Consider the following 56187-nt stretch of genomic DNA (forward strand, 5'->3'; position numbering starts at 1 on the left):
CAACGGCGCATGGCTGCTGCGCGAGAACGGCACAACGGCGCACAATGAGTTCATCCTGGTGCCGGTACGTGCCGCACAGGCCGGGCAGTACGCCTTGTCGGTGGTGACCATGGCGAAGAAGGAGCAACCCACACTTGAAATGCTGGTCAACGGTCACTCAGTCGGTGTGGTGACGCAGCCCACGGCGGATGCGGGCTCGGCTGTTGCTTCAAGCGCCGTCGAAGTGAGCTTGCCCGAGGGCATCTCGATCGTGCGCATTCGGCTGAAGACCGGCGCGGAGGCTTGGCCGCGTGACCTGGTTTTCGCAGCCAAGTGAGACGCACGCGGTAGTGGAGCAGTTCAGCACCGCCAAATACCAAGCCTGACCCGTTCACCAGGTACGCATGAAGAGACTGAAACGATACGGGCCGTTGATCGGCGTGCTTTTGGCATGGCTGCTGCTGTTCAGCCCGCGCCTGCTGCCCGGCATCACTATCAAATCGCTTGCCTGGGTCGCCATCTCGGCTTTCCTGTTCTGGCTGCTCGCGTTTCGGCGCTGGTCGCTGTGGCTGGCCGTGGTCGTGCTGGCGCTGGCCGGGGTGCTGGACATCTTTCATGTCTATTTCTTCGGCAAGCTGACGGACGAATACCTGCTTGCCACGGCGCTGCGCACCACCCCGGCGGAGGTGGCCGATTTCTTTTCGATGTTGCCGCTGCGGCCGCTGCTGCTCAGTGCGCTGTGGCTGGTCTGGTGTGTGCTGTCGGGGCGGTGGCTGGCCCGTGTGGCGCCTGGTGTGCTTCGCGGCCACCGTTTTTTGCGATGGACATGGTCGGCCCCGGTGCTGGCCTGGCTTGCGTTGGTGTTGGCGAATGCTTGGGGTAGCGATGCACTTCGCTGGCAGATTCACGACAAGACATACAAGATCTATCCGACGCACCTGGCGTGGGCAGCGTGGAAGTACCACTTGATGGGCACGGCGGTGATGGACCCGCCGCTGCTGCCCGTAGCAGCCGCAGCGCCCGCGCAGGCGGATACCGTCGTCGTCGTCCTCGGCGAAAGCGCCTCCGCACAGCGCTGGTCCTTGCTGGGCTACCAGGGCGACGACACCAATGCGCCGTTGCGGGGCCTTGACGGGCTTGGCGTGAGCACCGTGCTCGCGCGCGGGCTGAACACTGCCGGTGCACTGCCTTTTGTGCTGACGGGCCAAGCTAGCGCGGACAGCGTCCGCCACCGGGCGCCGTCGTTTCTCGATCTGGCGCACCAGGCGGGCTACAAGGTCTTTGTTCTCAGCAATTCACGCAATGCACCGGTCGCGGATTTTTTCGATCAGGTGCTGAGCCGTTCCACGGCCGTGTATCGCAAGCTGGGCGATGGCGGGCCGCATGACGGCATCCTCACGCCAGCCTACGAGCAGGCGCTGGCCGACCCGGCCCCGCGCAAGCTGATCGTGCTGCATACCTTTGGCAGCCATGAAATCGTGCAAGACAGGTATCCGCCCGAGCTGGCGCGGTTTGCCGACCCTTACGACAACTCCATCCTCTATACCAGCACGCTGCTCAAGCAGTGGACAGGCATGCTCGACGCCTCCGGCGCGCGCCGCTCGGTGCTGCTCTACACCAGTGACCACGGGCTGATCATGCCGCCGTGCAGCAGCGACTATCGCCATGGCCGCAGCCTGGCGAGCCTGGTGCCGTTTCTGGCATGGGCCAATGCGGGTGCGCGAGCGCTTTTGCCTGCCTTGCTGCCACCGGGCGGGCACAGCAATGCGCTGGTGGCCGAGGGGGTCATCCGTGCCGTTGGCTATGGCGCGGTGTTGCAGCAGCCAGGTTGGCCCGGCAGTGCCAACCCCACGTTTGAAGGCCACAGCTGGCAGGCTTTGCGCGGGCTGGATGCGTGTACGTTGCGCTGAAAGTGATCAGCGCCTTTGGGCATATCGGCTCAGACCTTGGTAAGCGCACCCCAACCAGCGATGACTCGAACTGTCACAAATGCTAGCTGTTGACGCTTGTCCAGCAAGCGCGAGGGCCAGAAAATACTATAAAACGAAGCCTCTCCGTCCCCTGGGTGCACTAACCCTTGCGCAGCGCAATCCACTGCATCGGCAGCTTGCCGTCCAGCTCGATCTGGTAGCTGCCGTCCCGGTACTGCGCAGGCAGTTCAATCCACTGGTTGAACGGCCCGTTGCGCCAGGTCTTCAGGCCCGCCGGGGCCTTCACCGCGATGCTGCCGGCCAGCGGCTCTACTGCGAAGGGTGCGCGGTTGCCTTGCTGGGGCAGGGAGCGCGTGCCTATGGAGACCAACACATTGCCCGATGCGCCCAGCGCCGCGTCGTCCAGGCTTTGCACCGCCACTGAGGCATTGCGGGTTTGCAGGTTCAGCCGCACGGCTGGCAGATCGACGGGGGCGCCGCCAATCCAGCCCATCGCCGCCTGAGTACGGGCGGTGTTGATGGTGTAGGTGCCCCTGGCCCAGTTGCGCGTCAGCTCGCCGGTGTCGCTGGTCACTTCCTGTGTGCCCTCGGGCAGCAGGGATTTGGCAGGGTCCTTGATGACGATGGCGCCAGCGGGCGGCGCGCGACGCGTGAGCCAGGGCAGTTGCGGCGTAGCGGGCATGGCGATCAGCAGGCGCCCCAACTCCGCGGCGCTGCGCAGCGCCGGCGCATTGCCCGCCGAAGTGGCTTGGCCGAAGAACGCATCGGTGCCCGGGTCATAGACATAGGTAGTTTTGGCCGCTTGCACGTCGCCACGGCGGTACATCAGCGCGGCCGCGCTCAGCATCGGCAGCAGCGATGGGTCGTTGTACGAATGCCAGTTCCCGGCGCTGCCGCCCTCACGCGGTGGCTCCTGCGTGTAGGCGTAGTGCATCAGCGCGCGCCAGCCTTGGTGCGATGCCATGGCCGCCATCCACAGCGGCAGCGTGTGCCGGTCGTAGCCGGGGAAGGGCTCGGCATTCCATTCGCTCACCGCCAGCGGCATGTCCACCACCTGCGCCGCCGCCAGCCAATCGCCCAGGTGGGCCGCCCAGGCCGGGTCTTTCTGCAGCTGGCCGGGGCCGCCGTAGGCGTGCACGTCGATCAGATCGCCGGTGGTAAGCGCAGGCAAGGAGAACAGCGGGTTGTTGCCCCAGGTGTTGGTGGTGGCCAGCGGCTGCTTCACGCCCAGGCCGCGCAGCTGCGCCACCATGTCCTCATCAAAGTTGTGTTCCAGATCGTTCAGAAAGATCTTGCTCGGCCCCGGCTCCCAGCTGCGCCAGGTCTTGTTGGGTGGCAGCCCGGTCTTTTTGGCAAAGGTCTCGGCGGCGTTCATGTAGAGTTTGTTGTGCAGCGGCACGCCCTTGTCGGGCAGCATGGCGTTGCCGAAGTGGTGCGTCACGTCGTTCTCGTTGGTGATGAGCATCGCCACGATGGCCGGGTCGTCCTTGTACGCCAGGTGGGTGTAGGCGTTGCGGTGCGTTACGTACTGCTCGTTGAAGCGGCGCATCGCCGCCTGCATGGTGACGTTCACGTAGTTGAAACCCTTGGGTTCCACCGCATCCTTGCCCTTGGCCAGCTCGTCAAAGCCGTAGATGTCGTCGCCGCGCTTGAACTGCCGGCCCACGTGCAAATCCAGCCACACCGCGATGCCCTCATCCTTCAGGCACTTGATCCACCAATCGAGCTGGTCCAGCGCCGCAGGGTCCAGCGTGTTGGTTTGGGTGATGGTCTTGGGGTTGCCAAAAATGTTCGGCGTGACCCAGGGGGAATCATGGTGGTGTAGGCGCACCAGGTTGTAGCCCAGCTGCGCCAGCCGTTTGGCCTGCTGCTGCACCACCTCGCGCGGGGTGCTGAAGAGGGCGTAGGCCGTCACGTTCGTGCCCCAGTAGCGCGCGGGCGTTCCGCTGCCCGTCAGCACGTCGGCGCTGGCCGGGTCGTTCTTCAGCGCCTGGTCCAGCAGGCCTTGCGGCGCGGTGCGCGTGTCGATCGCGTCGCGCGGCCAGCTGGCCGCCGGTGGGCCGCCCAGGCGCTCGGCCAGCGGCGCCAGCCAGGCGGCGTTGCCCGTCCAGCTCAGCGTCACGGCGTAGCGCTGCTCGCCCGCGGCGATAGAGCCGTCGTAGAAATAGGCGCGCACCTCCGTCGGGTTGTTGCGCTCAAAAAACACCTTGGGCAGGGGCGGATCAAAGCGCATGGTGAACTGCGCCGCCCCGGCCTGGCCCCATTGCCAGCCGGTATTGCCCGGCAGCAGCACGGGCTTGCCCATCAACGCGCCAAAGGTTCCCAGGTCAAACTTGAACACCGCGCCGCCGCCAATCACGTCGGGCTGCGTGCTGCGCGCTGCCACGCGCAGCTCATACGTCAGCGTTTGCGCCTGCGGCGTGGCCGTCTGGCCCATCCAGGCAACGCCCAGGTCTTTCACCTCGCCCACCAGCCGGTAAGCACCCGCGCCATTGCCCGCCAGCGCGCTTTGCACCCCGGCCCATTTCCATTTGGCGCCCCAGAAGGCCCAATCCGCGCTGAAGCCGGGCTGCCCGCCCAGGCTGGCGCTCGGCAGGCCGTGCTGCTCGCTGATCTGCACTTGCCAGGCGGGTGCGGCCTGCGCCGCGATGCCGAAAACGGCAAACGCCAGGCAAGCCCCCATCCTCACAAATATTTGCGTCATATAGGCCTCCAGCACTTGATGGACAAGCGTAACCAGCTATGAATATTGCAGAAACGGCTGGTGCGCACGCCAAGGGACAGCAGCGCCAGCGGCAACGTCGCCCTCACCGATACCGCCAGCGCGACAGGCGGCGGTACACCACCGGCGGCAGCCAGTCGCGGGCGCGCTCCCAGTTGTGCATCTTGCGTGCCTCGCGCTGCACCTCAGGCGCATCGCTGCCGCGCGGCACATACACCGTGCCGTGCGGCGGCACCTCTTCATGGATGGCGGCCGATGCCGTGTAGTAATACAGCGCCATCGATCGGCGCGCCACGCCCTCGGGCGTATTCAGCGGATCGGGGTGGCCATGCCATGTGTCTGCATCGGTGCGAAAGACCACGCAGCGATTGAGGATGGGCGCCACGCGCTGCACGCAGACGGACATGTCGCGGTTCCACAGTTCCAGCTGGCCCTTCCAGTCCTCTTCCCAGTGCTCATTCAGGTAGACGATCAGGTTCAGCCGCCGCTGCAGGCGCAGCTCTTCGTGTACGCGGAAATCCGCATGCACGCCCAGCAGACCGCCTTTGGTTGTCTCGTGAAAGCCGCCGCCCATGAAGTACGGGTCGGGCAGCAGCCCGTCGATGCCCGTCAGCCCCTCCAGAAACTGCAGCATCGGGCGCGAATTCATGAACCAGAACAGCTCGCGCGTAGGCGCGTCGCAATCTTCGGGCAGGATCTGGCGCTTGTTCTGCCCGGCATAGCCCATCTTGAACATGCGGTCATGCGTCAGCGCTTGTGCCGGAAAGCCCCGCACCGCGCGCTGCAGCACCGCCGGTGGCAAGAATTCATCCAGAACGATGTGGGGGAAGGGCGCTGCCTGGTTGAAGTCCTCCGCCAGCAAGGCGCCCATGCCCCGGGCTTCTTCGGCGGAGAGTGTGAGGTTGTCTTCGATGGGGAGGGTCAGGGTTTGCATGGGCTGCATCCAAGGGCGGCGAAAGGCCTGAAGGGAATCCAAGAGTTTACGAGGGCGCAGCGCGGTGGCAATGGCCCGGATGGACCCGTGCCGCCGCTGCGTCGGATGCTCCGCGCTGGTCCCGCTACCAGTGGGCTGTCGTGAACCGGAAACCGTACACTGAAGGCAGCACTTTGTACCGGAGGCAGCCATGCCCGCACGGACCGCCGCAACCCTCAGCGTTTCTGAAGACGAATACCTTGCCGCAGAGGCCGCGAGCGAGGTGAGGCATGAATACATCGGCGGCCAGGTGTATGCCATGACCGGGGCCAGCGATCGTCACGGCTTGATCGCCAACGCGGTCGCCTTTGCCTTGACTCCGGCTGTGCGCCGCAAGCAATGCCAGCTATTCATCGCAGACATGAAGCTGCGCCTGCAAATTGGCGACGAAACCATCTTTTATTACCCGGACCTGCTCGCGTCCTGCCACGCCCAGGACAGAGAAAAGTTCTTTCGCAGCGCCCCCTGCCTCCTCATCGAAATCCTCTCTGAGTCCACGGCCCGCATTGACCGGCGCGAAAAGCTGCTGGCCTACCAGACCATCCCCAGCCTGCAAAGTTACCTGCTGATAGAGCAGGAACGGCGCCATGTCGAGCTTTATCGCCGCAGCACTGGCTGGCAGGCAGAGCACTACGGCGATGGCGCGCTGCCAAATACGCTCCCGATTGAATGCCTGGACACCTCGTTGTCGCTGGATGCTATTTACGCGGACGTGGCGTAAATCTGCTGCGACACGGAGTGACACCGTACGCAATCAGAGGGCTCGCGCATCCACGCCGCGCCTAAGCATGGTCAACCACGCCACGCCCAAGCCGCCTGTCAGCCAGTAAATGTGCGGCACAACGATCGTGCTTCCAACAGTGGTGATGATGACAGCGATACCCACCAGCGTGGCCAGCAGGCTGCGCCCCAGCGTGCGCCGCTCATCGTTCATTGGCAGGCGCGCCTGCGTGCGCCAAAGGCTCCAAAGTATGCTGGCGAAGAAGCTCGCAAAAAGCGCCAGACCGACGACGCCGTAATTCAAGGCCACGCCGATGTAGCTATTCACGATATCGATAATGCCCTCGCCTTGAATCATCGCTTGCATCTCGGGTGTTTGCAGGTAGTTGGTGGAGCCCAGCCACAAGTTGCGCTCGATCACGATGAGCGCGTTGTCTATCAGGCGCTGGCGGTATTCGACGTTACCCGCCTCTGTTTGGCCAATGAAGGGCAAAAGGTTCAGCACGCGCTGGCCTATACCCAGTGTCGCCATGGCGGCCAGAGTTGCGGCCCCGGCCACTACCAGTTGCAGCGCCTTGCGCATGCCGCCACGTCCCGTAAACACAAAGGTCAGCACCATGGCCACCGCCCCCACCCAAGGGCCGCGTGAGAGGGTGGCAAGTAGACCGGCCATCATCAGCAGCATGGGTGCGGAGCTGCGCAGGTTGGGTTTTTTTTCGCCACGCAAATAAAGCCAAAACCCCAAGCCCACGGTCATCATGTATCCAAGCACAATGGGGTGACCGGCGCTCGCAGCGGCCCTGAGCAGACCATCGCGCCCCAAGTAGTTGCCATAACCCCAGCTCAGCCCGAGGGCACTGGTCATGACCGTATACAGCTTCCAGTGCCGCAAGAGCTCAAACACGGCGACAAGGCCCAGCAGTGATACTGCCATCACATAGGCCGCCATCACCAGCTTGAAATCTTGCAACCTGCGCACCGCCCTGCTTGCAACGTAGTAGGGCAAAAACATGTCCGTCATCAGGTAAAAGCAGCCGCGCAGCGTGCTGGTGACATTGCTCTCACGCAATTGCAGCACCGCCGTCAGCAACAGATAACCCATCAGGCACTTGTCTGCCCATGTGGAGCCCAACCGCAAACTGTCCGACTGGCGCCAGAGCGTCAGCGCCGCTGGCGTCAGCAGTACCAGCGCGAGCAGGCGTGGCTGATCAAGCGTAAAAAAATAGTTGATCAGCCCAAGGCCGGGTACGTCTATGCTGGCCGCAGGCACGACGATCAGCAGCAAACAATACGCGGTCAATGCGCGCACCGGCGTGAACCGCTGTGCCAGAAGCAGGACAACAGCCAACCCCGCATAGATCCAAAAACTGCCAAGCGCAAATGCAGCGACGGTGAGCCCGAACCACAGATTGCGCCATTGGCGCGCAGTTTGTGCCGCGCTTGCTTGTGCTATTGCTGGTTGCATGAACCACCATGCAGCGCTGCACAAGCCGAGTACGACGACGAGGGCGCGCAGGTGTTCTGGCATGTGGGCGTATAAGGAAAAAAGTATTTAGAGCGGTTCGAGACCACTTGTGTGATCTTGGCACCGGCGGCCTGTCAACAGTGTTGGGGTGGTGGCAGACCTGCAATTTCATTCTAAGATGCAGCGCCCTCACAACTGGAGTGAGGCTCGTCTTATCTGTCGTTGAAGCGTCACTTGATGAAGTTGAGAATTACATTTTTGTTGCCCGTATTGGGTTGGTCGGGGGGCAACCGCGTCGTGGCGATTTACGCGCAATGGCTGGCAGAGCAGGGGCATACCGTGGTTTTGGTGTCTCGCTCAGCAACTGCCCCTACGCTCTTTCGCAGAATGAAAAGCTTGATGCGTGGGCGCGGCTGGCCCAGGCACCATCCAGTGCCAGCGTCTTACATGGACGATCTGAACGTGGAGCACCGTGTGGTGCCGATGGGGCGGCGTTTGACTCCCGACGACGTACCGTCGGCGGATGTGCTGGTCTGCACCTGGTGGGAGACGGTGGAGTGGGCCAATGGTCTGCCGCCTGACCGGGGTGTGCCCGTGCATTTTGTGCAGCATCATGAAGTGTTTGACTACTTGCCGCGTGAGCGGTGTGAAGCTGTCTATCGTTTGCCTTGGCGAAAAATCGTGATCGCCCGTTGGCTGGCCGAAGTGATGACCCGGACGTACGACGCAAAAAAGGTAGAACTGGTGCCCAACGCGGTCGATCATGAGATATTTCATGCTCCTGTGCGGGTAAAAAATTCACCGGTCACCATCGGCACGCTGTACCACGAAGCGTCCTTCAAAGGTTTGGATGTGGCGCTGGCTGCCCTCGCCAAGGTCAAGCAGCGCCATCCGGAAGTGGTAATACTGGCTTTTGGCAGTAGCCCGCCAACAGGGGCAAATGCGTTGCCGGATTGGGTGGAGCTGTGCGTTGCTCCGCCGCAAGACACCTTGCGCGCGCTTTACGCGCGCTGTGATGCCTGGCTCACCACCAGCCGCACGGAGGGCTTCAATCTGATGGCCATGGAGGCCATGGCGTGCCGCACGCCCGTCATTTCCACGCGCACCGGTTGGCCCGCCGAGGCAGTGGTTGACGGTATGAACGGTTTTTTGTGCGAAGTCGACGATGTTGGTGCTGTGGTGCAAGCAGTTTGTCGGATCGTGGAAATGGATGCTGCACAGTGGGCACAGATGTCTTCCAACGCGTTTGCAACGGTGGAGCATGCCACTTGGGACGCGTCTTCTCGATTGTTCGAGGCGGCGTTGAGCCGGGCCGTGAGTGATGCCGGTTTGGGCTCGACGAATACCGATGATTTGGCCGGTGTTTGACACCTCATCGTTTGATGATTCAACTGATTTCCACCGTCTGGCGCCACCTTGGCCACGAAGTCACTTTGGTCTCTCTGCCGCACCCGCGCCCACCACTGAAAAGAGCGATCAAGTCCTGGCTCAAAGGGCAAGGCTGGTCCGCTTGGTCACGCATCGTGCCCAGCGACTTGGATGGCTTGGGGCTACAACAGCCGCCCTGGATACCTACCGCCCGCCCACGGCCAAGGACGTTCCTGTCTCCGGTGTCATCATCGCCACATGGTGGGAAGCGGCGGAATGGCTGATGCAATTGCCCGATACGTCCGGCGTCAAGGCCTATTTGACACAGGGGTGTGAAATTGTGATTAACGATAGTGAACGCCCGGATTTACTAAGATTTTTGCGGAATTTTTAATGATGTGGAAGCATGATATTTCGCCGAACCACATATTTATCGGTAGCATCTGCTTTATCACGGTTATCCATCGGCGTTCCCAATAGCGTGGAATATCATGCCTATTTGGCCAGTTTGCCCTTGAATAAGTTATTTTTTCGATTTTAGCTCCCGTTGTTTCAGCCCAGCGTTCGACTGCCCAGGGGAAAATAGGGGTTACATGATAGCAACCTGCAAATGATTCATATCTAAAATATGGAAGCTGAGCAGTTCTGAGAAAAGAAAGCCGTGCCGGAAAATTTATTACATTAGGTGTGGTGACGATCAGAGAGCCACCAGTTCGGGTCAAGCGCAATGCTTCTCGCATAAATTTCCATGGAGACTCAAGATGTTCTATGACTTCTACTGCGATAACTGCGTCAAATTGCTCTGAGTCGAGATTAATTGGTTCGTTGAAATCTGCATAACTGCATGTCATTCCTGGAATTTTGAAGTGTTCAGGATGCAAATCTAAACTCACCACATCAAATCCACGCTTAGAAAGTAATTTGGTTAGGCCACCGCGACCTGCGCCTGCGTTGAGGATTTTTCCACTGCTAAATGGGAGTTGTTTTAAAACAGACTCCCAGACTCCGGGTGCAGTTTGTGGGCTCAAATCTTTCGACAGAGAAGAAATATCCGTATTTATATCTTGATTCATTTTAAAAAATTCTCATCTATTTGTTGAGACAATTTTGTTTCTGAAGTACGATGTTGCCCAATATGGGGCTTCGTGCCAACGTTTTATACTCATCATGTTAACTTTCACCAAGGTTATTTTGCATCATCTCAGTTCCGCCAGGCGGTGGCAACTGATGGCGGTAGCAGTGCTGATGGTATTGGGTGCCTTGGCTGAAGTTAGCACTCTTGGGGCGGTGGTGCCGTTTCTTGGGCTACTGGCCAGCCCTGAATTTGTGGACAAAGCGGGTTGGCTTGCGCATGGTCTGGATGCGATTGTCGGAGTGCTGGGCGTCACTCGGCTGCAGGCGGCCTCTGTGGCGTTTGCCTGCGTGGCATTGGTGGCAGGCGCGCTGCGCTTGTTGTTGACTTGGGTGAGCAACAAGATCATCTTTGCGGTTGGCACAGACCTCGGCGCAGTCGTGTTTGGCAGGGTGTTGCACCAACCGTATGCCTACCACCTGTCCAAAAACAGCAGCGAGACGCTATCGGCCATAGAAAAAGTGGGATATCTGATTGCGGGAGCGCTTGCGCCAATGATGCTCATGGTGGTGGCGGCCATGATGGCGTTCTCCATTCTTGCGGCCCTGTTGTGGGTGGATGCGTTGGTGGCGCTGGTGACTGGTGTCTTGATCGGCGGGATGTATGTCGGCATCAGCTTGTGGACCAAACGGCGCTTGCAGCGCAACAGCCAGACGATTGCCCGAGATGGTGTACTTCGCTTCCAGTACCTGCAAGAGGGTATCGGTGCGATTCGCGACATCACGCTGGAGCACAACCAGGACGTCTATGTGGCGCAGTTTGTGCGGGCCGACAAGGCAGTGCGCAGCGCGCAGGCGGCCAATCTCACGCTGGGCGGTGCCCCTAAGTACGCCATCGAAAGTGTCGCTATCATCCTCGTGATCGTGCTGGCCAACTGGCTGGTGCGTGGCCCTGGTGGTGTGGTGGATGCCTTGCCGGTGCTGGGTGCCTTGGCCCTGGGCGGGCAGCGGCTGCTACCGCATGTACAAACCATTTATAACGGCTATGCCAGCTATCGCGGCACGCTGGCCACCGCACAAGAAACCCTTGCCTTGCTGGATTTGCCTATGCCTCAAGCGGGCACCACGGTGCAATCTGCTGGTAATTTCGGGCAAACATCTGTCACCGCCATCGAGTTGCGCGACGTTCGCTTTGCCTACGGTGCCGAACAACGGCAGGTGCTCAACGGCGTGAACTTGCGCATCAAGGCCGGCGAGCGCGTCGGTTTCGTCGGCGTGACGGGCGGCGGCAAAAGCACGCTGCTCGATATCTGCATGGGCTTGCTTTTCCCCACGTCGGGGGTCGTGGTTGTCAATGGCGAGCCGCTCACGCAGGCCAATCTGCCCTGGTGGCACCATCGCATTGCGCACGTACCGCAAGCCATCTTTCTGTGCGACAAGTCGATTGCGGAAAATGTTGCGCTGGGCGTCGCCCCTTCGGCGATTGACCATACCCGTTTGACACAGGCGCTGGAAGCGGCGCAACTCTCGGAGTTCATTCGCCAATTGCCCCACGGTGTAGAAACTGGCGTGGGCGAGCGCGGCGTGCAGCTTTCGGGCGGGCAGCGCCAGCGCATCGGCATCGCCCGCGCGCTGTACAAGCAGGCGGATGTGCTGGTGCTCGACGAAGCCACCAGCGCGCTCGATGGCGAGACCGAGGCCAAGGTGATGGATGCGATTTACCAACTCAACCCGGGCATCATCATCCTGATGATTGCGCACCGGGTTTCCACGCTGGAGCGCTGCCACCGCATCTACCACCTGGAAGGCGGGCTGATCCGTGAGACTGCATCAGAAAGCATCAAGCAAAATCATGCCTTAGCGCTTGCTGGGCAAGCGCAAGCAGCTACGCAATCGTGAGTAAAAAGCGCTTCGTATGATCGACGTCATCATCGTCAACTACAACACTGCCCATCTGTTGGCGCGCATGTTTGCCGCCTGCGATGTGGCGGGCGAAGGGCTGGCGCTGCGCTACTGGGTGGTGGACAACGCGTCCAAGGATGAATCGCTGGCAGTGCTGCAGCGCGAGCACCCTGGGGTGTTTGTGCAGGCCAATACCGAGAACGTCGGCTTTGGCCGTGCCAACAACCAGATGCTGCCGCATTTGTCGGGCGAATATGTGTTGCTGCTCAATACCGATGCCTTTGTCGCGCCCGATGCGCTGCGCGTGGCGCTGGCGGTGATGCAGAAAAATCCGCGCTGCGGCGTGGTGGGCGTGCGGCTGATGGGAGAGGATGGCGCCCTGCAGCCCAGTTGCCGCTACTTCCCCACGCCGCTCAATGTGTTTTTGAACCGTACCGGCCTGGCGCGGCTGCTGCCTTGGGTGCGGCTGGTGGACGACATGGATTGGGACCACCGGGGCGAGCGCGAATGCGATTGGGTGCCTGGCTGCTTCTTGCTGCTGCGCAAGACGGTGGTGGACCAGGTGGGGTTGTTTGATCCGCGCTATTTCCTCTATTGCGAAGAGGTGGATTTGTGCAAGCGCATCAAGGCCGCGGGCTGGAGCGTGGTGTACACCGGCGCCACCTCCGTCGTGCATTTGGGCGGTGAGAGCGCGAAGTCTGCCGGCACCCTCACGCAAGGCGGGCGCCAGATATCGGCGCTGCAGGTGGAAAGTGAATTGCTGTATTACCGCAAGCACTATGGCCTGGCGGGGCTGCTGGCGCATGTGGCGCTGGTGCATCTGGGTGATGCGCTGCTGATGGGCAAGGATGTGCTCAAGGGGCGCGGCTGGGCGCAGGCGTGCAGCGTCTGGAACAACAGCCGCGCTGTGCGGGCGCTGTGCGGGCGCACGCGCTGGGGGGTGGTGCCGACGCGATGAGGCAGGCGTGATGCAAAACCAAGTCAGCAGTGAGGCGCCCGATTGGTCGCGCGAGGCGCTACGCCCCGGCGAATGGAACCCGGGCAAGCGCCTGCTGGCCAGCCTGCGCGACTACCAGCGGTTGGCGGCCATGCCCGGGCCCGTGGCGGCGCTGCGCAAGAAGTGGGCGGTGCTGCGCCACCGTTTCTGGAGTGCGGTCAGTGGCGCTGATATTCCCTTGAATTCGCAGGTGGGCGGCGGCCTGTTGCTGCCGCATCCCAATGGCGTGGTGGTGCACCCGGCGGCGCGCATCGGGCCCAACTGCCTGCTGTTTCAGCAGGTCACCCTGGGCACGCACAGTGACGGCCGCGCGCCGGTGCTGGTGGGGCATGTGGATATCGGCGCGGGTGCCAAGGTGCTGGGCGGCGTCACCATCGGCGCGCATGCGGTGATCGGCGCCAATGCGGTAGTGCTGGCCGATGTGCCGCCGGGGGCGGTGGCGGTGGGCATTCCGGCGCGGGTGCTGGCGGGCGGCAACCCATCGCGTCAGTAACGTCAGGTGGTTCTGACTTCGTTGAGCAAATCGGGGTGGCGGTCCAGCAGCTTGAACAGTTTGACCAAGGCCAAGGGCGGTTTGGTCTTCCCGTTCTCGTAGCGCGAGAAGGCGTTGACGCCGCCGCCAAAAATTTCGGCGGCCTCGCGTTGCCCCAGGGCGAGTTTTTTGCGTACGCTGACGATGAAGGCGGGGTCTACGATGGCTGCGTTCACCTGCTTGTTGAACGCCTGGATTTCACGCATGACGCGCTCGGTTTCAGCCATGTCGGTAATGGATTCGCCGCACGCGGGGCAGAAATCGGCCGTGACTGCGGGGATCACCGTTGTTTCGCCTTTGTAGGTGTAAGGCAGGTCGCGGGTGTCGTGGATCAGCCGCGCTGCGCCGCAGACAGGGCATTTCATATTCATCACTCCTTGAAAGAAACGATCAAAACGTCGTCGATGACCGTCAGCTTCAGATAGATGTCTCCCGCGTGTGTGCTTGGACGGTACACGTCCTGCCATACCGTGTGATCGGCATGGGTGGCCAGCATTGCGGCCTGCTTCATCGATGGAGCGCTGTCTTGCCCCTCACCCAGCCTCTCCCCAAAGGGGCGAGGGGCAAATCCGGTGGCTCCGGTGCTTCCTCTCCCTCTGGGGGTTGGGGTGAGGGCGTCCAGCGCATCGACGGTGGTTAGCTGTCGGCGCCATGCATCCAAGACCCTGGTTTGCGTCGATGATGGAAAAACGACACCACAACAAGCTCGGACTCCGACGGATGGTAAATGACCGAGTAAGGAAACTTGCGGAGGATGACATGCCGGAACTCCGCCTCAATCTGAGGAAAAGCAAACGGCATGCGGAGCGCGCGAGCTATCGCGGCATCTGCGGACCGGGCGAATTCGAAGCCCAAACCAGTGGAGCGTTGCTCATACCAAGCCTGGGCCTCCAGAAGCTCACCTTGAGCTTCTGGCCTGACCCATAACCGCATCAGGGCTGCCCCTTGAACAGGGTTGCACGAACCTGCTCCCAAGGAAGGCTGCTTGAAGGGTCTGCGCGATGTGCGGCCAGCCTGCGGTGAAGCTCTGCGCGCTGCTCGGGAGACAGCCGGACTGGAGTCGCAGTCTCTGCTGCGATGCTGTCCCAGATGTCCTCAACCAGCTCGATACGCTCGGATAGGGGCAACGAGCGGTAATTGACGGTCGATGCGTTCATGAAGCAAGCATACTTCAGCCTCTCCCCAAAAGGGCGAGGGGCAAGTCCGGTTTGCTCCCTCTCCCTCTGGGGTTGGGGTGAGGGTCGGCAGCGTACCCGATACCATGAAATTCATAGCCAAAAGTGGCTTCAACGCAGTACCATCCAGCGCTAAAAGCTATCATTGAAATAGTGACTGAATCTACACACCTCCAGCCCATCGGCCTGGTCGTCATCGGCCGCAACGAGGGCGAGCGCCTGCGCACATGCCTGCAATCGGTGCTGAGTGCTGGGCGCGCCGTGGTGTATGTCGATTCGGGCTCGGCAGATGATTCAGTTCTATTGCTATTGGCGCGCAGCTTGGGTGCGGTAGTGCGGCGCTGTACAACCATCAACTCACCAGTCGACCATCAAGAGCTTCACACCACTGCAAGCCATGAAACAGTGGTACAAAACCTATCCGCACTTATTCCATTGACGACCATATGATCGCCCGGGATGCGACACCTAAGTAATGTCATGCGCTGTTCGACCTGCAATCGGTTGTGTCTTGTAGGCGATCGGTCAACTTGCCAAGTCAGTGGATACTGTAATTCGAAATCGGGGTTGCAAATTCATGATAGATAAGACTTATATGTTATTTTCCAGGATCCCGCTAACGATAAATGAAAAAGGAGAAATTTTCGGCGGAAAACTTTGGGTGAAAGACCTGAGATTACATTTGGATTATATTTCAAATTTCAATATATGCTGCCCTATCGTTTCGTCAAATAAAGTGGATGATCTTGAGTTGGTTGATTTTTTGAAAATTGATAGAATTTATAAACTTGAATTAGATCGTGGGTTGAGATCGGTATTGAGTAATTTTTTTCCTAATTTTCTGAGTGTTTTTAAAGCGGTTCGAGTGGCATGTATAGTGCATTCCGGTGGTGCTGGATGGGTTTTTCCTTTGTCTTTTTACATATTACCTTTGAAACTGTTTTTAAAATTCAAATGGGTGATTGTTATTGAATCATCTTTTTGGATGTTGGGATCGTGGGAAAAGAAAACTGCGAGGCGATTGGTTGAACATTATTCGCACAAAATTCTTCTTGGCTTATGTTTGCGTCTTGCTGATGCGAGAATTTTCACGCAAACATATTACAGGGACTATTTTTTTAAAAAATCTCCAAAAGATGGTGTCATGATCAATCCGGCTTGTTGGGTGGATGATGATTTAACTATTCCGTTGAGTGTTTTGGAAAATAAACATAATACAAATACATATGCCAATGCAATAAAAATCATTTTCCCTTCGCGAATGGTTGAATCCAAAGGCGTATTTAATTTGTTGGATGCGGTATCGATGATCGATATTGAAAAAAACAAAATACATTTGACAATAATGGGGGATGGGCCATTATCTCGTCATTGCAGTGATTTTGTTGATTCTTATGCCGGGGGTATTGATTTGGATTTTAGACATCCAGTTGATTATGGGCGAGAATTTTATGATTTAATAAGAGAGTACGACTATCTCTTGGTGCCGATCATAAGCGACGAACAACCTAGAGTAATATTTGATGCGTTCAGCCAAGGAGTTCCTGTTATCGGTTCTGATGCATCAGGGGTCTTGGATGTTGTTGACGAAAATAATTCATTAATTTTTAGAAAAAATGATCCTCGGGATCTTGTTCGCGTGTTGTTGTTCGCTTTGGAAAATCCGAAATTGAAGAGTGTTATGGGGCTTGCTGCGCTTGAATCTGTAAAAAATAAAACCCATGCGGGAATGCATAGAGATCGCGAGTATTTTATAAAACGCACTTTGAATGTTTGAAATATCAAGTTAAAATATTTTGAATGTGATGTTGATTTATGGTATGTAACTTGATTATGTGTAAAATTTTCATTTTAATAAATTGCACCCAAGGGTATATGCAAAGTGTTTGACTATATAAAGGCTGATTATTTATCATATCAGAGACGACTTAGCGCCCAAGGATTTTGGGTGATGCTGGTATATCGCTTTGGCCGCTGGCGGTATCAGGTCAAACCTGCGCTGTTGCGCAAATTGTTTTCGCTGATTTACAAAATACTGTTCAAAGGCGTTCAAATTCTCACTGGCATTGAGTTGCCATGCGAAGTGGTGGTTGGGAAAAATTTCGTCATCGATCACTTCGGCGGCATTGTCATCAGCGGCTATGCCAGTTTTGGTGATGATTGCCGCATTCGCAACGGGGTGGTGGTGGGGCTGCGTCGGGTTGACGAGCCTTGTGCACCGCAAATCGGCAATAACGTGGATATCGGGGCTGGCGCCAAGGTGCTCGGCAATATCCGCATTGGCAACAATGTGGTGATTGGCGCCAATGCCGTTGTGCTGCGCGATGTGCCGGATAACCATGTGGCCTATGGTGTACCTGCAGTCATCAAACCTCGTACAGGATTTTGTGATGGGGGCACTGATGAGCGGTGTGAGTGACCAAGCGCTCGCTTGGTTATGCGGTGATTGGTGGCAATGCTGCGGTGTCGGCGGATGCGTCGCCGTGGCGAGTACAATAAAAATTCAAGCAGCTATTTCAGGCTCTAACGCCCATGAATAAAGAGCAACCAGCTATCGGTATCGTAGTGATTGGCCGCAACGAGGGCGAGCGCCTGCGCGTATGCCTGCGGTCCGTGCTGGGCGCTGGGCGCGCCGTGGTGTATGTCGATTCCGGCTCCATCGATGGTTCCGTGGCGCTGGCGCGCAGCCTGGGGGCGACGGTGGTGGCGCTGGACATGGCGGTTCCGTTCACCGCTGCGCGGGCGCGCAATGCGGGTTTTGAGGCCTTGCGTGCGCTCAGCCATGGTGTGCAGTTCGTGCAGTTTGTCGATGGCGACTGCGAGATGGCAGCGGGTTGGCTGCACGCCGCACTCGATTTTTTGACATCGCCAGGGCATGCGCGCTATGCAGTGGTTTGTGGCCGTCGGCGTGAGCGCTTTCCTGAAAAGTCGGTTTACAACCGGTTGTGTGATATCGAATGGAATACCCCGATAGGCGATGCCAAAGCCTGCGGAGGTGACGCCATGATGCGCGTCTCCGCCTTGGCCACGGTGGGCGGCTTTCGCGACGATCTGATCGCTGGCGAAGAGCCCGAACTGTGCGTGCGCCTGCGCGCAGCGGGCTGGAAGATTCACCGACTGGATGCTGAAATGGCGCTGCACGACGCCGCCATGCTGCATTGGCGCCAGTGGTGGCGGCGCAGCGTGCGCGGCGGCTATGCGTTTGCGCAAGGCTCTTGGCTGCACGGCGGCCCGCCCGAGCGCCATTGGGTGCAGGAGACGCGGCGCGCCCTGGCCTGGGGTCTGGCTCTGCCGATTGCCATCGTGCTGGCGGCAGGGTGGGTGGGGGCGGGGGCGATGTGGCTGCTGCTGCTTTACCCGGCGCAGGTGTTGCGGCTGATGCGAAGAGGGGGCGGGGCAGAGCGCGCTTTTTTCCTGGTCGCCGGCAAATTTGCCGAGGCGGCGGGTATCGTGCAATTTGCCTGGAACCGGTTGATGCACCGGCGCCAGCACATCATTGAATACAAATGACCCAATGCCTCGCGCTGTTGGAAGTAAAACCATGACTAGCGTGTCGCAGGGGTTGACCGCCATTAACGTGCCCGACCTGAGTCCGGCCGATGACGCGTTCACGCAGTTGCGAACGCGCCATGCGCTGCGCTGGGTCGGTTTGAGCGGGCAACCCGCCAATGCGCTGGAGCGCGGCATTCGGGGCGTGCGGCTGTCGCGTTACCGCGCTGCGGCGCAGGCCGCGCTGCGCGCTGGGCCGGGCAGCTTTGTCATTTCGCATCTGCCCTTGATGACTGCGGCGGTAGCGCATTTGCTGCGTCTGCGCGGGGATGTACCGCACCTGGGTTTTGCCTTCAATTTCACGCGGTTGCCGATGGGCAGACGCCTGCAGTATCTGCGAGGCGCGTTGCGGCACGTGGACCAAATGGTGGTGTTCTCGCGTTACGAACAGGGACTGTATGCCGAGCACTTCGGAATCGAGCGCGAGCGCTTTCAGTCGGTGATCTGGACGCAAGGGCCGCCGCCGGTGCAGGCCGAAACGGGCTTGAATGAAGTCAGCCCCTATCTGTGCGCCATAGGCGGCGAGGGGCGGGACTTCGCCTTGCTGATGCAGGTGGCGCGCAGGCTGGGCCCGGCGATGAGGGTGGTGGTGGTGGCGCGCCCGCAAAGCCTGGCGGGCTTGCAGGTGCCCGATAACGTCACGGTGCTGACCAATATTCCGCTGGCACAGACCTGGGCGATCGCGCGTGACAGTTGCGGCGTGCTGGTGCCACTGCTCAGCCGGGAAACCTGCTGCGGCCAGATCACGCTGGTGAGCGCCAAGCTGCTCGGGCTGCCGCTGGCCACGACGCGTGCCCACGCCACGCGTGAATATGTCGAGGGGCGAGCCGCCGTGTTGGAGTGCGAGCCTGGTGATGTGGCGGGATTCGCCGATTTGGCGCGGCGCATGTATGAAGAAGCAGCCAGCCTGCGCGCCGTCGCGCAATCGCAGAAATCGGCCGAACAGGCCATTCATGACCGGCAGCACTGGGCCGGGCTTGTTGATGCGTTCATCGAGCGCCATGTGTTGAACCTTTCACGATAGTTGCCATATCCTTGCGCGCCGAGCGGCCCTTGCCCTTGCATCTGGTGTCGCTGGCCGAGGCTTGCCAGCTCAGTTTGCGAGGCTCGTTGAATCCAGCGTGCATGCATTCCGTTGTGCAAATCAATGGCGCACTCCTGTCGAGGTCACCCTCGCCCATCCGAGGAGATTCGGGTGATGCTGTCAGGCCTGATGCGCAGCTTCCCTGCTGGTGATGCGTGCCAGCGCGTCGGCCATGGTGGCGCGCGCCGTGGCCATGTCGAAGTCGGTTTGCAGCCCCATCCAGAATTCGGCGCTGACGCCAAAGTATTTGGCCAGGCGCAGGGCGGTGTCCACCGTGACGGCGCGACGCTCGCGCACAATGTCGTTGATGCGCGGCGCGGGCACTTGCAGCGCGATGGCAAGTGCGTGTGCGCTGATCCCCATGGGGGCGAGAAACTCCTCGCGCAGCACTTCACCGGGGTGGATGGGGCGCATTCCGTTGGGCGTCATGTTCTTGCTCCTTCAGTGGTAATCGATGATTTCGACCTGTTCGGCATGGCTGCCTGTCAAGACAAAGCACAGGCGCCATTGGGCGTTGATGCGAATGCTGTGCTGCCCCTTGCGGTCGCCTTTCAAAGCCTCCAGCTGGTTGTTGGGCGGGATGCGCAGGTCTTGCAGTTGCGTTGCGCGGTGCAGCATCTGCAGCTTACGCTCCGCAACGGTGCGCAAATTGGCAAACCGGGCTACTGATGCGCCCGCGAAAAGAGCTTCGGTATCCGCGCATCTGAAGCTTTGAATCATGGCGCCATTTTATAACGTCAGACGTTAAACTCAAGACATCAAACGCGTTATTGAAATATGCTCCAGCAGACCCGCCCTGACCTTGCGCCACCCCTTGACCAGCAAGGTATTTTGGCTGCGCGCAAGTTGCGCATCGCCTACTTCATCAACCAATACCCCAAGGTCAGCCACAGCTTCATCCGCCGTGAAATCCTGGCGCTTGAGCGCCAGGGCGTGCAGGTGAAGCGTTTTGCGTTGCGCGGCTGGGCCGATGCCGTGGCCGACCCGGAAGATGCGGCTGAGCTGCCGCGCACGCGCTACCTCTTGCGTGGCGGTTTGATGGGTTTGGTGCGGGCCAGCTTGCGGGCGGCGATCGCGCGTCCGCGCTGCTTGGGCCGTGCCTTCATGCTGGCACTGCGCATGGGCCGTCGTGCGGATCGGCCTTTGCCCTTGCATCTGGTGTACCTGGCAGAGGCCTGCCAGCTTTACCTGTGGCTGGTTGATGCGGGCGCGCAGCACGTACACGCGCACTTTGGCACCAATTCCGCCGAGGTGGTGATGCTGGCGCATGCGCTGGGCGGGCCGGGCTACAGCTTTACCGTGCATGGGCCGGAGGAGTTCGACAAACCCCAGGCGCTGCACCTGGCCGCCAAGATGCAGGCGGCGCGCTTTGTCGTGGCCATCAGCTCGTATGGACGCAGCCAGCTCTACCGCTGGCTGCCGGTCGATCAATGGGGCAAGGTGCAGGTCGTGCATTGCGGGCTGGATCAGGCGTTTCACAGCGTGCCTGCGCAGCCCGTGCCGCAGGCGCCGCGCCTGGTATGCGTCGGGCGGTTATGCGAGCAAAAAGGCCAGCTGCTGCTGGTGCAGGCGCTGGCGCTGCTGAAACAACGCGGCGTGGTTTGCGAGCTGGTGCTGGCGGGCGACGGCGAAATGCGCCCGCAGGTGGAGGCCGAGATGGCGCGCCACGGCCTGCAGGCGCAGGTGCGCATCACCGGCTGGATCGCGTCAGGTCAGGTGCGCGACGAGTTGCTCAATGCCCGCGCGCTGGTGCTGCCCAGTTTTGCTGAGGGGCTTCCCGTGGTGATCATGGAGGCGATGGCACTGCGCCGCCCGGTGCTCAGCACCTATGTGGCTGGCATTCCCGAACTGGTGCAACCGGGGCGCACGGGCTGGCTGTTCCCGGCCGGTGATGTGGATGCGCTGGCCGATGCCATGCAGGCCTGCCTGGCGGCGCCCCCGGATGAGCTGCAAGCCATGGGCGATGCAGCGCGCGAGCGCGTGTTGCAGCGCCATGATGTGGATACCGAGGCTGCCAAGCTGCTGACCTTGTTTCGCGCGCACCAGCCCGGGCAGATGCGGTGAAGCGCTTTGCTTGAGCCAAGCCGTGCCGTGAAGCGGCGTCGGTTTGAATGAATTGTTGGCTGCTACTCGTAGTGTGTCCACATGCGCAGCACTTTGACAACGTGTTCTGATTGCAGCACCTCATAAATGAGTCGATGTTGGATATTGATGCGCCTGGAGTAGGCACCAGCTAAATCACCCACAAGCTTTTCGTAAGGTGGTGGATTCTGGAAAGGATTTTCTGTAACGATGTTGAGCAGTGTCTGAGCCTTGTCCTTGAGCCCCGAAGAAGCAAGGTTGCGTGCGTCTTTCTGAGCCTGCTTGGTGAAGACGACACGCCAAATCACCAGTCAAGCTCCGTTGTGCAGGAGTCAACAGGCTCCACCATTCCAGCCTTGATGGAGTCACGCATGCCGGGAACAGAGAGCAAGAAGAGTGTCTCTTGAATGGCAGTCCAATCCTCCTCAGCGACCAGCACGGCATTGCTGCGTTTGCCAGAGATAAGGATCGGGCGATGTGACTGTGCCGTCTGATCTATAAGGCGGTACAGATTAGCGCGAGCTTCGCTTGCAGTGAGTGTGGCCATGGCGGTGCTCCAAGGTGCTGGGAGCGCGTAGCGTACGTTATTTCGTACGAATGTGCAAGTGCAGCCTGTAGCAGCTAACGTGGGGAAGCCCTTGTAGATCGTTCATCGCGGCGTGCTCCAGCACTGAAAAATCTCCGTGCTCCGCTATCCTATGGCGGTTGCTGCGGGCGGGAATGGTTGGATGAAAACACCCTGTTTTTTTGATCACTCCGCAAGGGTCGGGAGTGTTGTCGCCTGCCAAGGTGCGGGTGAAATGCCGCTGTGCTGGCCAGTGGCGGTGCGGTGGTGACCGGGGTGCTCTCCGTGCTGCTCTGGCTGCTGCTTGCACTGGTGGCGCTGCCCGTGCTGGTGCTGGCGTTGCAGGTGGGCGCGGCCTGGCCCCGGCGCTCTGATGGCCTGCCGCTGCAGATGCCAAGTGCGCCCGAGGGTCAGGCGCCCCGCATCGCGGTGCTGGTGCCCGCGCATGACGAGGCGGTGGTGATCGCCCGGACGGTGCAGCGGCTGCGCGCTGCGCTGACGCCGCACGACGTGCTTTGCGTCGTTGCCGACAACTGCAGCGACGACACCGCGCGCCTCGCGCGCGAGGCGGGTGCGCAGGTGGTCGAGCGTTTTGACGCGCAGCGCCGTGGCAAGGGTTATGCGCTCGATCATGGGGTGCGCCATCTGGCGGCACTGGAGCAGGCGCCCGATGCGCTCTTGATCATTGATGCCGACTGCACGGTGGCCACCGTCGGCGGCCTGCACGGCCTGGCGCGGCTGGCGCTGGCGCAGGGCAGGCCGGTGCAGGCGCTGGACCTGATGCATGCACCCGGGGGGGCGGGGCTGAAGCTGCGTGTGGCGGCGTTTGCCTGGCGGGTGAAGAACTGGGCGCGGCCGCTGGGCGCGTTGGCCATGGGCTGGCCATGCCAGTTGATGGGAACGGGCATGGCCTTTCCCTGGGCCATGGCACGGCAGATGCCCTTGGCCAGTGGCGAGCTGGTGGAGGACATGCAGCTGGGCATGGCGCTGGCCCTGACGGGCACGCCGCCGCTGTTTTGCCCGCAGGTGCTGGTCAGCAGCGAGTTCCCCGATGCGGCGTCGGCCGTGCAAAGCCAGCGCCGCCGCTGGGAACATGGCCATCTGGGCATGATCGTGCGCCACGTGCCGCGCCTGCTGGGGCAGGCCATCGCGCGGCGCGACGGACGCTTGCTGGCACTGGCGCTGGATTTGGCGGTGCCGCCGCTGGCGCTGCTGGTGTTGCTGCTGCTGGCGGTGAATGCGCTGGCGCTGGTGGCGGCGCTGCTGGGGTTGGGCTGGGCGCCGCCGTGGGCTGCGCTGGCGTGCGCGGCGCTGTTTGCGCTGGCCATGGCCATGGCCTGGTGGGGCTGGGGGCGCGCCGTGGTGTCGGCGCGCGATCTGCTGTGCGTGCCTTTGTATGTGCTGGGCAAGTTGCCGCTGTATGCGGGCTATCTGTTCAAGGGGAAAAGGCAAAAGGAGTGGGTGCGCACGGATAGGGAGTGAGCTGCCACTGCCAACCCGGGGGGCGGGGGATGTCAGGTTTGGTGCGTGGCTTCCCGGCTGATGATGCGTGCCAGCGTGTCGGCCATGGTGGTCGGTGTTGCTTGGCTCAATGCGACATTCCAATGAGACGCCGCGCGTCCTTGAGCAGAAGAATCATCTGCTGCTCGTTCTCTGGGGTCGGCTCAAAACCGAAACGCTGGTAGAACGCCTGCGCCTCTGCATCGAGGGGGTGGGTGAGCAGCGCCCGGATACCAGCATTCCTGGCGACGGCGATGGCGCGCTGGATGGCATTCTGCAAAAGGCTGAAACCCAGCCCACGCTTTTGGTAGTTGAGGTCAATGGCCAATCGAGCCAGGATGATCAGCGGGATTGGATACTGGCCCATGCCACGGCGAACCCGCTCGGGAACCTCCAGTGTGTCGATCTGGCCAACAGTCAAGCTGTAGTAGCCTGCGACACGCTCGCCATCACAGGACACAAAGGTTCTCGCAGAACCGCTCCCTTGCGCTTGGCGCGCGTGGCGCAGCAACCATTCGGTGAGGGCCGGTTTCCCGCAGTCGAACTCTTCCAGCCGATGACTCGCTTCAAGCGGTTGCGGCTCCGACAGAGTCACTTCTTGACCCAGACCGGACTGCGGGAGAACAGATCGGTCAAGCCGGGATTGTCAGATTCCGGCCGATCCAGCATTTCCAGCAGCGCCTGGTACTGGCTGCCAGACACCATGAGCAGCCGCTGGTCGAGCAGCGCCTGTTCGGCGGCGCGGCAAGCGGCATCCAGGATGAAATCGGTGAGCGATTTGTGTGCAACATCGGCGGCGCGGCGCAGGACTGCCTCCTGCTGAGGGGTTGCCCGCAGTCCAAGCCGGGACGAGCGAGCGGTTGTGACAACGGACATGGCAAGCACCTCTGCACATACAAGGGCTTGATGTTAGTACAAGTGACGCAGACTGTCTATCAACGTCTGATGAGTCAATCTTGCTTGATGCCAGGTGGGGCGCATTCCGTTGGGGGGCATGTTGACGCAATGATGGCTGGATGGAGCGGGGTTGGTGACAATTTGCCACCATCACGCTAAACTTGTGCCGTTGAATGGATGGAGCCTGAACATGACCACTTCAACGCTTGACCGTGGCCGCATCACGGCCCGTGTACCGATGGCGGTGCAGAAGACCCTGGAGACGGCCGCCAGTCTGACCGGGGCGACCCTGAACCAATTTGTCGTGCAGACGGCCTTGCGCGAGGCTGAACGCATCATCGAGCAAGAGCGCGTCATTCGCCTTTCCGCCCGTGACATGGCGGCGTTTCTGGCGGCGCTGGACAAGCCGCTGCCGCCCAATGCCGCGCTGAAAGCGGCCCTCGAAAACTTCGCCGCGCGACGCAATGATCAGACTGGAACCATTGACTGGGCACCACGACCGAAGCGGGTTTGATTGCGGCGTCGAGGTGCTCAACACCTGGTTGCAGCAGACCGCGCTGCAGCATCAGGTCAAGGGAATTTCCCGCAGCTTCGTTGCCGTGCCTGCCGATGAGGCGGAGCTGCAGTCGTGGGCGCAGTCCGGTTTCATGCTTGATGCCAGCAGCATCCTGGGCTTTTACGCGCTGAGCTCGGCTTTCGTGCTGACCGACGATCTACCCGCGAAGCAGGCCAAACGCTACCCGCGCCAAATTCCGGTCACGCGCCTGGGCTGTTTGGCTACGCGAGCCGACACGCAGGGACAGGGGCTGGGCCAGTTGCTGCTGGCCGATGCCGTGAACCGTGCCCGCACAGCGGCGCAGGCCGTCGGCAGTGCGGGTTTGTTTGTGGATGCCAAGAACGAAGCGGTTGCGCGTTTTTACCAACGCTATGGGTTTATCCCCGGCGCTGACCAACCGCTCAAGCTGTTTCTGCCGCTGTGGTGAATGGGTGCAAATGGGTGCGTTATTGGGTGTGGCTTCGAACAGGTGACCAACAAGTTGCCCTAACCGAATCAAATTAAAACATGTTTTAATTTGACGACTCGCAATGAAAATGTACTTTCAATGAACCGCAGCACCGGCGTCTACGTGACCTCCACGACCTTGGGCGAAGCAGTGCGCGCCTTTGTGCCGCATCCACTGCCGCCTGTGGTTCCTGCGTTGGCAACGGCGTCGTTCGCCCTTCTGAATCAGCAGGCGGAGCTGGCGTTGGCCCGTTTGTCCGGCGTGTCGGGTTTGGTGCCATCGGTCGATTGGCTGCTCTACAGCGCCGTGCGCAAGGAGGCCTTGCTGACCTCCCAGATCGAAGGCACGCAAGCCACGCTGACCGACCTGTTCGACGAGGAGGCGGGCCTCAAAGTCAGCAACACCGACGACGTGGCCGAGGTGGTCAACTATCTGCGTGCGCTGCGGCTGGTGCGCGAGCAGCTGCATGACCCCCAAGGGCTGCCGATCAGCGTTCGCCTGCTGTGCGGTGCGCATCGGTTGTTGCTAGGAGGCTGTCGGACTTGGAGCGTCGAAAGCGAGAATCGACCCCAGCGAGCACAGTTTTCGCCGGATTTGCAGCCCAATAGCCGAGCTATTGGGTAAAAAGACGGTGAAAAATGGGCCGATGCGGCCGATTTGCAGCCGACGATTTCCAAGTCCGATAGCCTCCTAGATGGTGCGCGTGGCGTGGGCAAGCAGCCTGGTGAATTAAGGCGCTCGCAGAACTGGATTGGCGGCACGCGGCCGGGCAATGCCGCTTTCGTGCCGCCACCGCCGGAGCGTGTGCCGCAGCTGCTATCGGATTTGGAGCAATTCGTCCATACGCAAGCGAATGAGCTTCCGCCTTTGGTCAAGACCGCGCTGATTCACGCGCAATTCGAAACCATCCATCCGTTTCTGGATGGCAACGGACGCATCGGGCGCCTGCTGATTGCGGCGTTGCTGGAGCATTGGGGCTTGCTGGAACAGCCGCTGCTGTACGTCAGCGGGTATCTCAAACAACACCAGGCGGAGTACTACCGCCGCCTGTCGGCGATTCGCGCCGAGGGCGATTGGGAATCATGGGTGGCGTTTTTTCTGGAGGGCGTGGCCGTTGCTGCGGCAGAGGCGGAAAAAAGCATCATCGCCATTGCCAGCCTGATCGCTGCCGATCGCCGTAGGCTGCTGCAATCGCCCAAAGCCAACCCGGCCAGCTACCGGCTGTTCGAGTTGCTGCCGCTGATGCCGCACTTCACCGTGGAGCGTGCGCGCCAGCAGTTGCACACCACGTTCCCGACCGCCAACGCGGCGGTGCGGGTGCTGGAGCAGCTGGGCATCGTGCTGGAGGTCACGGGGCAGAAAAAAATCGCAACTACAGCTACCAAACCTACGTGGATCTTCTGACGCAATGATGGCTGCCCCATTCATCCCCCCGGCTTCCCCGCACTCTGAGGCGCCGCGCGCGCGGCATTGCGTCACGGTGGCGGGGCTGCCCTTCGACGTGGTCGATACCGCAGGCGCCGTCGAACGGCTGTGCGCGGCGATGCGCGATGGTCAACGCTTGTTCTTGTCCACGCCCAATCTCAATTTCCTTGTCGCGGCGCAGCGCGATGGCGCCTTTCGCCAATCGGTGCTTGAGAGCGACCTGAGCGTGGCCGATGGCATGCCGGTGCTGTGGCTGGCGCGCCTGCAGGGCACGCCGCTGCCCGAGCGGGTGGCGGGCTCGACGCTGTTCGAGCGCCTACGCGCGGGCGCGGGGCAGGCGCTGCTCGGGCGGCCGATCAAGGTGTATTTTTTTGGCGGCCCGCCGGGCGTGGCCGAGGCGGCTTGCGCGGTGCTCAATGCTGAGGCGGGTTTCATGCAGGGCGTGGGCGCGCATGGGCCGGGGTTTGGCACGATCGAGGAAATGTCCACGCCCGAGGTGATTGCCGCCATCAATGCCAGCGGGGCGGATTTGTTGGTGGTCGCCCTGGGTGCCAAGAAAGGGCAGGCCTGGATCATGCACAACCGGGCGCAGCTGACGGTGCCGGTGCTCAGCCACCTGGGCGCGGTGGTGAATTTTGTTGCCGGCACGGTGCAGCGCGCGCCGCTGGCCTGGCAGCGCTGGGGGCTGGAGTGGTTGTGGCGCATCCGGCAGGAGCCGGCGCTTTTCAAGCGCTATTGGGGCGACGGCTGGGCGCTGCTGGGGCTGGCGCTGCACGCGCTGGGGCGGCGCGGGCGCGGGAAATAACTGGGGATGGCGATGGAGCAGCGCTTGCAGTGGGTGGATTACGCCAAGGGCATCGGGATCATTCTGGTGGTTTACGGGCACGTGGCGCGCGGGCTCGTCAATGCGGGGTTGGTTTCCGATCCATCTTTTCTTGTGTGGTTGGATGGGGTGATTTACGGCTTTCACATGCCGTTGTTCTTTCTGCTGGCGGGTCTTTTCTTTTTCGAATCCATTGAGAAACGCGGTGCTTTGCGCTATGTGGAAGGCAAAGTGAGTACGTTGGTGTATCCCTATGTGCTGTGGTCGCTGCTTCAGGGTGGAATTGAGGTGCTGCTGTCTGCATATACGAACTCGAAGGCGACCTGGTCTGAAGTGTTGGCACTGTTGTGGGCGCCGCGTGCGCAGTTCTGGTTTTTGTATGCACTGTTTTTTTGCAGCGTGTGCGCGGCGTTACTGTGGATGTCGCTCCGGGGGGGGAGCAGGCGGGGACGGGCGGTGGTGCTGGTCGGCGTGGGGCTCTTGGTGCTGTCGCTTTCATCTTGGATGGGCGGCACGGCCGCGACGCGTTATGTGGCTGGGTATTTCGGCTTTTTCGCGTTGGGAGCGTTGTGGTCGGTCGCGGTGCGCGATGGAGCGCGGACACTGCGTTGGCTCGGCCTGGCGGTTGGATCGATGGTCGCTTTGCAATTGGCTCGCGATGCCGGTTTGCTGGCCGATGAGCGCTGGGTGGTCTGGCTGGCGGCAGTGGCCGGATCGGCGACGGTGATGTGGGGGGCGAAATGGCTGCAAGGGCGCAGGCCAGAGGCGGGACGTCGGCTGCGCTTGCTCCAGCAACTTGGGGAGTATTCGTTGCCGATCTATCTGATGCACGTGCTCGCTGGCAGCGGTGTGCGCATAGCGTTGCAATTTGGCTTGGGTGTACAGGATCTTGCGTCGCATTTGATGGCTGGCTGTCTGGTAGGGCTGCTGGCGCCGTTGTGGCTGGCGCAGTGGCTGCGGAGAAGGGGAATGGGCTGGTGGTTTGCTGCACCGTCACGCTGACCGCGGCGCCATTTGGCGCGTGCAACGCCATTCGGACTATCGATAGCGCGCTGCAAGCGTGATAAAAACCACGGTTTGCCGGGCAAGGCGTGCATGCTGCCGCCCCGGTGCTCTTGCTGATCCATGACTTCTTCCCTTGTTCTGACGCCTGTGATCCTCTGCGGAGGCTCGGGCACGCGCTTGTGCCGCTTTCGCGCGAGGCCTATCCCAAGCAGTTTCTGGCGCTGCAGGGCGATGGCGGCTCGATGCTGCAGGAGACGGCGCGGCGGCTCGATGGGCTGTCGGCGCAGATTGCCCGGGGGCAGCCGTTGGTGGTGTGCAACAACGCCCACCGTTTTCTGGCCGCGCAGCAATTGCAGGACGCCGGTTTTGCCGCGGCGCAGCTGGTGCTGGAGCCGGTGGGCCGCAATACCGCGCCGGCGCTGACGCTGGCGGCGCTGGCGGCGCCCGCGGATGGCGTGCTGCTGGCGATGCCGGCGGACCATGTGGTGGGCGATGTGCAGCGCCTGCATGCGGCGCTGGCGGCGGCATGGCCGCTGGCCTGCGAGGGTGCGATGGTGACCTTTGGCGTGGTGCCGGACCGGCCCGAGACGGGCTATGGCTATATCCGCAAGGGCGCCGCGCTGGCCGGGGGCGGCGGGTATGCGATCGACAGCTTTGCCGAGAAGCCCGGCCTGGAGCGCGCGCAGGCGTATCTGGCCGGGGGCGAGCATTTGTGGAACAGCGGCATGTTCATGGTGCGTGCGGACCTGTGGCTCAAGGCGCTGGGGCTGTTGCAGCCGGCGATGCTGGCGGCCTGCCAGGCGGCGGTGCAGGGCGCGAGCCGGGATCTGGATTTCATCCGCCCGGCAGAGGCCGCCTTTGCCGCCTGCCCAGCGGATTCGATCGACTATGCGGTGATGGAGCATCTGCCAGGCCGTGCAGACCTGGGGATGCCGGCCTGCGTGGTGCCGCTGGATGCGCGCTGGTCGGATCTGGGCTCGTGGGATGCGCTGTGGGAGGTGCTGCCCCACGATGCTGAGGGCAATGCGGCGGCCGGGCAAACGCTGGCGGTGGATACGCGTGCCAGTTTGCTGTTTTCCCAGTCGCGCCTGGTGGCGACGGTGGGTGTGCAGGATCTGGTGGTGGTGGAGACGCCCGACGCCGTGCTGGTGGCCGACAAGCGCTGCACGCAGGACGTGAAAAAGGTGGTGGAGCTGCTCAGGACGCAGGGGCGCGGCGAGGCAGGCAGCCACCGCAAGGTGCACCGGCCCTGGGGCTGGTACGACAGCATCGATGCCGGAGAGCGCTTTCAGGTCAAGCGCATCGTAGTGCGTCCGGGCGCGAGCCTGAGCCTGCAGATGCACCACCACCGGGCCGAGCATTGGGTGGTGGTGCGCGGCGTGGCGCAGGTGACGCGCGGCGATGAAACCTTTTTGCTCAACGAGAACGAATCCACCTTCATCCCCGTCGGGCGCACGCACCGGCTGACCAACCCGGGCAAACTGGCGCTGGAGATGATCGAGGTGCAGTCCGGCAGCTACCTGGGCGAGGACGACATCGTGCGCTTCGAGGACAGCTATGGCCGCACCACGCCCGGCGGCTGATGCGGTGCATGGCTGACAGGGCTGATAGCATCGTCCCACTTTTTTGAGGAGCCCCTTCCCGTGCGCTTCACCTTCCGACTGGCCCGCAACGAGCAATTGCTGCTGCTGGGCGTGCTGCTGGCCATTGTTGCGTTCTGGGGCGGCTTGTCTGAGCTGGTGGGGCGCTGGTACAAGCAGGAGGAGTACAGCCATGGCTTCTTCCTGCCGCTGATTTCGCTTTTTCTGCTGTGGTATCGACGTGATGTGCTCAAGAAGAGCCGCGGCGCGCCTTCGGCCTGGGGGCTGGTGCTGCTCTTGGTGGCGGCGCTGCTGCTGGTGCTGGGGGAGGTGACGGCGCTGTTTCTGGCGGTGCAGTTCGGCTTTTTGCTGGCGCTGGTGGGGCTGGTGCTGTGCTATGGCGGGGTGTCGCTGCTGCGCGTGAGCTGGCTGCCGATCGCCTTTCTGCTGTTTGCCATTCCGCTGCCGTATTTCATCGATTCGCAGATTTCCTGGCGGCTGCAGCTGCTGTCGTCCAGCATGGGCGTGGGGCTGCTGCGCGCGCTGGGTTACGCGGTGTACCTGGAAGGCAACGTCATCGACCTGGGCAACTACAAGCTGCAAGTGGTGGAGGCTTGCAGCGGGCTGCGCTACCTGTACCCGCTGCTCTCCCTGAGCTTTCTGATGGCCTACATCTACCCGGCCAAAATGGTCTGGCGGGTGCTGGTGTTTCTCTCGGCGATTCCGATCACGGTGCTCACCAACAGTGCACGCATTGCCATGGTGGGCGTGCTGGTGGCGCGCTGGGGCAACGGCATGGCGGATGGTTTTCTGCATTACTTCGAGGGCTGGGTGATCTTCCTGGTCTGCCAGCTGGTGCTGATGGCAGAGATCTGGGTGATCGAGCGCTTCACGCTCAAGCGCAGCTTCATGGAGGTGCAGCAACAGATTCCGCTGCCGCCGGTGGCCACGCCCAGCGGGGTGTTCAGCGCGCGTTGGTCGCGCCCGCTGGTGGCGGCGCTGGTGCTGCTGGTGGCGGGCTGGGCTGCGGCACTGGCCGTGGGCGGGCGCGAGGAGGTGCGGCCGCTGCGCGCCAACCTGGCCACCTTCCCGCTGGAGCTGGGCAACTGGCGTGCGACGGAATCCTCGCTGTCCATCGAGGTGGAGCAGGCGCTGGGTTTCAGCGACTACGTGCTGGCCGATTACCGCGACGAGGCCGGTGACGTGGTCAATTTCTACACCGCCTATTACGCCTCGCAGCGCAAGGGCGTGTCGCCGCATTCGCCGCAGGTATGCATACCAGGCGGTGGCTGGGTGATTTCGGGCATCAGTGATCACAAGGTGGGCTTGAACGACGGCACGCCGCTGGAGGTGGTGCGGGTGGTGATCTCCAAGGACAATATGCACCAGCTGGTGTATTACTGGTTCGAGCAGCGTGGACGGCGCATCTCCAACGAGTACCTGATGAAGTGGTATCTGCTGGAAGACGCCATCTTGCGCAATCGCACCGATGGCGCGCTGGTCCGCATGGTGACGCCGATGCGCCCGGGCGAGCCTGCCGGCGCGGCCGATGCCCGGCTGACGGCCTTTGCCCGGCTGGCGGTGCCGTTGCTTGGGCCTTATGTGCCGAAGTGATTTTTGGGTCAAATTGGCCTTTGACGCATGACTGGCGTGCGCGAGCAGCTATGAATTTGATGAATTTTGAGCCCTATCCAACCGGGCTGAGGGGAAGCACGATGCAGCAATCCAATCCATCGCCGAGGGCTGCCTGGCCCAGAACCGCCGCCACTGCGCTGGTGCTGGCGCTCAGCCTGGGGCTGGCAGCCTGTTCGTCGCCGGAAGAGAAAGTCGCCTCGTTCGCCAAGAAGGGCCAGTCGTACCTGGAGCAATCCGATCTGGTGAAGGCGCGGCTGGAATTCCAGAACGCGCTGCAGATTGCGCCGAACAACGTGCCATCGCTGTATGGCATGGCGCTGATCGCCGAGCGTGGCAGCGACTGGAATCGCGCCTACGGCCTGCTGAGCAAGGTGGTGGAGCTTGATCCCAAGAATCTGCCGGCGCAGCTCAAGCTGGCCAAACTGCTGCTGGCAGCGGGGCAGGTGGACAAGGCGCTGGCGGTGAGCGATGCCGCCAGCAAGCTTGAGCCCGAGAGCGCCGACACCCTGGCCTTGCGCGCGGCGGTGATGTTCAAGCTGGGCGACCACAAGGCGGCGGTCGATCTGGCCAACCAGGCGCTCAAGCGCGAGCCCGGGCAGGTGGATGCGCTGGTGGTGCTGGCTTCGCAAAGCCTGCTCGACGGGCACGGCGAAGACACGCTCAAATACCTGGACCGGGCGCTGGAGAAGAACGAAAAGGACGTGGCGCTGCAGCTCATCAAGATCCAGGCGCTGGAGAAGCTCTCCAAGCTCGATAATGCCGAGGCCATCTTCCGCAAGCTCATCGGGTTCTACCCCGACAACAAGGTGCTGCGGCATATGCTGGCGCAGTTCTTCATGAAGCACGGCAAGCCCGAGCAGGCCGAGGCGACCTACCGCGACACCGTCAAGGCCCAGCCGAGCGATGCCGAGGCCAAACTCGATCTGGTGCGCTTCATCGGCCAGCTCAAGGGCCCGGGTGCCGCCGCCACAGAGCTGCAAGCCTTCATCAAGGCCGACCCCAAGGCCTGGGACCTCAAGCTGATGCTGGCCGGTCTGCGCCAGCAGCAAAAGCAGATGGATGCGGCGCGTGCACTGTGGAAAGAGGTGGCGGACGAGGCGGGCAAGGAGCCGGCTGGCCTGCGCGCGCGTGCCGCGCTGGCGGCGGACTTGCTCGGCAGTGGCAAGAAGCCTGAGGCCAATGCCCTGATCGCCGAAATTCTGGAGGCCGACGCGCGCAATGAGCAAGGCCTGCTGCTGCGCGCCGGCGTGGCGCTGGATGAGCGCCGGCTGGACGACGCCGTGGCTGACTTGCGCACCATTTTGCGCGATACGCCCTCGTCGGCGCAGGCGCACGCCATGCTGGGCCGGGCGCTGGAAATGCAGGGCTCCAAGGACCTGGCGCAAGAGGAATATGCGCGTGCCGCGCAAGAGGGCAAGTTCGCGCCGATATTCGCCATGCCGTATGCGGAATTCCTCATGCGCGCGGGCAAGGCGCGGCTGGTGGAGCCGGCGCTGCGCGAGACGCTGCAGGCCGACCCCACCTATCTGCCGGCCTACCAGCTGCTGGCGCAGTCTTACCTGAACAGCGGCGACCTGGTGGCGGCGCAGAAGGTGGCGGACGTGGTGGCCAAGCTGGGCAACCAGGCCGTTGCGGCCAACCAGTTGCAGGGCGCGGTGGACATGGCGCGCAACCAGTTCGACAGCAGCATTGCCGCCTACAAAAAGGCCTACGAGCTCTCGCCCGAAGAGACGCAGCCCATGGTGGCGCTGGTGGGCAGCTACCTGCGCGCCGGCAAGCTCAAGGAAGCCCAGGCCTTTCTGCAATCGGTGTTGGCCGCCTCGCCCGACAATCTGGGCGCTCGCCTGCTGCAGGCACGCCTGGCGGCGCAGGCGGGTGACGCCGAGGCCGCGCAGGCGGGTTTTGACGCCGTGCTGCAGCGCGATCCCAAGAACGCGCAGGCCTATCTGGGCCAGCTTGGCCTCTTGACAAGCGCGCAAAAGCTGGATGAGGCCGACGCCTTGCTGCAAAAAGGCCTGCAGCAGATACCCGGCGATTTCAGCCTGCGCCTGGCGCGCGCCAGCCTGATGGAGCAGCGCCACCAGCCGGAGCAGGCCATCACCCTGTACGAGCAGCTGCACAAGGACCGCCCGAACGCCGAGGTGGTGATCAACAACCTCGCCGGTCTGCTGGCGGATGCGCGCAGCACCGAGGCCGATTACAAGCGCGCCTACGAGCTGGCGCAGGGCCTGCGCGCCAGCAGCGTGCCGCAGTTCAAGGATACGGTGGGCTGGACGGCCTACCGCATGAAGCGCTATGCCGAGGCCGCCGGCCCCTTGCGCGATGCCGCCAAGGCCATGCCTGGCCTGCCGGTGCTGCATTACCACCTGGGCATGAATCTGCTGGCGCAGGGCAACAAGGAAGGCGCGCGCCAGGCCTTGCAGCAGGCGCTGGACCTGGCGGCCAAGGGTGCGCCGTTTGCCGAGGCCGATGCCGCCAAGAAGGCGCTGGCCGGAATCTGACCATCCATGTATGAGGCGTACTACGGGCTGCGCGAGAAACCCTTCTCCATCCAGCCCGATCCGGAGTTTCTGTATTTCAGCAAGCGCCACGCGCTGGCGTTCACCATGCTGCAGTACGGCATCCAGAACCGCGCGGGCTTTTCCGTCATCTGTGGCGAGATCGGCTGCGGCAAGACGACGCTGATCCGCCATCTGCTCAACACCCTGGGCGAGGAGCTCACGGTAGGGCTGGTCTACAACACCCACCAGGAGATTGCCGATCTGCTGGAATGGATCATGCTGGCGTTTGGGCAGCCCTACGAAGGCATGTCGGCGGTGGCGCGCTACGACGCCTTCCAGCGCTTTCTCATCAGCGAATACGCCGCCGGCCGGCGCGCGGTGCTGATCGTGGACGAAGCGCAGAACCTCTCGGCCGGTGCGCTCGAATCGCTGCGCATGCTCTCCAACATCAACGCCGACAAGGACCAGCTGCTGCAGGTCATCCTGGTAGGCCAGCCGCAGCTGCGCGACCTGCTGCGTCGCCCCGAGTTGCACCAGTTTGCCCAGCGCATCGCGGTGGATTTCTTCATTCCCCCGCTGACGGTGCAGGAAGTGGCACGCTACGTGCAGCACCGCCTGCATGTGGCCGGGCGCGATGAGCCCCTGTTCACCGAGGCCGCCATCGCCCTGATCGCCAAGGCCACGGGCGGCGTTCCGCGCTCCATCAACATCCTGTGCGACATGGCACTGGTCTACGGCTTTGGCGGCGAGGTACCCGTGATCGATGCCATGCTGGTGGGCGAGGTGCTGGCCGATCGCAGGGATTTCGGGGTGCTGGGAGCGACGGATTCGGCCGGCTGAAACCCGGAATCACCCGCGCTCCGGGCTGTTGCGATGCTGATAGTCCGATAGGATCATTGTGGAGAATTGTTCAGATCGATAGCATTTACTTACTTTGAATCTCGAACACGCCCAAGGAGCGCGAAGCAAATGATGAACCAGGCCGCCAAAACCCTTGCCGCAACCCTGTGCGTTGCCGCCTTCTCCCTTGCCGCGCCGCTGGCATCTGCAGCGACCGTGACCTTGCAATTCAACGGTTTCGAGAACTACGGCGGCGGTTCGGCGGGCAAGGCCGTCAACGTGACGGACACGACGCCCAGCCCGGACAAGCACTACAGTGGCAACGGCGGCGCGTTCGACGCCACGGCCAAGGCAGGCAGTGATGCAGGTTTCGTTGCGTCTGCCTATAAGGTGGGTGGCGACATCATCACGTGGTGCGTGGAGTTGGCTCAAGGCATCAGTTTCGGCAATACCTACACCTATACGCTGAACGGCCCGGGTGAAACATCGTGGTTCAGCAACCTCGAGAAACTGTTCAACCAGTTCATCACCGGTCCGATCACCAACACCACCTCGACGGCGATGCAGTTGGCAGTGTGGGAAGTGACGCACGAGGCACAGGGTTCCAAAGGCGGTGGTTTCAGTTTGGCGACCGGTTCTTTCACTGCGAATACCAGTGGTACGAATACCGGTGCCTACACGCAAGCACAAACGTGGCTGGACAATCTGAACAAAATGGTGCCGACGGTGGATTCGGGTTACCGCGCGATCAAGCTGGAAAGCAAGACGGCGCAAGACCAGGTGGCGTTCGTGAGCGTTTCCGAAGTGCCGCTGCCTGGCGCCGCGCTGATGTTCCTCTCGGCCTTGGGTTTGGGCGGCTTGGCCCGTCGCAAGTCGTCGGTGCAGATGCCGGCTGCGGCCTGAGCGTTTTGCGCGCTGATGGAAGCGGAATATCAGGGTTTGCGCTTAGTCCAATAGGATCATTGCAGTAGTCAAACGCTTTCGGTTAGCATAACGCCATAGTTTTTCTTTACCCCCGTTGGGAGTTGGATCATGCAATTGTTCAAAAAGACCATCGCTGCTTCGCTTTTTGCCGCAGCCTTCACGATGGCTGCGCCGCAGGTGTTTGCGGCATCGGTCAACCTCACCAACAATGGCGCTGTCTTCAACGGCACTGCACCCGAGATGGTGCTGCGCACGCCTGGCGGCACCGAGACGCAGATGTGGGTTGGAGGCTATACCGAGCTCGTGAATAGCGTCACTGGGACAAGTCTGTTTACCGCGGGGCAGAACATTCTCACTTGGTGCATTGAAGTGGCACTGCATAAGGGCGCCACAGCCAACTACAACGTGAATGAAGTCACCGGCGCGAGTACGCCATCGTGGGTGAGCGGGTTGGAGCAGCTGTTCACGCGTTTTGGCAGTCAAGTAACCAACGTGGTTACTTCAGCGGCCATGCAATTGGCCATCTGGGAGGTTGTGGGTGGTGACTCGACGCTGAATTTGGATGATGGCAATTTTCAGGCATCGCCCATGACTACTGGTGGCTATGTCGGGTCCAGCAACGCTGCATACACCACGGCTCAGGGCTGGTTGAATACCTTGAATACCAGTGCTCCCGTATGGAATGGTTACCGAGTCGTGACGCTGGGCTATGCTGATGATCCCAAGATGCAGGACTTGGTCACGTTCATCCCCACACCGCTGCCGGGCGCTGCGCTGATGTTCCTCTCGGCCTTGGGTCTGGGGGGCTTGGCCCGTCGCAAATCCAAGGCTGACCCGGACGCCTTGGCCGCCTGATCGGCCGACCTGATGCGATAAAAACCCCGCCGAACCCGGCGGGGTTTTTATTTGTGCGTTGGATGCGTCTGGGGGCGCATCTTGGCTACCGCTTGAGCGCGGTTGAGGACGTCCAGTTTCTTGAGGATGCGCTGCATGTGGTTTTTCACCGTGAAGGCGCTGATGTCCAGGATGACGCCGATTTCCGCGTTGGTCTTGCCCTGGCGCACCCAGTCCATGATTTCCAGCTCGCGTGCACTCAGTTCTTCGACCAAGGGGTCGATTTCTTGCGCTTCGGGTGCCGCGCTCCCGCCCGCAGCGCGCTCTGCGGGTTGTTCATAGTATTGGCCCGGCAGGTGCGCGATCTGGCGAAACGCGGCGTCGATGTAGGGCAGAAGAAAGCGCAGTGATTCCAGTGCCTTGTGGCGGTCGACGATCTCGTCGTCGCTCAGCAGCACGTAGAGGCAGTCGTGCCGGCCGCGCTGGTCCTTGATCCCGTGCACCAGGCCGATGCGCATGTCCTGGAAGGTGTGGATCGAGCTGTCGTCTTCCAGGCTCTGAAAGGCCGATTCGGTGAAGGCCTCGTTGATGAAGGGCTTGAAGCCGTGCTCCGTCCAGCGCTTGAAAAGCCAGCCGGTGAAGGGCTGCAAAGTGGTGTCGGTGAAGCTTCGGGTGCGCATGCCCGCCAGCGATGACACGACATCGTGGCAGACCAGACCGAGCGAAAAATCTCCCCATGCCGCAATGACCACCTCATGCGGTATCAATCGCTGCACGTCCTTGTGCAGCCAGTTGAACAGGGCGTAGTGGCTGTCTACCTGCAGCGAGCGCTGCATGGTTTGCAGCAAATGCCCCAGTTCTTCAACCGACAGATGGCCCAACAGTGACATCCCGGTGGTCCTTGGTGTGCTTTCAGGCTTGGGTGCGCGCGCGGTGCGCGCGGTTATCGAAGGGCAGCATTATGCGGGTATTGTGTTGCGTGTTCGCACGGGGCTTTCATGGCGCGTCCACCAAAAGGTTGGCGCCGCGCTCGCGCAGCAGCACCGCCGCCTCCGCCGCCACCAGCGCCGGCACCAGCGCCGGCACCTGCAGGCCGCGGGCGGTGTCAAGCATGGCAATCAACAACTGGCGTGTGCCCGGGCTGGCCAGCGCCTGTTCGGCAAAGTCGCCGCCCAGCTTGACATAACGCAGCGTCAGCGCATGCAGTTGCGCCAGCGCCATCGGGGATTGGTCCAGGCGTCGCAAAGCCATCCCGGCGCCGCAGGCGGTGACCTCGCGCGCAAACGTAGCCACCTCTTCCGCGTCGGTTTGCAAGGCATAGGCATCCAGCTCCAGCACCAGCCGGGCGGTGGTTTGCGGTGCTGCCGCTTGCAGGATGGATTGCACCTGTGGCTGGAACCGGGGCTGCGCCAGCGAGGGCAGCGAGATGCGCACCACCAGGGCGTCATCGGCATGCTCGGCAAGCCAGGCCAGACCGAGCTTGATAGCCTCTGCGTCGAAGGCACCCGAGAGTCCCAGGCGGACCGCGACCGGCAGGAACAAGGCGCCGCCCAGCGTCGAGCCATCGCCGGCGTGCAGAGCGAGGGATGCTTCCTGCTGCAGCGTCTGCCGCTGACCATCCAGGGCCAGCGGGCGCAGGCGCAGCGACAGCGCCCCGGGCGTGGAAAGCGCCTGCTCCAGCATCTGCTGCCATTGGCCCTGTGCCGCGACAGGCTTGCCGGTTTGCGCGTCGTCCTGGGTCAGGAACTCGACCTCGTCGTGGCCTGCGCTTTCGGCGCGCATGAGTGCCTGGTCCAGCCGCGCCAGCACCTCGCCGACGGCACTGCCGCTGGTGTAGTCTGTCAGCGCATAGGCCCAGCGGCAGCGGCGCGCATCGGCAAGCATCACGCGCAGGCCCTCCAGTGTCTGGCGGATGCGCTCGACCAGCGTCAGCGCATGCAGCCCGTCAACCCGGGGGATGAGCACGATGAAATCCGAGCCGTTCAGGCGCGCCAACTGGATCGGGTGGTCCGCGCTGCCTTCACCTGCCAGCACGGCTTTCACCTGCTGGCCGACCGTGGCCAGCCAGGCGTCCGCGCCGGCATGGTTGAGCTGGGCGTTGACGGCCAGCAGGTCGCGCTGGCGAAACAGCATCAGGTGGCCGTTGCCTCCGCTGCCGGCCGGGGCGCCGAGCATACGGCGCAGTTCGTTGATGAAATAGCGGCGATTGGCGAGGCCGGTGACCGGGTCGCTGTGCAGCTCCAGCTGCAGCGATTCAATGCGTTCGCCTTGCTCTTGCGCGGTAGCGCGCACGCGCTCGCGCGTCGCGTGGATGGCGCTGACGACGGAGGCCAGCTCGGCCACCTGCGCGGAGCCGGTGTCTGGCTCGGTGCCGAGCGCGTCACTGGATGCGGCCTGTTTGCCGATCGCCATCACCTGCGCCTCGACCTGCTGGCGCAGCAGGCGGCGAAACCAGCGGATGAGACCGGCGACAAACAGCGCCCACGCCAGGCCGGCGACCAGCACCAGCAGGGCCATGCGGGTGCTGGAGTGCCACAGCGCATCGTAGGCATAGCCGTTGTTGACGGTGAGGCTGAGCTGGCCGACCTGCTTCCAGCCGTCGCTGACCTCGCGCTGCGCACGCGGTGCGCTCAGGGGCAAAAGCTGGGCAAACCAGGCCGGAGCCTGGCCCTTGTAATGCGCCTGCGGAGCCTGTTCGCGCTCGAAGACCGGTTTGCCACCGACGTCGGTGAAGGCAATGGCATCGAACTTGCCGGTATCGAACAAGGCCATCATCAGCAGCTCGCGCGTCACCGCATCCTGGTTGGCCGGCTGTGACAGCGACAGCGCCAGTGCCGAAGCGGCGTTGTCGCCCTCGGACTCCAGCTGGCCATCAAGATACTGGCGCGCGGCGGTGACGCTCCAGCCGAGCGTGCCGACGAGGATGACGGCAAGCGCCAGCGTCACGCTGATGAGCAATCGTGAGAGCAGAGACATGGGTTGTGCCTTTCGTTCATGCCTGCGGGATCAGGGCATGAATCCTTCCTGTTGCATGCGTGCCAGCAGATCGGGCCAGCGGCTGATGCGCTCGGCCGACGTGGGCTGCTTGCCCGTTACATAAATGCCTTGGGCGTTGAAGCTGAATACCGGGCCGAGATCGGGCCGCTCGCGCGCCGGCAGGATCTCGTTGAGCATGTTGTCCAGCACCAGCGGCTCGCTTTGCGGTGTTTCATAGTAGCCCAGCACCATGTGCGCCACGCTTTGCGTGCTGCCGGCGCCGCCGATGCGCGCACGCACGTAGATGAAGCGCAGCTGCTCGCCCGCAAGGCCCAGGTGCAGCAGCGAAAAGTACTTGCCGATCACGTAGTCCTCGCAATCGCCGGCGCGCTTGCCCAGGGATTCCAGCGGCGTGGCCCAGTAATCCTGCTGGGTCCAGACGATCGAGTCTTCGGACCCCATCACGATGCGGTTCCAGAAGGCATTGACGGCCGCGAGTTGCGCCTGGCGCGGCCGGCCTGCCTGTGTCTGCAGCAGCGCAAGCCATTCGTTCAGCGCTGCCACCCCGTCCGCGCCATAGCGCTCGCGCATGCTGGCTTGCAGCTTGGCGCTATCGAACTGGAAGGCACGGGCCGCAGGCGCCAGATGGCGCCCCAGTGCCGCGAATACCAGTGCGCCACCTGCGCGCAGCAAGGCGCGGCGACGAGCGCCGTGCCATGCTGTGAGGGTGGACGTCATGACTGGCTCAAGCCGGATAGAGGCCCGTTGGATTGGCACGGGCTGCCCAGGCAGGCACTGGCTGGCGCAGATGGGCGCGAACCGCGCTGCGCCGTGCCACTGCCCGTACCGGCATCGCCTGCGGTATCGGTACGAGCGTGACGGGCGGCGTCTGGGCTTTCAGACCGGGTCCACGCCGTGTTTGCCTTGCTCGATCAGACCTTGAATGGTGTCGCCGGCAGTGCCTCCAGCACCGCCCATGCCGCCGGCACCGCCATCGCCGCCGTTTCCAATGATGGTGGGTGCAGGGGTGCTGCCTGCGCCACCGGTACCGCCAGCACCGCCCGTACCACCATCGCCACCGTTTCCGAAGACGGTTGACGGGGTGCCACCAGCACCACCGGTACCACCATCGCCGCCGAGCAGGTTGGAAACATCCCCTGCGTGTCCCTCGTCCTGCAGCAGGTCGCCGACGTTGATGCCGGGTGCGGGAGCGGGCGCAGGGCTGCCGGTGCCACCGTGGCCGCTGTCGGTGCCTTGCCCGGCCTGACCGCTGTCTCCGCCGTCGTCGAGCAAGCCGGCGAGGCTCAGGGGGGCCATCAGCGGTGCGGGCGCTGGTGCAGGTGCTGCGGTTTCAGGCGGTGCGGTGAGACCGAAGGCGCCGTCGACGAACACGGGTTGGCCCACGGGCGCATCAATGTGTTCGGGTACGGTAACCGTGGTGCCGCTGCCGTCCTTGGTGCGATCGTTGATGTCGAGCGAGCCGGTGCCGGTGGTGTTGGTGTTGTCGAAGAACCCGAGGTACTGCTTGTCCACCAGATCGCCCACGCCGACGGCGTGTACCTGTCCGCCATTGGCGGTGAGGGGGCCGAACGCATCCAGCGCGTTCTGCACGTCACGGTAGTCGGTCGAACCGGCGAAATTCACCGTATCACCGTTGTAGACCGTGGGGTTGCCGTCGGTGATGAAGTAGGTGAGGTTCTGGTAGTGGTTGTCGGGCGCGGGCGCAGTCTGGCCGGACAGCCATGCCGCTGTCTGCTCAAACGCTGCCTGGTAATTGGTGGCGCCGTTTGGGGTCAGGCTGTCGATGGCATCGCGCAATGCTTGCAGGTTGTCTGCGCCCAGATCGGAGACGCTGTACACCAGCGCAGCCCCGGTGCTGAAGCTGACCAGACCGATGTTGACCGTGCCCTGGTAGCCCGACAGGGTCTGGACGAGTTGGTCCAGCGCGGCCTTGGTGTAGTCCATGCGCGACTGTTCAAACCCTTCGGGCGTGGCTTCCATGCTGCGCGAGATATCGACCAGCAGCGCGATGTTGTAGTTGAGCGGAATGGGCTCCGGCGGGGGCGGCGGCTCCACGGGTGGAGGTGGCTCCACGGGTGGAGGTGGCTCCACGGGTGGAGGTGGCTCCACGGGTGGAGGTGGCTCCACGGGTGTGGCTCCACGGGCGGAGGTGGCTCCACGGGCGGAGGCGGCTCCACGGGCGGAGGTGGCTCCACGGGCGGGGGAGGCGGCTCGACCGGGGGGGCAGGGGGTTCCACAGGCGGAGGAGGTGGCTCCACAGGTGGCGCGGCTTCCTCGGTAATGGCAAATGCCGTCGGCAGGATGGCCTCTTGGTGGGTGGGCTCAGGCAGGGGGTAGCCGAGCGCGAGCGGCGAGGTGAGCTCGATCACGCTGCTCAGGCGCACGAAGGAGTGGTCGCCACCACCGCCGCCGCCCAGGGTGGCGGCCGTCGGTTCCAGCTGGGCCAGCGGGTCTTGCCCGGCATTGATGGCGGTGATGACGTCGTTCACCGCGGCGTCCGTGGGCGGTGTGACGGCGGCTTCGCTGGCGTGTGGCGGGGAGACCAGATCGGGGGTGAGCGCAACGTCCTGCCCCTCGCCGATGGTGACGACTGCGGCGCCGTCGGCCTGGACCTGCACACTGGCACCAGTGGCGGTGACGATTTCGGCATCGGCAGCAATGCGCATGCCTTCACGGATGGGGGTGAGGGAGCCGTCGGAACCCTTGATCCAGGCCTGGCCCGTGAGATGGGTGACGAGAACGGTGGTTGGAGCAGCCATGGTGTTTCAATCAACGCGGGTGAAAAGGCCGCGCGGGCAAGGGGTGCCCTTGCGCGGAAGATGGGCGGATCGTAGATGCCGCATCGGCCGGCGTCCATTGGCGCCGACGCCAATGCCGGGAGCGCAGGCTCAGCCGGAGATGCCGTGCACCTTGAGCGCCAGTTGCAGGCGGTCGCTGGTGCCGAGTTTCTCGAAGGTGGCCGAGAGGTGGGCGCGCACGGTGCGCTCGGTGATGCCCAGCTCGGCGGCGATGTCGATGTTGCTCTTGCCCAGCGCGGCCAGTTCAGCCACGGCCTGCTCGCGCGGGGTAAGGCCGGCGGCCCAGGCGGCATCGTCCCGGGTTTGCGGGGTGACGGGCGGCAGCCGTTGGCCGACGTCGGACAGCAGGCGCTGCAGCAGGCTGCGGCCGGTCCAGATCGCGCCGTGGGCAATGGTGTCCAGGATGCGTTGCAACTCGTCGGGTGCAGTGAGCGCGTGCGCATAGCCGCTGGCGCCCTGCATCAGGGCGTGCTGGCCCTGCGCGTCGCTGGGTCGGGTGCTGAGCACCAGCACGTGCTGGCCGTTGAACTGCGCCGCGATGGCGCGTCGCGACCAGTCGGGCAGGTCCGGCAGGCTGGCATCGAGCAGAACCCAGCGCCGCCCTTGCGTGCGCCAGGCCTGCCAGTCCGCCAGGGAGCGGCCATGCTGGGGCAGCCAGCCGTGCGCGCGCAGCGGCTGCCAGTGCTGCCACAGCGCGGCGCTGGCGGTCAGCATCAGGAGTGGCTCTGCGGGATGGGGCATGGGTTCAACGCGGTAGGGGCAGTTGGTGGCGATCAGCGCTCGGTCAAGGCATTGGCCTTGGCGCGCAGTATGGGCTTGATCAGATAGTGCAGCAGCGTGCGGCTGCCGGTGAGGATGTGGACTTCGGCGAGCATGCCGGGAATGATGGGGCGGCTGTCGTCACCCACATGGTTGCTGGCGGTGCGTACCTTGACGACGTAGTGGGCGTTGCCGCGCTCGTCGGTGACGGTATTGGCGCCGATCTGCTCGACCCGGCCCTGCAGGCCGCCGTAGATGACGAAGTCGTAGGCGGTGAACTTGACCTCGGCCTTCTGGCCATCGTGCAGAAAGCCGATGTCGCGCGGGCTGATCTGCACTTCCAGCAGCAGGGTGTCGTCCGCCGGGACGATCTCCAGGATCTCCTTGCCCGGCTGCACCACGCCGCCGACGGTGTTGGCCATCAGGGTGTTGACGGTGCCGCGCACCGGCGAGCGCACTTCGGAGAGCTTGACGCGGTCGGCCAGCGCGACCTGGCCCTGCTCCAGCGACGAGAGCTTGGCGCGGGTTTCAGAGAGCTCGACGCGCGCCTGGTTGCGCACGTTGAGCTCGGATTCGCGTATCTTGCCCTCGGCCTCCTGGATGGCGGCGCCGATGCGCCCGATCTGCGCCTGCGCCGCCTTGGCTTCGCCGCAAAAGCGCGCCACGTCGCGCTGCAGGCGCAGCAGATCGACCTCGGAGACGGCGCCGCTGCTGAGCAGGGGCTTGGTGACGGTGAGCTCGTCGTTGGTGAGCTTGCAGCTGGATTCGGCCTGGTCGCGGTTGGCCTGCGTGGCGCGCAGTTCCTGCTGGCGCTGGCGCAGCTGATCGCGCGCGATGTTGATGGTGTTTTCCAGCTCCTGCGTGCGCGATTGCCACAGGCGCCGCTCCATCTCGACGACCTGCGGTGCTTCGCGCACGAGATCGCTGGGGGCATGAAACACTTCGCCCGAGGCCAGGGCCGTCAGGCGCGCCGCCTTGGCCTGCAGGGCGAAGCGCTCCACCTTGTTTTCTCCCAGCGATGCGCTGAAGCGTGTGGGGTCGATGCGCAGCAGCACCTGGCCTTGTTCGACCTGCTCGCCGGGGTGCACCAGGATTTCCTTGACGACGCCGCCGTCCAGGCTTTGCACCACTTGCACCTGGCGGGAGGGGACGACCTTGCCCGAGCCGCGCACGACTTCATCGATATGGCCCAGGCTGGCCCAGATGAGCAGGGCCAGGACGGCGGCGAGCGATACCCAGATCAGCAGGCGCGAGCCGCGCGCCTGGGTGTGGCGCGCCGCCCATTGGGCATCGGCGGCCAGGTCGCTGGATTGCACGCGCTCGCTCATGCCTGGGCTCCGGCGCGGCCGATGCGCCCCTGTCTGAGGGCGTCGATCACGCGCTCCTTGGGTCCATCGGCGACGATGCGGCCGGAGTCGACGACGATGAGCCGCTCCACGAGGTCGAGCATGGCGGTGCGGTGGGTGACCAGCACTACCGTTTTGTGGGTGCAGGCCTGGCGCAGGCGCTGGCGCAGCTGGGCCTCGCTCTGGTTGTCCAGATTGCTGCTGGGCTCGTCCAGCAGTACCACCGGCGGGTCGTTGATGAGGGCACGCGCCACGGCGATGGACTGGCGCTGCCCGCCAGAGAGCGATTCGCCGCGCTCGCCGATGGCCATGTCGTAGCCCTGCGGGTGGCGCGCGGCAAATTCGTCCACGCCAGCGATGCGCGCCGCGTGCAACATGTCCTCGTCGCTGGCCCAGGGCGCACCCATGATGAGATTTTGCTTGAGGCTGCCGTAGAACAGCAGGGCGTCCTGCGGCACGTGGCCGATGGCGCGGCGCAGATCGGCAGGGTCGATCTGGCGGGCGTCGATATCGTCAACAAGAATAGCGCCTTGCGTAGGCTGGTAAAGCCCTAGCATGAGTTTTTCCAATGTGGATTTGCCCGAACCTATGCGCCCGATGATGCCCACTTTCTCGCCGGCCGCGATGCGCAGGTTGATGTCCTGCAAGGCCGCCTGCGTGCTGCCGGGGTAGCTGAAGCTGACGCCGCGCAGCTCGATGGCACCGCGCAGCTGCGGCCGGGTAACGTAATCCTGGTCTGCCTGGTGCTCGACCGGCATCTTCATGTAGCCGTCGATGGCTTCGAGCGAGATGCGCGCATGGTGGAACTGCATCATCAGCCCCGCCACCTGCCCCAGCGGCGCCAGACAGCGCCCGGCGATCATCGACGCGGCAATGATGCCGCCCATGGACATCTGCTGCTGCTGGATTTCATAGACGCCGACGATGATGACGGCCACGGATACCAGCTGCTGCATGGCCGCGACGAAGCCGACGGTGAAGGCCGAGGCGAGCTTGAGTTGGGTGCCGATGTGCGCAATGTATTCGGTGGAGCTTTCCCACAGGCGCTGCACGCTGCCCTGGGCGTTGAGCGTCTTGATGGCTTCCAGGTTGGTGAGTGATTCGACCAGCAGCGCGTTGCGCTGGGATGCCGCCTGGAAGGTCTTGAGCGTGAGGCTCTCCATGCGCGCCTGCGCAATGAAGGAAACGGTCAGCGCCGCGATGATGGCGACGATGGGGGGAATCAGCATCAGTGGCGAGATCCACCACATGACCAGCAAAAACAGCAGCACGAAAGGCAGATCCACCAGCGTGGTGAGGCTGGCGGAGGCAATGAAGTCGCGCACGGACTCGAAGGCGCGCAGGTTGGAGGCAAAGGAGCCGACCGAGGCGGGGCGGCTTTCCATGCGCAGGTCGAGTACGCGCTCCATGATCTGCGCGCTCAGGCGCACGTCCACGCGCTTGCTGGCGGTGTCGACCACATAGGCGCGCAGGGTGGTGAGCGTGTAGTTGAAGACGATCACCAGGCCGATGCCGAAGGCCAGCACCCAGAGCGTGTCGATGGCGTTGTTGGGCACGACGCGGTCGTACACATTGAGGTTGAACAGCGGCAGCGCGAGGGCGAAGAGGTTGATCAGCACCGCAGCCACGATCGCGTCGCGGTACAGGCGCCAGTTGTCAAGGATGGCGGCCCAGAACCAGTGCTCCACGCGTGGTGCCTGGCCTTCCACGGTGGCGCGTCGCTCGAAGTGAAACTGCGGACGCACGAAGCAGATCAACCCGGCGTAGGTCTGCAGCAATTCGTCCCGCGCCACTTCGACCGGGCTTGCCAACTCCGGGTACTGCACCAGCCAGCCGCGCTCGCCCAGGTCTTCCAGCAGTACGCAGGCGCGGTTGTTGTGCAGAATCAGAATCGCTGGCAGCAGCCCGCTTGGAACGCCCTGCAGCGTGCGGCGCACGATGCGCGTGCTGCAGTGCGCGCGGGCGGCCGCGCGGCCCAGCAAGGTGGGGGTGAGCCGCTGGTCCACCAGCGGCAGGCCATTGCTCAGGGCCTGCGCCGTGAAGGGCAGGCCGTGCAGGCGCGTGATTTCCACCAGGCATGCGAGCAGCGGGTCATCGTGCGTCACATGCGCGGGCATGCGCCATGCGCCCGAGGGTGCGGTCGACAAGGTTTCTTGCGGGGGCGCCATGGGATCGGATGGTCAGGGATCAGAGCAGGCCGTCGTCGTCGTCGCCGATCAGGTCAAGGCTGTCGCGCAGGCGGGCGCGCGCGCGCCGGCGCTGGTCCAGCTTGGCCACGGCTTCGGGCGGAAGATCGGTCAGTCGCAGCGTGCCGTTGGCGAGGAGAGCGTCCACCAGGTCTTCCAGCACCCGGATGAAGTCTGCATCCAGCGCCGACAGCCGCTCTTTGGGTGCAGGCTCGTCGTCGGCGCCGCGGGGCTTGCCTGTGGATTCGGACATGAAGACAGGTGCGGTGGGGGCGGCAGGTCCGGGCCTTGCGCCAGGGGTGCCGCTTGCGCCCGAAGTGGATCCGCCGGTTGTGTCAGTGCTGCACGGGAGCGAGGTTGCCAGTGTCGGGCACGCTGGCCTCGCAGGCTTTCACCGCGTCATCGGGCAGCACCAGGTCGGCCTGTTCTTCCGGCTGGCTGTCGCCATAGGGCTGTGTGAGACCGAGCGCGGGAAGAATCCGGCTGGCGTTGGTGAGCCACTGGTACTCGTATTTTTTCAGATCCGCTTCCGCATTGACCTGGGCAATCTGTGCCTGGAACAGCTCGTTTTGCGTGTCCAGCAGGTCGAGCAGCGTGCGCTGGCCGATCTGGAACTGCTGGATGTAGGCGGCATGCACCTTGGCGGTTGCCAGCGCATGCTCGCGCAGGAAGGGCAGCTGCTGGCGCAGGCGCACGATGTTGTCCCAGGCTACGGCCAGGTTTTGCTGCACGTTGCGGCAGGTGTAGTCGCGCACGTCCTGCGCCGCGTAGGTCTGCGCGGCCACCTGGCGGCTGCGTGCATCGTCGGCGCCGCCGCGGTACAGGTTGTAGGTCAGCAGCAGCTGGATGCTGGAGCTTTGAATGTTGCTGGCAGGGCCGGCGGCGCTGAGCATCTCGCGGTCACGTCCGGTGCCTGCGCGCAGCTCCAGCTTGGGTGCGTAGTTGCCCTTGGCCATCTCCTGCACGGCCTGGGCGGCCTGGACCAAGGCCTGCTTGGAGAGAATCGTGGTGCTGACGCGCAGTGCCTGATCGAAATCCTGCGCGGTGCCACTGGGCATTTTGGCGGCGTCCACGGCGGGTGCCGGATCCAGCGTGGCAGCCGGGTATTCGCCCACCACGCGGCGGTAGCGCTGCGATACGTCGTTGAGATTGCCGCTCTCGGTCATCAGGTTGACCTGCGCCAGCGCCAGACGCGCATTGGCCTGCTCCAGATCGACGCCGCGCCCGACGCCGGACTGCTGGCGCTGACGGATCTGATCGAGCGAGGTTTTGTGCACCTGGTAGTTGTTTTCCGCCAGCGCGCGGGTCTTGCGGTAGCGCTGTACGTCCAGGTAGGCGATGACCACGTCGTTGGCCAGCGACTCGCTGGTGGCGCGCAGGTCGTAGAACTTAGACAGCCGCTTGAAGCCGTAGTTGTTGATCAGGTTGCTGGTGATGCCGCCGTCGTACAGCAACTGGTTGAGCGTCAGGCTCCAGCCCGGGCGTGTCCAGTCGAACGAGGGCGAGCCCGGCACGTTGCTGCGCCACTCACGCCCGATCCACGCCTGGGCGTCCACCTGCGGGCGCCAGCCGCCCTTGGCGATGTTCTTGTCCTCGACCGAGGAAACGAAATCGTGGTAGCGCGCCTGCACTTCCGGGTGCACGTTGATGGCTTTCTTGACGGCATCGGGCAGTGTCTGCGCGGCAGGCCCGGCCGCAGGCTGGGGTGCTGCAGTCTGGGCGCCGATGGTGCAAGAAACGGCGGCCGCACCAACCGCGGCCAGCATGTGGATAACGAGTTTTTTCTTCATCATTTGCTTTCAGTCGATAACAAGCCGTTGCAGTGCGGCGCGTATGCGAGCGTAACTGAAAACGCGCGGGCACAAATCGATACGGCGCGATGGATGGTGAAGGATTGTTTTCTCACGCCACGGCTGCGTGGCGACGGCGCGTGAGCGGTGCATGGCAGGGCTGCACAGGAGGCGGCAGCGCGGTTTTCTGGCGGAGAGGGCGGGATTCGAACCCGCGGTGGGCTATTAACCCACACACGCTTTCCAGGCGTGCGACTTAAACCGCTCATCCACCTCTCCGCAGAATCGGCGATTGTAGCGGTTCACGGTGGCGATTTTTTGCCTTCGTTACGGCCCGTGTGGGAGCGCAGTGCAATCAGCAGCAGCCCGCCAAAGGCGATGGCCGTGAGCAGCAGCGCCGCGGCGCTGGCGCCCCAGAAGGGCGCGGGCGAGTGCCACGGCCCGAAGCCGGCCCAGCCGTGGTAGGCCAGTGCATAGCCGCCGCCCAGGCCCAGACCCCAGAGCAGCACGCCATAGACGAGCAGCGGCATGAGCGTGATGCGGTAGCTGCGCAGCACGAAGATGCACAGCGTCTGCATCGCATCGGCGATGTGGTAGGCAGCGACCCAGACGAGCAGCGGGCCGGCAAGCGCGCGGACCTCGGCACTGGTCGTATAGAGTGCGCTCAAGGGCTTTTTTGCTATTACGAGAATAGCTGCCAGCGCAATACCCATAAGCGCTGCAGCCATGGAACCCTTGAAAGCAAGACGTGCAGCCTGAGCCTCATCGCCGGCGCCGCGGCAAAAACTCACATGCGCGCTGACCGCGATGGCGAGCGACAGCGGCACCATGTAGAGCACGGCGGCGACGTTGGCGGCGATCTGGTGCGCGGCGGCGGCCAGCACGCCCTGGCGGGCGATGAACAGTGCCATCAGCGTGAACGAGGTGACCTCCACCATGACCGAGAGCGCGGCGGGCAGGCCCAGCCGCAGGAAATGGCCCTGCTGCGCGCGGTCGGGGTGTTCGATCGCTTGCCACAGCGCGAGGGCGCGGAAGGCGTCCTGACGGCGCAGCATCACCAGCGCCACGGCCAGCAGCGCGTAGTTGACGACGAAGGAGGCCCAGGCGCAGCCGGGCGCGCCCTGCGGGGCAAGGCCGGCGCCGCCGAAGGTGAACCACAGCGACAGCGGGACCTTGAGCAGCAGCGAGCCCATTTGCAGCCAGGTGACGAATTGCGGCCGGTCCACCGCCTGGCTCAGGGTGCTGTAGATGCGAAACAGCAGCGCCGGCGGCAGGCCGAAGGCGAGGATGGCGAGGTAGCTGCGCACTTCGCCGCGCAGCGCGGGCGGCACTTCGGTGGCGCGCAGGATGGCATCGGGCGAGAGCAGCACGGCCATGCCCAGCAGCGATGCCGCCAGCCACAGGTACAGCGACTGGCGCACGCTGGCGCCTATAACCAGCGGGCGGCCGGCGCCGTGGTGCTCGGCCCAGATCGGCAGCAGCGCCTGGAACAGCCCCATGACGGCGACATAGACGCTCACGAACACCGCCGAGCCTATGGACAGCGCGGCGAGTGAATCCTGCGAATAACGCCCGGTGACGATGGTGTCGGTCACGCCAAAGGCCATGACCGCCAGCTGGCCCACAAGCACCGTGAGCGCGTGCTGTGCGATGCCCGAACGCTTGCGCATGGTCAGTGGGGTGTTCGACGCAGCAGCGTGAGCTGGTCGCGCCGGTCGGTGGGCCGCGCGACGATGGCTACCTGCTGCCAGTCGTTCGGAGCCAGCGCTTCAAGCAGTTGCGCGTCGGCGTCCGGATCGACGATGGCCCAATCGCACTGGTGCACCTGCGCCGGCGCGGCGATGTTCAGCCCGCCCTGGTAGATTAGCGCCGCGACCAGGGGCTGATCCAGCCCGTAGCCGGCCACGCAGTCGCTGGCCTGCAGCGGGATGTCGGCGTGCGCTTCGGTGATGGCCTGGCGCAGCAGCGCCACCTGGGGCGCGTAGCTGCGGCCGTAGTTGAGCAGCGGCAGCCACAGCGTCATCAGGAGCACCCAGCCCAGCGTGGCCCCGCCTGCCGGAAGAACCAGGCTTTTCCAGAGGGCGGCGCGGTGGCGTGCGGTGCGCCAGCGCACCAGGGCGCACCAGGCGATCGTGCTGGCCAGCGCCACGGCGAACGGCAGCAGCGCGAAGTGGCTTGCAAACCCGGGCGCCAGCCGCGCCACGTTGGCCGCTGGCGTGGCCGGAATGCCGGTCTGAACCGCCAGCCAGATGACCCAGACGGTGATGGCGGCCACGCTGAAAAACAGCAGCGTGAACCAGTCGATGATGGCCGAGACACTGCGCGTGAGCGTGGGCAGCGCGAACGCGGCCAGGGCCGCAAAGGCGGGCAGCCCCTGCAGCAGGGCGCGATCGGCGGGCGGTGCCAGGCAGGTGACGGCGAGCGCCACGCCGCCAAACCACAGCGGTAGCAGCAGGTGGTGCGCGCGTGCGGCGATCAGGTGGCGCCAGCGCCACAGCGTCCACAGCGTGAGCAGCCAGGTTGGCCAGATGAACCAGAGCAGCAGGCGCGGGATGGCGAGCCATTCCTGTGCGTTCCCGGGCAAGGCAATGCGCCAGTGCCAGAGGCCGAGCCAGGTGGCCCAAGCCGCGACCAATGCGGTGCAGGCAAGCAGCAGGACTGCGCCGCGCAGGCGTGCAGGTTGCGGCCCATCGCGCCCATCGCTGGCGAGGGCGACGCCGGCGCTGCCAGCGCCCAGCAGCAGCGCCAGGCTTGGTGCGCCGCTGAAGGTCAGGCCGAGCAGCCCTGCGGCTGCAGCCACGCCCGGCAAGGCGCAGCGGCCGCGACGCAGCGCCGCCGCGGCATACAGCAGCAGCGTGGTGCCGACCAGCTGCGTGAGGTTGCTTGTGGTCTCGTGCGAGAACTGCGCCAGCCCCAGCGAGGCGATCAATGCCAGCAGACCGCCATCGGCGATGGCGCGGGCGTAGCCGTGCGGATCGGCCTCGCCGCCAAAGGCAAAGGCCACCGGCTGGGCCAGCGGGCTGCGCGCCAGATGATGGATCGCATGCCAGGCGACGACAAGGGTGAGCGCCAGCAGTGCGATGAAGGGGATGCGGCTGGCGACTTCAAGCGGCAGCCCATCGCCCAGCAGGCGCATCGCGCCGGCGCCCAGCCACAGTGGCAGCAGGCCGCTGGTTTCCGGCGGCTGGCCGGCCAGCAGCGGGGCGGTCCAGTCAGTCTGGCCCAGCGCCATGGCGCGCATGAAGCCGAAGGCCTGCATGTCGTCGCCGCGCCAGGGATCGCGGCCGAAGAAGCCGGCGAGTACGTAGGCGCTGCACAGCAACAGCAGCACCCAGCGCGGCAGTGACCGCACGGCAGCTTGGGCGACGATGGCGGGGGTGGGGCGTATCACGGCTTGCAAGCCGGCAGAGTAGCCGACAAAAAAGGCAGCGCGGCGTGCCGGGCTGCCTTGTTGCGCCGGGGCGGGCTGCCCGCTGAACGCGTTTGCCGAGGGGTGCTTACTTGGCCGCGGTACGGCCGAAGCGATTGCGGAATTTCTCCACGCGGCCCCCCATGTTGTCCACCGACTTTTGCGTGCCGGTGTAAAACGGATGCGATTCGCTGGAGGTATCGAGCTTGTACAGCGGGTATTCCTTGCCCTCGAAGGTGTCGGTCTCGCGCGTGTTCACGCACGAGCGGGTGACGAACTTGAAGCCGTTGGAGAGGTCCACGAACAGCACTTCGCGGTAGTCGGGGTGAATGCCTTCACGCATGATGGATTCCTTGGGTGGTGTGGTTCGGGAGCCGTGCTGCACCGTGCAGCGTACTTTCCGGGAAACTGCGCATTATATAGAAAATCGAAAAATCAACCGCCTCGGCGCATGGCCTCGAAGAAGTCGACGTTGCTCTTGGTCTCGCGCATCTTCTTGATCATGAGCTCCATGCTCTCGATCTCGTCCATGTTGTACATGAACTGGCGCAGGATGCGGGTCTTTTGCAGCACCTCTGGCGACAGCAGCAGCTCTTCGCGGCGCGTGCCGCTCTTGTTGAGCTCGATCGCGGGGAACACGCGCTTTTCGTACAGGCGCCGGTTCAGGTGCAGTTCGCTGTTGCCGGTGCCCTTGAACTCCTCGAAGATCACCTCGTCCATGCGGCTGCCGGTATCGACCAGCGCCGTGGCGATGATGGTGAGCGAGCCGCCTTCCTCGATGTTGCGCGCCGCGCCGAAGAAGCGCTTGGGGCGCTGCAGTGCGTTGGAATCGACGCCGCCGGTAAGCACCTTGCCGGAAGACGGCACGACGTTGTTGTAGGCCCGCGCCAGGCGGGTGATGGAATCGAGCAGGATGACCACGTCCTTGCCCAGCTCCACGAGGCGCTTGGCGCGCTCGATCACCATCTCGGCCACGTGCACGTGGCGTGTGGCGGGTTCGTCGAAGGTCGAGGCGATGATTTCGCCCTTGACCGAGCGCTGCATCTCGGTTACTTCCTCGGGGCGCTCGTCGACCAGCAGCACCATCAGCGTCACGTCCGGATAGTTGGCGGTGATCGCGTGTGCGATGCTTTGCATCATCACCGTCTTGCCGCTCTTGGGCGGTGCAACGATCAGCGCGCGCTGCCCGCGGCCTATGGGCGCGATGATGTCGATGATGCGGCCGGTGATGTTTTCCTCGCCCTTGATGTCGCGCTCAAGCTTCATGTGTTCCTTGGGGAACAGCGGCGTGAGGTTCTCGAACATCACCTTGTGCTTGTTCTTCTCGGGCGCGTCGCCGTTGACCTTCTCCAGCTTGTTCAATGCGAAATAGCGCTCGCCGTCCTTGGGTGTGCGTACCTCGCCCTCGATCATGTCGCCGGTGTGCAGATTGAAGCGGCGCACCTGGCTGGGGCTGATGTAGATGTCGTCGGTGCTGGCGGTGTAGCTGGTGTCGGGGCTGCGCAGAAAGCCGAAACCGTCGGGCAGGATTTCGAGCACGCCATCGGCAAAGATCTGTTCGCCGGTCTTGGCGCGCTTCTTGATGATGGCGAACATCAGCTCCTGCTTGCGCATGCGGCCGCCGTTTTCGATGTCCAGGGCTTCGGCCTGCTTGAGCACTTCGGAAACGTGCAGGGCCTTCAATTCGTTCAGGTGCATGAAGAGACTCCGGTCAGGGAGTGGCAATGTCGGGCAAAGGTGGGAGGGTGGCTGTTTTGCCAGAGGAGCATCCGTCGGTCGGGATGTTCTGGCTAGCCGGTGATCTGCATGCCTGCCGCGCGTCAGATGGTGCGTGGCGGTGATCAGGGGGGATTATGACAGCAAACGCCCGTCGCGAGGACGGGCGCATGGGCGAGGTGCTGTCAGCGGCGGCGGGGCGCCGCCACGCGATGGCCGATCAGCCGAGGTTCTGGTCGAGGAATTCGGTGAGCTGGCCCTTGCTCATCGCACCCACCTTGGTGGCGGCCAACTCCCCGTTCTTGAACAGCATCAGCGTGGGAATGCCGCGGATGCCGAATTTGGCCGGCACCTCGCGGTTTTCGTCCACGTTCATCTTGGCGATCGTGAGCTTGCCCTGGTAGGTGCCGGCCACTTCATCCAGAACGGGGGCAATCATCTTGCAGGGGCCGCACCAGGCCGCCCAATAGTCGACCAGCACGGGCTCGGTGGATTTCAGGACGTCGGCGTCAAAGCTTGCGTCGGAGACATGTTTGATCAAATCGCTGGCCATGGCATTCCTCAATGGCGTGAACAAGGGGGTAGATTCGGCGGATTGTGACAGAAAAGCATGAGGCTCGTGTCTGCATGGTTGCTATTGAAGTTGAAGCTGAAAGCGCTTTGAAACCTCGGATTTCAATGGGTTGGATGGATCAGGTCCAGACGCTTGCGATCGAGCGCGGCGCGCATTTGGCGCGCACCGTGGTGTTGCTGCCATACGCCAATCTGCTGGCCCCCGCGCGGCAGATGTGGGCCTCGAAGTTTCCCTCGGGCTTTGCGCCGCGTTTTGAAACCACGCGCAATTGGGCGGCTGAGCTCACCCTGTTCACGCCGGGGGCGGACGATCTGTGCGGCCAGCACGGGCGCGATTGGCTCACGGCGCAGACGCTGCTGGAGCGCGCCGGGCTGCGCGGCGAAGCGGCACGCCTGGCCGGGGTGCTGCTGGAGCAGGCGCAGCAACTCGTCCCCCTGGCGGCCGCCTGCCCCCCCGCGCGCCGCGGCGAGTGGCTGGCGCAGGCGCATGCCGTGCTGCCGGGCGCGAATGACGGGGCGCTCGCGCTGGAAGCGGCGCTGGCGCGCACCGCAGCGGCCTGGGTGGGCACCTCGGGCTATGCCACCGATGTGCTGTTTGACGAGCGCACTGGCCGCAGTCTGGATGCGCTCTTCATCGTGCCCGGCCTGCAAGCCGATGCGCTGGCTGACGCGCTGGCGGGGCATTGGGCCGCCAAGACGCAGGTGCTCGCGCCGCTGGCCGCACCGCCGCAAGGCCGGGTCGCGCTGCACGCCGCGCAGGATGCCGAAGACGAAGCCGAGCGTGCCTGCGCCTGCGTGCTGCGCCATCTGACCGCGGGCCGCACGCCGGTGGCGTTGGTGGCGACGGACCGCCTGCTGCAGCGGCGCATCAACGCGCTGCTGGCCACGCGCGGCGTGCGTGCAGGCGAGCTGCTGGCCGATGAAACCGGCTGGAAGCTCTCGACCACGCACGCCGCCGCCGCGCTGATGGCGCTGCTGCGCGCCTGCGCGCCGCAGGCATCGACCGATGCGGTGCTCGATGCGATCAAGCGCGCCCCGGCGTGGGCTGCCATCGACCACCGTGCGCTGGAGCGCCGCCTGCGCAAGGGCGCGGTGCGTGGCTGGCGCAGGGCGGCGCTCTTGGCGCAAGGCGATGCGCTCGTTGAACAGGTGCAGCTGCTGCGCGAGCGCATGGCGGCCAGCCGCACGTTGGCCGATTGGCTGCAGGCTACGCGCGTACTGCTCGAAGACTGCGGCCTGTGGAATCAGCTCGCCGCTGATGAAGCCGGTGGCGAGCTGATCGCCGCGCTTGGCCTTTCCGACGAAACCTTCGCCGACTGGCGCGCCTGGCCCCAGTCCGCGCGGCGCATGACGCTCGCCGAGTTCACCCACTGGCTGCGCGAGGCGCTGGAGGGTGCGAGCTTTCGCCAGCACCACAGCGGGCAGGCGCAGGTTGTGGTGCTGCCGCTGGCGCAGTTGCTCGGTCGCTCGTTTGCCGCGCTGGTGCTGCCTGGTGCCGATGAACAGCACCTGCCCGCTGCGCCCGAGCCC

The 56187-nt window shown here is 63.4% G+C and carries 53 protein-coding genes, 1 tRNA gene and 3 pseudogenes (1 of these 57 only partly in view); 28 read left to right on the plus strand and 29 right to left on the minus strand.

The features are described 5' to 3' along the window. Together ABS45_RS00005 and ABS45_RS00010 are read left to right on the plus strand one after the other, a co-directional pair. On the plus strand, window positions 1-316 hold a 316-nt coding region (locus tag ABS45_RS00005), incomplete at its 5' end, for a hypothetical protein (RefSeq protein ID WP_291551506.1). 67 nt (window positions 317-383) lie between these two features. Continuing rightward, window positions 384-1889 carry a sulfatase-like hydrolase/transferase gene (locus tag ABS45_RS00010; RefSeq protein WP_291551509.1) on the plus strand — a complete coding sequence of 502 codons (1506 nt, stop codon included), beginning with the start codon at window positions 384-386 and terminating at the stop codon, window positions 1887-1889. Between the two features lie 160 nt (window positions 1890-2049). Here the strand turns inward: ABS45_RS00010 and ABS45_RS00015 are convergent, their stop codons facing one another. Next, window positions 2050-4614, minus strand: a complete 2565-nt coding sequence (locus ABS45_RS00015) for a hypothetical protein (protein WP_291551512.1) — start codon at window positions 4612-4614, stop codon at window positions 2050-2052. 103 nt (window positions 4615-4717) lie between these two features. Continuing rightward, entirely contained in the window at window positions 4718-5566 is an 849-nt protein-coding gene (locus tag ABS45_RS00020) for a 2OG-Fe(II) oxygenase (protein WP_291551515.1), read from the minus strand. A 190-nt stretch (window positions 5567-5756) separates the two neighbouring features. On the opposite strand from ABS45_RS00020, the gene ABS45_RS00025 reads away from it, so the two are divergent. Beyond that, the gene (locus tag ABS45_RS00025) at window positions 5757-6326 is read left to right on the plus strand and encodes a Uma2 family endonuclease (protein WP_291551517.1); all 570 of its coding nucleotides are present in this window, start codon (window positions 5757-5759) and stop codon (window positions 6324-6326) included. A 33-nt stretch (window positions 6327-6359) separates the two neighbouring features. Here the strand turns inward: ABS45_RS00025 and ABS45_RS00030 are convergent, their stop codons facing one another. Beyond that, window positions 6360-7853 carry an O-antigen ligase family protein gene (locus ABS45_RS00030; RefSeq protein WP_291551520.1) on the minus strand — a complete coding sequence of 498 codons (1494 nt, stop codon included), beginning with the start codon at window positions 7851-7853 and terminating at the stop codon, window positions 6360-6362. Between the two features lie 174 nt (window positions 7854-8027). On the opposite strand from ABS45_RS00030, the gene ABS45_RS00035 reads away from it, so the two are divergent. Then, complete coding sequence (locus ABS45_RS00035; RefSeq protein ID WP_291551523.1) at window positions 8028-9158, plus strand: glycosyltransferase family 4 protein; 1131 nt, start codon at window positions 8028-8030, stop codon at window positions 9156-9158. Beyond that, window positions 9151-9552: a hypothetical protein gene (locus tag ABS45_RS00040; protein ID WP_291551525.1), complete on the plus strand. Its 402-nt coding sequence runs from the start codon at window positions 9151-9153 to the stop codon at window positions 9550-9552. Before ABS45_RS00035 ends, ABS45_RS00040 begins: the two co-directional genes overlap by 8 nt. On the opposite strand, the gene ABS45_RS00045 is transcribed toward ABS45_RS00040, so the two are convergent. Then, entirely contained in the window at window positions 9503-10231 is a 729-nt protein-coding gene (locus ABS45_RS00045) for a class I SAM-dependent methyltransferase (protein WP_291551528.1), read from the minus strand. The two genes, ABS45_RS00040 and ABS45_RS00045, sit on opposite strands and share 50 nt — an antisense overlap. A gap of 154 nt (window positions 10232-10385) precedes the next feature. Here ABS45_RS00045 and ABS45_RS00050 point away from each other — a divergent pair, with 154 nt between their 5' ends. The 3 genes from ABS45_RS00050 to ABS45_RS00060 are packed head-to-tail and all read left to right on the plus strand — an operon-like array spanning window position 10386 to window position 13621. Beyond that, the gene (locus ABS45_RS00050) at window positions 10386-12128 is read left to right on the plus strand and encodes an ABC transporter ATP-binding protein (RefSeq protein WP_291551530.1); all 1743 of its coding nucleotides are present in this window, start codon (window positions 10386-10388) and stop codon (window positions 12126-12128) included. A 16-nt stretch (window positions 12129-12144) separates the two neighbouring features. Beyond that, window positions 12145-13089, plus strand: coding sequence for a glycosyltransferase family 2 protein (locus ABS45_RS00055; RefSeq protein WP_291551532.1), 945 nt, complete (start codon window positions 12145-12147; stop codon window positions 13087-13089). Between the two features lie 10 nt (window positions 13090-13099). After that, on the plus strand, window positions 13100-13621 hold the full coding sequence (locus ABS45_RS00060; protein ID WP_291551535.1) for a hypothetical protein: 522 nt from the start codon (window positions 13100-13102) through the stop codon (window positions 13619-13621). A gap of 2 nt (window positions 13622-13623) precedes the next feature. Here ABS45_RS00060 and ABS45_RS00065 read toward each other — a convergent pair whose 3' ends face one another. From ABS45_RS00065 to ABS45_RS00075, 3 genes and pseudogenes are all read right to left on the minus strand, one after another. Next, window positions 13624-14025: a type II toxin-antitoxin system MqsA family antitoxin gene (locus ABS45_RS00065; RefSeq protein ID WP_291551536.1), complete on the minus strand. Its 402-nt coding sequence runs from the start codon at window positions 14023-14025 to the stop codon at window positions 13624-13626. Window positions 14026-14030: 5 nt separating this feature from the next. Then, window positions 14031-14153 (minus strand): annotated as a pseudogene (locus ABS45_RS00070) (type II toxin-antitoxin system MqsR family toxin); the annotation flags it as partial. 439 nt (window positions 14154-14592) lie between these two features. Then, window positions 14593-14817, minus strand: coding sequence for an addiction module protein (locus ABS45_RS00075; RefSeq protein WP_291551539.1), 225 nt, complete (start codon window positions 14815-14817; stop codon window positions 14593-14595). A gap of 356 nt (window positions 14818-15173) precedes the next feature. Here ABS45_RS00075 and ABS45_RS00080 point away from each other — a divergent pair. The 5 genes and pseudogenes from ABS45_RS00080 to ABS45_RS00100 form a co-directional block, all read left to right on the plus strand. Further along, a pseudogene (locus ABS45_RS00080) lies at window positions 15174-15274 on the plus strand (IS481 family transposase); the annotation flags it as partial. A 138-nt stretch (window positions 15275-15412) separates the two neighbouring features. Beyond that, a complete protein-coding gene (locus ABS45_RS00085; protein ID WP_291551541.1) occupies window positions 15413-16612 on the plus strand; it encodes a glycosyltransferase in 1200 nt (399 codons plus the stop codon). A gap of 174 nt (window positions 16613-16786) precedes the next feature. Continuing rightward, complete coding sequence (locus ABS45_RS00090) at window positions 16787-17254, plus strand: serine acetyltransferase (RefSeq protein ID WP_291551544.1); 468 nt, start codon at window positions 16787-16789, stop codon at window positions 17252-17254. 113 nt (window positions 17255-17367) lie between these two features. After that, window positions 17368-18345 carry a glycosyltransferase gene (locus ABS45_RS00095; protein WP_291551547.1) on the plus strand — a complete coding sequence of 326 codons (978 nt, stop codon included), beginning with the start codon at window positions 17368-17370 and terminating at the stop codon, window positions 18343-18345. 31 nt (window positions 18346-18376) lie between these two features. After that, window positions 18377-19408, plus strand: coding sequence for a hypothetical protein (locus tag ABS45_RS00100; protein ID WP_291551549.1), 1032 nt, complete (start codon window positions 18377-18379; stop codon window positions 19406-19408). Between the two features lie 180 nt (window positions 19409-19588). Here the strand turns inward: ABS45_RS00100 and ABS45_RS00105 are convergent, their stop codons facing one another. Together ABS45_RS00105 and ABS45_RS00110 are read right to left on the minus strand one after the other, a co-directional pair. Further along, a complete protein-coding gene (locus ABS45_RS00105) occupies window positions 19589-19897 on the minus strand; it encodes a HigA family addiction module antitoxin (protein ID WP_291551552.1) in 309 nt (102 codons plus the stop codon). A 12-nt stretch (window positions 19898-19909) separates the two neighbouring features. Continuing rightward, entirely contained in the window at window positions 19910-20188 is a 279-nt protein-coding gene (locus ABS45_RS00110) for a type II toxin-antitoxin system RelE/ParE family toxin (protein WP_291551555.1), read from the minus strand. 126 nt (window positions 20189-20314) lie between these two features. Here ABS45_RS00110 and ABS45_RS00115 point away from each other — a divergent pair, with 126 nt between their 5' ends. Further along, complete coding sequence (locus ABS45_RS00115; RefSeq protein WP_291552111.1) at window positions 20315-21532, plus strand: glycosyltransferase; 1218 nt, start codon at window positions 20315-20317, stop codon at window positions 21530-21532. 62 nt (window positions 21533-21594) lie between these two features. On the opposite strand, the gene ABS45_RS00120 is transcribed toward ABS45_RS00115, so the two are convergent. Further along, window positions 21595-21858 carry a Txe/YoeB family addiction module toxin gene (locus ABS45_RS00120; protein WP_291551558.1) on the minus strand — a complete coding sequence of 88 codons (264 nt, stop codon included), beginning with the start codon at window positions 21856-21858 and terminating at the stop codon, window positions 21595-21597. Continuing rightward, window positions 21855-22097, minus strand: a complete 243-nt coding sequence (locus ABS45_RS00125; protein WP_291551561.1) for a type II toxin-antitoxin system Phd/YefM family antitoxin — start codon at window positions 22095-22097, stop codon at window positions 21855-21857. Before ABS45_RS00125 ends, ABS45_RS00120 begins: the two co-directional genes overlap by 4 nt. A gap of 261 nt (window positions 22098-22358) precedes the next feature. Here ABS45_RS00125 and ABS45_RS00130 point away from each other — a divergent pair, with 261 nt between their 5' ends. Further along, on the plus strand, window positions 22359-23597 hold the full coding sequence (locus ABS45_RS00130; protein ID WP_291551565.1) for a glycosyltransferase family 2 protein: 1239 nt from the start codon (window positions 22359-22361) through the stop codon (window positions 23595-23597). Window positions 23598-23703: 106 nt separating this feature from the next. On the opposite strand, the gene ABS45_RS00135 is transcribed toward ABS45_RS00130, so the two are convergent. Both ABS45_RS00135 and ABS45_RS00140 read right to left on the minus strand, forming a co-directional pair. After that, on the minus strand, window positions 23704-24210 hold the full coding sequence (locus ABS45_RS00135) for a GNAT family N-acetyltransferase (RefSeq protein ID WP_291551567.1): 507 nt from the start codon (window positions 24208-24210) through the stop codon (window positions 23704-23706). After that, window positions 24207-24491, minus strand: a complete 285-nt coding sequence (locus tag ABS45_RS00140; RefSeq protein ID WP_291551569.1) for a DUF1778 domain-containing protein — start codon at window positions 24489-24491, stop codon at window positions 24207-24209. Before ABS45_RS00140 ends, ABS45_RS00135 begins: the two co-directional genes overlap by 4 nt. Window positions 24492-24702: 211 nt before the next feature. On the opposite strand from ABS45_RS00140, the gene ABS45_RS00145 reads away from it, so the two are divergent. The 12 genes from ABS45_RS00145 (at window position 24703) to ABS45_RS00200 (ending at window position 37104) form a co-directional block, all read left to right on the plus strand. Then, window positions 24703-25026 (plus strand): DUF1778 domain-containing protein, encoded by a 324-nt coding sequence (locus tag ABS45_RS00145; RefSeq protein WP_291551572.1) that lies wholly within the window; start codon window positions 24703-24705, stop codon window positions 25024-25026. Next, a complete protein-coding gene (locus ABS45_RS00150; RefSeq protein ID WP_291551574.1) occupies window positions 24995-25495 on the plus strand; it encodes a GNAT family N-acetyltransferase in 501 nt (166 codons plus the stop codon). Before ABS45_RS00145 ends, ABS45_RS00150 begins: the two co-directional genes overlap by 32 nt. A gap of 120 nt (window positions 25496-25615) precedes the next feature. After that, a complete protein-coding gene (locus ABS45_RS00155) occupies window positions 25616-26140 on the plus strand; it encodes a Fic/DOC family N-terminal domain-containing protein (RefSeq protein WP_291551577.1) in 525 nt (174 codons plus the stop codon). Window positions 26141-26224: 84 nt separating this feature from the next. Further along, the gene (locus ABS45_RS00160) at window positions 26225-26920 is read left to right on the plus strand and encodes a Fic family protein (RefSeq protein WP_291551579.1); all 696 of its coding nucleotides are present in this window, start codon (window positions 26225-26227) and stop codon (window positions 26918-26920) included. A 4-nt stretch (window positions 26921-26924) separates the two neighbouring features. Continuing rightward, complete coding sequence (locus ABS45_RS00165; RefSeq protein ID WP_366246523.1) at window positions 26925-27746, plus strand: WecB/TagA/CpsF family glycosyltransferase; 822 nt, start codon at window positions 26925-26927, stop codon at window positions 27744-27746. A 12-nt stretch (window positions 27747-27758) separates the two neighbouring features. After that, a complete protein-coding gene (locus ABS45_RS00170; protein ID WP_291551582.1) occupies window positions 27759-28766 on the plus strand; it encodes an acyltransferase in 1008 nt (335 codons plus the stop codon). Window positions 28767-28948: 182 nt separating this feature from the next. Then, window positions 28949-30352: a mannose-1-phosphate guanylyltransferase/mannose-6-phosphate isomerase gene (locus ABS45_RS00175; protein ID WP_366246525.1), complete on the plus strand. Its 1404-nt coding sequence runs from the start codon at window positions 28949-28951 to the stop codon at window positions 30350-30352. 60 nt (window positions 30353-30412) lie between these two features. Beyond that, the gene (gene xrtD / locus ABS45_RS00180; RefSeq protein ID WP_291551584.1) at window positions 30413-31963 is read left to right on the plus strand and encodes a VPLPA-CTERM-specific exosortase XrtD; all 1551 of its coding nucleotides are present in this window, start codon (window positions 30413-30415) and stop codon (window positions 31961-31963) included. A gap of 101 nt (window positions 31964-32064) precedes the next feature. After that, window positions 32065-34485 carry a tetratricopeptide repeat protein gene (locus ABS45_RS00185; RefSeq protein ID WP_291551586.1) on the plus strand — a complete coding sequence of 807 codons (2421 nt, stop codon included), beginning with the start codon at window positions 32065-32067 and terminating at the stop codon, window positions 34483-34485. A 6-nt stretch (window positions 34486-34491) separates the two neighbouring features. Then, on the plus strand, window positions 34492-35325 hold the full coding sequence (locus ABS45_RS00190) for an AAA family ATPase (protein ID WP_291551588.1): 834 nt from the start codon (window positions 34492-34494) through the stop codon (window positions 35323-35325). Between the two features lie 129 nt (window positions 35326-35454). Then, window positions 35455-36228 (plus strand): hypothetical protein, encoded by a 774-nt coding sequence (locus ABS45_RS00195; RefSeq protein ID WP_291551590.1) that lies wholly within the window; start codon window positions 35455-35457, stop codon window positions 36226-36228. A 129-nt stretch (window positions 36229-36357) separates the two neighbouring features. Continuing rightward, window positions 36358-37104 (plus strand): hypothetical protein, encoded by a 747-nt coding sequence (locus tag ABS45_RS00200; protein ID WP_291551593.1) that lies wholly within the window; start codon window positions 36358-36360, stop codon window positions 37102-37104. 47 nt (window positions 37105-37151) lie between these two features. Here ABS45_RS00200 and epsA read toward each other — a convergent pair whose 3' ends face one another. The 16 genes and pseudogenes from epsA to trxA all read right to left on the minus strand — a co-directional run bounded on the left by epsA (window position 37152) and on the right by trxA (window position 54637). Beyond that, complete coding sequence (epsA, locus tag ABS45_RS00205) at window positions 37152-37973, minus strand: XrtB/PEP-CTERM-associated transcriptional regulator EpsA (RefSeq protein ID WP_291551594.1); 822 nt, start codon at window positions 37971-37973, stop codon at window positions 37152-37154. Between the two features lie 106 nt (window positions 37974-38079). Further along, complete coding sequence (locus tag ABS45_RS00210) at window positions 38080-40059, minus strand: LapD/MoxY N-terminal periplasmic domain-containing protein (protein WP_291551596.1); 1980 nt, start codon at window positions 40057-40059, stop codon at window positions 38080-38082. 30 nt (window positions 40060-40089) lie between these two features. Continuing rightward, entirely contained in the window at window positions 40090-40797 is a 708-nt protein-coding gene (locus tag ABS45_RS00215; protein ID WP_291551598.1) for a transglutaminase-like cysteine peptidase, read from the minus strand. A gap of 159 nt (window positions 40798-40956) precedes the next feature. Beyond that, window positions 40957-42135 carry a vWA domain-containing protein gene (locus ABS45_RS00220; RefSeq protein WP_291551600.1) on the minus strand — a complete coding sequence of 393 codons (1179 nt, stop codon included), beginning with the start codon at window positions 42133-42135 and terminating at the stop codon, window positions 40957-40959. A 335-nt stretch (window positions 42136-42470) separates the two neighbouring features. Continuing rightward, a pseudogene (locus ABS45_RS17600) lies at window positions 42471-42839 on the minus strand (retention module-containing protein); the annotation flags it as partial. A 129-nt stretch (window positions 42840-42968) separates the two neighbouring features. Beyond that, the gene (locus tag ABS45_RS00230) at window positions 42969-43619 is read right to left on the minus strand and encodes a response regulator transcription factor (protein WP_291551604.1); all 651 of its coding nucleotides are present in this window, start codon (window positions 43617-43619) and stop codon (window positions 42969-42971) included. Between the two features lie 32 nt (window positions 43620-43651). Next, window positions 43652-44965: an HlyD family type I secretion periplasmic adaptor subunit gene (locus ABS45_RS00235; RefSeq protein WP_291551607.1), complete on the minus strand. Its 1314-nt coding sequence runs from the start codon at window positions 44963-44965 to the stop codon at window positions 43652-43654. Beyond that, window positions 44962-47100, minus strand: a complete 2139-nt coding sequence (locus tag ABS45_RS00240; RefSeq protein WP_291552113.1) for a type I secretion system permease/ATPase — start codon at window positions 47098-47100, stop codon at window positions 44962-44964. The genes ABS45_RS00235 and ABS45_RS00240 overlap by 4 nt, the downstream gene beginning before the upstream one ends. 70 nt (window positions 47101-47170) lie before the next feature. Further along, complete coding sequence (locus ABS45_RS00245; RefSeq protein ID WP_291551609.1) at window positions 47171-47422, minus strand: hypothetical protein; 252 nt, start codon at window positions 47420-47422, stop codon at window positions 47171-47173. Window positions 47423-47504: 82 nt separating this feature from the next. After that, entirely contained in the window at window positions 47505-48959 is a 1455-nt protein-coding gene (locus tag ABS45_RS00250) for a TolC family outer membrane protein (RefSeq protein ID WP_291551611.1), read from the minus strand. A gap of 188 nt (window positions 48960-49147) precedes the next feature. Continuing rightward, a tRNA-Ser gene (locus ABS45_RS00255) sits at window positions 49148-49238 on the minus strand. Between the two features lie 23 nt (window positions 49239-49261). After that, window positions 49262-50629: an MATE family efflux transporter gene (locus ABS45_RS00260; RefSeq protein ID WP_291551612.1), complete on the minus strand. Its 1368-nt coding sequence runs from the start codon at window positions 50627-50629 to the stop codon at window positions 49262-49264. 2 nt (window positions 50630-50631) lie between these two features. Beyond that, entirely contained in the window at window positions 50632-52350 is a 1719-nt protein-coding gene (locus tag ABS45_RS00265; RefSeq protein WP_291551613.1) for a hypothetical protein, read from the minus strand. Between the two features lie 106 nt (window positions 52351-52456). Then, window positions 52457-52711: a type B 50S ribosomal protein L31 gene (locus tag ABS45_RS00270; protein ID WP_291551614.1), complete on the minus strand. Its 255-nt coding sequence runs from the start codon at window positions 52709-52711 to the stop codon at window positions 52457-52459. A 92-nt stretch (window positions 52712-52803) separates the two neighbouring features. After that, window positions 52804-54066 carry a transcription termination factor Rho gene (gene rho, locus ABS45_RS00275; RefSeq protein WP_291551615.1) on the minus strand — a complete coding sequence of 421 codons (1263 nt, stop codon included), beginning with the start codon at window positions 54064-54066 and terminating at the stop codon, window positions 52804-52806. 238 nt (window positions 54067-54304) lie between these two features. Next, window positions 54305-54637 (minus strand): thioredoxin TrxA, encoded by a 333-nt coding sequence (gene trxA, locus ABS45_RS00280; protein ID WP_291551617.1) that lies wholly within the window; start codon window positions 54635-54637, stop codon window positions 54305-54307. Window positions 54638-54771: 134 nt separating this feature from the next. On the opposite strand from trxA, the gene ABS45_RS00285 reads away from it, so the two are divergent. After that, window positions 54772-56187, plus strand: partial view of a PD-(D/E)XK nuclease family protein gene (locus tag ABS45_RS00285; RefSeq protein WP_291551620.1) — the 5' portion only. It continues 1059 nt past the right edge of the window; 1416 of the gene's 2475 nt are visible here — the first part of the coding sequence; the start codon lies at window positions 54772-54774; the stop codon falls past the right edge of the window.

This window comes from Comamonas sp. SCN 65-56, from assembly GCF_001724135.1.
GTDB lineage: Bacteria > Pseudomonadota > Gammaproteobacteria > Burkholderiales > Burkholderiaceae_C > Comamonas_C.

Bases quoted from the DNA above. Each gene is read 5' to 3' on its own strand.
- ABS45_RS00010 (WP_291551509.1), top strand. From the start codon at position 384: ATGAAGAGACTGAAACGATACGGGCCGTTGATCGGCGTGCTTTTGGCA.
- ABS45_RS00015 (WP_291551512.1), bottom strand. From the start codon at position 4,614: ATGACGCAAATATTTGTGAGGATGGGGGCTTGCCTGGCGTTTGCCGTT.
- ABS45_RS00020 (WP_291551515.1), bottom strand. From the start codon at position 5,566: ATGCAAACCCTGACCCTCCCCATCGAAGACAACCTCACACTCTCCGCC.
- ABS45_RS00025 (WP_291551517.1), top strand. From the start codon at position 5,757: ATGCCCGCACGGACCGCCGCAACCCTCAGCGTTTCTGAAGACGAATAC.
- ABS45_RS00030 (WP_291551520.1), bottom strand. From the start codon at position 7,853: ATGCCAGAACACCTGCGCGCCCTCGTCGTCGTACTCGGCTTGTGCAGC.
- ABS45_RS00035 (WP_291551523.1), top strand. From the start codon at position 8,028: ATGAAGTTGAGAATTACATTTTTGTTGCCCGTATTGGGTTGGTCGGGG.
- ABS45_RS00045 (WP_291551528.1), bottom strand. From the start codon at position 10,231: ATGAATCAAGATATAAATACGGATATTTCTTCTCTGTCGAAAGATTTG.
- ABS45_RS00050 (WP_291551530.1), top strand. From the start codon at position 10,386: ATGGCGGTAGCAGTGCTGATGGTATTGGGTGCCTTGGCTGAAGTTAGC.
- ABS45_RS00055 (WP_291551532.1), top strand. From the start codon at position 12,145: ATGATCGACGTCATCATCGTCAACTACAACACTGCCCATCTGTTGGCG.
- ABS45_RS00060 (WP_291551535.1), top strand. From the start codon at position 13,100: ATGCAAAACCAAGTCAGCAGTGAGGCGCCCGATTGGTCGCGCGAGGCG.
- ABS45_RS00065 (WP_291551536.1), bottom strand. From the start codon at position 14,025: ATGAAATGCCCTGTCTGCGGCGCAGCGCGGCTGATCCACGACACCCGC.
- ABS45_RS00075 (WP_291551539.1), bottom strand. From the start codon at position 14,817: ATGAACGCATCGACCGTCAATTACCGCTCGTTGCCCCTATCCGAGCGT.
- ABS45_RS00085 (WP_291551541.1), top strand. From the start codon at position 15,413: ATGATAGATAAGACTTATATGTTATTTTCCAGGATCCCGCTAACGATA.
- ABS45_RS00090 (WP_291551544.1), top strand. From the start codon at position 16,787: ATGCTGGTATATCGCTTTGGCCGCTGGCGGTATCAGGTCAAACCTGCG.
- ABS45_RS00095 (WP_291551547.1), top strand. From the start codon at position 17,368: ATGAATAAAGAGCAACCAGCTATCGGTATCGTAGTGATTGGCCGCAAC.
- ABS45_RS00100 (WP_291551549.1), top strand. From the start codon at position 18,377: ATGACTAGCGTGTCGCAGGGGTTGACCGCCATTAACGTGCCCGACCTG.
- ABS45_RS00105 (WP_291551552.1), bottom strand. From the start codon at position 19,897: ATGACGCCCAACGGAATGCGCCCCATCCACCCCGGTGAAGTGCTGCGC.
- ABS45_RS00110 (WP_291551555.1), bottom strand. From the start codon at position 20,188: ATGATTCAAAGCTTCAGATGCGCGGATACCGAAGCTCTTTTCGCGGGC.
- ABS45_RS00125 (WP_291551561.1), bottom strand. From the start codon at position 22,097: ATGGCCACACTCACTGCAAGCGAAGCTCGCGCTAATCTGTACCGCCTT.
- ABS45_RS00140 (WP_291551569.1), bottom strand. From the start codon at position 24,491: ATGTCCGTTGTCACAACCGCTCGCTCGTCCCGGCTTGGACTGCGGGCA.
- ABS45_RS00145 (WP_291551572.1), top strand. From the start codon at position 24,703: ATGACCACTTCAACGCTTGACCGTGGCCGCATCACGGCCCGTGTACCG.
- ABS45_RS00155 (WP_291551577.1), top strand. From the start codon at position 25,616: ATGAACCGCAGCACCGGCGTCTACGTGACCTCCACGACCTTGGGCGAA.
- ABS45_RS00165 (WP_366246523.1), top strand. From the start codon at position 26,925: ATGATGGCTGCCCCATTCATCCCCCCGGCTTCCCCGCACTCTGAGGCG.
- ABS45_RS00170 (WP_291551582.1), top strand. From the start codon at position 27,759: ATGGAGCAGCGCTTGCAGTGGGTGGATTACGCCAAGGGCATCGGGATC.
- ABS45_RS00185 (WP_291551586.1), top strand. From the start codon at position 32,065: ATGCAGCAATCCAATCCATCGCCGAGGGCTGCCTGGCCCAGAACCGCC.
- ABS45_RS00190 (WP_291551588.1), top strand. From the start codon at position 34,492: ATGTATGAGGCGTACTACGGGCTGCGCGAGAAACCCTTCTCCATCCAG.
- ABS45_RS00195 (WP_291551590.1), top strand. From the start codon at position 35,455: ATGATGAACCAGGCCGCCAAAACCCTTGCCGCAACCCTGTGCGTTGCC.
- ABS45_RS00200 (WP_291551593.1), top strand. From the start codon at position 36,358: ATGCAATTGTTCAAAAAGACCATCGCTGCTTCGCTTTTTGCCGCAGCC.
- epsA (WP_291551594.1), bottom strand. From the start codon at position 37,973: ATGTCACTGTTGGGCCATCTGTCGGTTGAAGAACTGGGGCATTTGCTG.
- ABS45_RS00210 (WP_291551596.1), bottom strand. From the start codon at position 40,059: ATGTCTCTGCTCTCACGATTGCTCATCAGCGTGACGCTGGCGCTTGCC.
- ABS45_RS00215 (WP_291551598.1), bottom strand. From the start codon at position 40,797: ATGACGTCCACCCTCACAGCATGGCACGGCGCTCGTCGCCGCGCCTTG.
- ABS45_RS00230 (WP_291551604.1), bottom strand. From the start codon at position 43,619: ATGCCCCATCCCGCAGAGCCACTCCTGATGCTGACCGCCAGCGCCGCG.
- ABS45_RS00235 (WP_291551607.1), bottom strand. From the start codon at position 44,965: ATGAGCGAGCGCGTGCAATCCAGCGACCTGGCCGCCGATGCCCAATGG.
- ABS45_RS00240 (WP_291552113.1), bottom strand. From the start codon at position 47,100: ATGCCCGCGCATGTGACGCACGATGACCCGCTGCTCGCATGCCTGGTG.
- ABS45_RS00245 (WP_291551609.1), bottom strand. From the start codon at position 47,422: ATGTCCGAATCCACAGGCAAGCCCCGCGGCGCCGACGACGAGCCTGCA.
- ABS45_RS00250 (WP_291551611.1), bottom strand. From the start codon at position 48,959: ATGAAGAAAAAACTCGTTATCCACATGCTGGCCGCGGTTGGTGCGGCC.
- ABS45_RS00260 (WP_291551612.1), bottom strand. From the start codon at position 50,629: ATGCGCAAGCGTTCGGGCATCGCACAGCACGCGCTCACGGTGCTTGTG.
- ABS45_RS00270 (WP_291551614.1), bottom strand. From the start codon at position 52,711: ATGCGTGAAGGCATTCACCCCGACTACCGCGAAGTGCTGTTCGTGGAC.
- rho (WP_291551615.1), bottom strand. From the start codon at position 54,066: ATGCACCTGAACGAATTGAAGGCCCTGCACGTTTCCGAAGTGCTCAAG.
- trxA (WP_291551617.1), bottom strand. From the start codon at position 54,637: ATGGCCAGCGATTTGATCAAACATGTCTCCGACGCAAGCTTTGACGCC.